This is a genomic window from Methylobacterium frigidaeris (genome assembly GCF_022179185.1).
GTDB classification, from domain to species: Bacteria; Pseudomonadota; Alphaproteobacteria; order Rhizobiales; family Beijerinckiaceae; genus Methylobacterium; species Methylobacterium frigidaeris.
Window position 1 is genome coordinate 1 of sequence record NZ_BPQJ01000050.1, and the last position, 46,807, is coordinate 46,807.

General features: G+C 66.3%; 48 protein-coding genes and 1 pseudogene. 27 read left to right on the forward strand and 22 right to left on the reverse strand.

Annotated features, from left to right (window positions below):
* Window positions 1–67 precede the first annotated feature (67 nt).
* Both MFF64_RS30555 and MFF64_RS30560 read right to left on the reverse strand, forming a co-directional pair.
* Window positions 68–1,027 (reverse strand): MvdC/MvdD family ATP grasp protein, encoded by a 960-nt coding sequence (locus tag MFF64_RS30555; protein ID WP_238193221.1) that lies wholly within the window; start codon window positions 1,025–1,027, stop codon window positions 68–70.
* Window positions 1,028–1,856: 829 nt separating this feature from the next.
* Window positions 1,857–2,363, reverse strand: a complete 507-nt coding sequence (locus tag MFF64_RS30560) for a Ros/MucR family transcriptional regulator (RefSeq protein ID WP_099900109.1) — start codon at window positions 2,361–2,363, stop codon at window positions 1,857–1,859.
* 394 nt (window positions 2,364–2,757) lie between these two features.
* Here MFF64_RS30560 and MFF64_RS30565 point away from each other — a divergent pair, with 394 nt between their 5' ends.
* The gene (locus tag MFF64_RS30565; RefSeq protein WP_099900107.1) at window positions 2,758–3,024 is read left to right on the forward strand and encodes a hypothetical protein; all 267 of its coding nucleotides are present in this window, start codon (window positions 2,758–2,760) and stop codon (window positions 3,022–3,024) included.
* 330 nt (window positions 3,025–3,354) lie between these two features.
* Here MFF64_RS30565 and MFF64_RS30570 read toward each other — a convergent pair whose 3' ends face one another.
* Complete coding sequence (locus tag MFF64_RS30570) at window positions 3,355–3,528, reverse strand: hypothetical protein (protein WP_165795540.1); 174 nt, start codon at window positions 3,526–3,528, stop codon at window positions 3,355–3,357.
* 103 nt (window positions 3,529–3,631) lie between these two features.
* Complete coding sequence (locus tag MFF64_RS30575; protein WP_099900105.1) at window positions 3,632–4,066, reverse strand: hypothetical protein; 435 nt, start codon at window positions 4,064–4,066, stop codon at window positions 3,632–3,634.
* Between the two features lie 181 nt (window positions 4,067–4,247).
* Between MFF64_RS30575 and MFF64_RS30580 the strand changes: the two genes are divergently transcribed.
* Both MFF64_RS30580 and MFF64_RS30585 read left to right on the forward strand, forming a co-directional pair.
* Window positions 4,248–4,490, forward strand: coding sequence for a DUF4160 domain-containing protein (locus MFF64_RS30580; RefSeq protein WP_099900103.1), 243 nt, complete (start codon window positions 4,248–4,250; stop codon window positions 4,488–4,490).
* Complete coding sequence (locus MFF64_RS30585; RefSeq protein ID WP_099900101.1) at window positions 4,483–4,902, forward strand: DUF2442 domain-containing protein; 420 nt, start codon at window positions 4,483–4,485, stop codon at window positions 4,900–4,902. Before MFF64_RS30580 ends, MFF64_RS30585 begins: the two co-directional genes overlap by 8 nt.
* Window positions 4,903–5,012: 110 nt before the next feature.
* Here the strand turns inward: MFF64_RS30585 and MFF64_RS30590 are convergent, their stop codons facing one another.
* Complete coding sequence (locus MFF64_RS30590) at window positions 5,013–5,324, reverse strand: hypothetical protein (protein ID WP_238193222.1); 312 nt, start codon at window positions 5,322–5,324, stop codon at window positions 5,013–5,015.
* The gene (locus tag MFF64_RS30595) at window positions 5,321–6,001 is read right to left on the reverse strand and encodes a ParA family protein (RefSeq protein WP_238193223.1); all 681 of its coding nucleotides are present in this window, start codon (window positions 5,999–6,001) and stop codon (window positions 5,321–5,323) included. Before MFF64_RS30595 ends, MFF64_RS30590 begins: the two co-directional genes overlap by 4 nt.
* Window positions 6,002–6,895: 894 nt before the next feature.
* Here MFF64_RS30595 and MFF64_RS30600 point away from each other — a divergent pair.
* Both MFF64_RS30600 and MFF64_RS30605 read left to right on the forward strand, forming a co-directional pair.
* Window positions 6,896–7,510 (forward strand): chemotaxis protein CheB, encoded by a 615-nt coding sequence (locus MFF64_RS30600; RefSeq protein ID WP_238193224.1) that lies wholly within the window; start codon window positions 6,896–6,898, stop codon window positions 7,508–7,510.
* Window positions 7,503–7,868 (forward strand): hypothetical protein, encoded by a 366-nt coding sequence (locus tag MFF64_RS30605; protein WP_238193225.1) that lies wholly within the window; start codon window positions 7,503–7,505, stop codon window positions 7,866–7,868. Before MFF64_RS30600 ends, MFF64_RS30605 begins: the two co-directional genes overlap by 8 nt.
* A gap of 53 nt (window positions 7,869–7,921) precedes the next feature.
* Here the strand turns inward: MFF64_RS30605 and MFF64_RS30610 are convergent, their stop codons facing one another.
* Both MFF64_RS30610 and MFF64_RS30615 read right to left on the reverse strand, forming a co-directional pair.
* Complete coding sequence (locus tag MFF64_RS30610) at window positions 7,922–8,944, reverse strand: chemotaxis protein CheB (protein ID WP_238193226.1); 1,023 nt, start codon at window positions 8,942–8,944, stop codon at window positions 7,922–7,924.
* A gap of 744 nt (window positions 8,945–9,688) precedes the next feature.
* Window positions 9,689–11,413: a sensor domain-containing diguanylate cyclase gene (locus MFF64_RS30615; RefSeq protein WP_238193227.1), complete on the reverse strand. Its 1,725-nt coding sequence runs from the start codon at window positions 11,411–11,413 to the stop codon at window positions 9,689–9,691.
* A gap of 1,023 nt (window positions 11,414–12,436) precedes the next feature.
* On the opposite strand from MFF64_RS30615, the gene MFF64_RS30620 reads away from it, so the two are divergent.
* The 3 genes from MFF64_RS30620 (at window position 12,437) to MFF64_RS30630 (ending at window position 14,921) form a co-directional block, all read left to right on the forward strand.
* Window positions 12,437–12,922 (forward strand): winged helix-turn-helix domain-containing protein, encoded by a 486-nt coding sequence (locus MFF64_RS30620; RefSeq protein WP_238193228.1) that lies wholly within the window; start codon window positions 12,437–12,439, stop codon window positions 12,920–12,922.
* Complete coding sequence (locus MFF64_RS30625; protein ID WP_273557183.1) at window positions 12,919–13,476, forward strand: IS630 family transposase; 558 nt, start codon at window positions 12,919–12,921, stop codon at window positions 13,474–13,476. Before MFF64_RS30620 ends, MFF64_RS30625 begins: the two co-directional genes overlap by 4 nt.
* Before the next feature lie 374 nt (window positions 13,477–13,850).
* Complete coding sequence (locus tag MFF64_RS30630) at window positions 13,851–14,921, forward strand: methyl-accepting chemotaxis protein (protein WP_238193230.1); 1,071 nt, start codon at window positions 13,851–13,853, stop codon at window positions 14,919–14,921.
* 269 nt (window positions 14,922–15,190) lie between these two features.
* Here MFF64_RS30630 and MFF64_RS30635 read toward each other — a convergent pair whose 3' ends face one another.
* Window positions 15,191–17,575 (reverse strand): hybrid sensor histidine kinase/response regulator, encoded by a 2,385-nt coding sequence (locus MFF64_RS30635; protein WP_238193231.1) that lies wholly within the window; start codon window positions 17,573–17,575, stop codon window positions 15,191–15,193.
* Between the two features lie 732 nt (window positions 17,576–18,307).
* The gene (locus MFF64_RS30640; protein ID WP_238193232.1) at window positions 18,308–18,772 is read right to left on the reverse strand and encodes a MarR family winged helix-turn-helix transcriptional regulator; all 465 of its coding nucleotides are present in this window, start codon (window positions 18,770–18,772) and stop codon (window positions 18,308–18,310) included.
* A gap of 230 nt (window positions 18,773–19,002) precedes the next feature.
* Here MFF64_RS30640 and MFF64_RS30645 point away from each other — a divergent pair, with 230 nt between their 5' ends.
* The 5 genes from MFF64_RS30645 to MFF64_RS30665 all read left to right on the forward strand — a co-directional run bounded on the left by MFF64_RS30645 (window position 19,003) and on the right by MFF64_RS30665 (window position 20,840).
* Window positions 19,003–19,257, forward strand: coding sequence for a hypothetical protein (locus MFF64_RS30645; protein ID WP_238193233.1), 255 nt, complete (start codon window positions 19,003–19,005; stop codon window positions 19,255–19,257).
* A 6-nt stretch (window positions 19,258–19,263) separates the two neighbouring features.
* Window positions 19,264–19,407: a hypothetical protein gene (locus tag MFF64_RS30650; protein ID WP_238193234.1), complete on the forward strand. Its 144-nt coding sequence runs from the start codon at window positions 19,264–19,266 to the stop codon at window positions 19,405–19,407.
* A gap of 79 nt (window positions 19,408–19,486) precedes the next feature.
* Window positions 19,487–20,071 (forward strand): helix-hairpin-helix domain-containing protein, encoded by a 585-nt coding sequence (locus MFF64_RS30655; RefSeq protein ID WP_238193235.1) that lies wholly within the window; start codon window positions 19,487–19,489, stop codon window positions 20,069–20,071.
* Window positions 20,072–20,126: 55 nt separating this feature from the next.
* The gene (locus MFF64_RS30660; protein ID WP_099901448.1) at window positions 20,127–20,399 is read left to right on the forward strand and encodes a hypothetical protein; all 273 of its coding nucleotides are present in this window, start codon (window positions 20,127–20,129) and stop codon (window positions 20,397–20,399) included.
* 78 nt (window positions 20,400–20,477) lie between these two features.
* Entirely contained in the window at window positions 20,478–20,840 is a 363-nt protein-coding gene (locus MFF64_RS30665) for a septal ring lytic transglycosylase RlpA family protein (RefSeq protein ID WP_099901446.1), read from the forward strand.
* 88 nt (window positions 20,841–20,928) lie between these two features.
* On the opposite strand, the gene MFF64_RS30670 is transcribed toward MFF64_RS30665, so the two are convergent.
* Complete coding sequence (locus tag MFF64_RS30670) at window positions 20,929–21,675, reverse strand: hypothetical protein (protein WP_238193236.1); 747 nt, start codon at window positions 21,673–21,675, stop codon at window positions 20,929–20,931.
* Window positions 21,676–21,958: 283 nt separating this feature from the next.
* A complete protein-coding gene (locus tag MFF64_RS30675) occupies window positions 21,959–22,213 on the reverse strand; it encodes a hypothetical protein (protein ID WP_238193237.1) in 255 nt (84 codons plus the stop codon).
* 627 nt (window positions 22,214–22,840) lie between these two features.
* Between MFF64_RS30675 and MFF64_RS30680 the strand changes: the two genes are divergently transcribed.
* The 4 genes from MFF64_RS30680 to MFF64_RS30695 all read left to right on the forward strand — a co-directional run bounded on the left by MFF64_RS30680 (window position 22,841) and on the right by MFF64_RS30695 (window position 27,296).
* Entirely contained in the window at window positions 22,841–23,404 is a 564-nt protein-coding gene (locus tag MFF64_RS30680) for a DUF1003 domain-containing protein (RefSeq protein ID WP_238193238.1), read from the forward strand.
* A gap of 202 nt (window positions 23,405–23,606) precedes the next feature.
* On the forward strand, window positions 23,607–23,819 hold the full coding sequence (locus MFF64_RS30685) for a hypothetical protein (protein ID WP_238193239.1): 213 nt from the start codon (window positions 23,607–23,609) through the stop codon (window positions 23,817–23,819).
* Between the two features lie 318 nt (window positions 23,820–24,137).
* Window positions 24,138–25,037, forward strand: coding sequence for a helix-turn-helix transcriptional regulator (locus MFF64_RS30690; protein WP_238193240.1), 900 nt, complete (start codon window positions 24,138–24,140; stop codon window positions 25,035–25,037).
* A 645-nt stretch (window positions 25,038–25,682) separates the two neighbouring features.
* On the forward strand, window positions 25,683–27,296 hold the full coding sequence (locus tag MFF64_RS30695) for a FadR/GntR family transcriptional regulator (protein ID WP_238193241.1): 1,614 nt from the start codon (window positions 25,683–25,685) through the stop codon (window positions 27,294–27,296).
* A 145-nt stretch (window positions 27,297–27,441) separates the two neighbouring features.
* Here the strand turns inward: MFF64_RS30695 and MFF64_RS30700 are convergent, their stop codons facing one another.
* The 5 genes from MFF64_RS30700 to MFF64_RS30720 all read right to left on the reverse strand — a co-directional run bounded on the left by MFF64_RS30700 (window position 27,442) and on the right by MFF64_RS30720 (window position 32,051).
* Window positions 27,442–28,248, reverse strand: a complete 807-nt coding sequence (locus MFF64_RS30700; protein ID WP_238193242.1) for an enoyl-CoA hydratase/isomerase family protein — start codon at window positions 28,246–28,248, stop codon at window positions 27,442–27,444.
* Window positions 28,229–29,350, reverse strand: a complete 1,122-nt coding sequence (locus tag MFF64_RS30705; protein WP_099900844.1) for an acyl-CoA dehydrogenase family protein — start codon at window positions 29,348–29,350, stop codon at window positions 28,229–28,231. The genes MFF64_RS30700 and MFF64_RS30705 overlap by 20 nt, the downstream gene beginning before the upstream one ends.
* A 7-nt stretch (window positions 29,351–29,357) precedes the next feature.
* Window positions 29,358–30,527 carry an acyl-CoA dehydrogenase family protein gene (locus MFF64_RS30710; RefSeq protein ID WP_238193243.1) on the reverse strand — a complete coding sequence of 390 codons (1,170 nt, stop codon included), beginning with the start codon at window positions 30,525–30,527 and terminating at the stop codon, window positions 29,358–29,360.
* A 97-nt stretch (window positions 30,528–30,624) separates the two neighbouring features.
* Window positions 30,625–31,077: an acyl-CoA thioesterase gene (locus MFF64_RS30715; RefSeq protein WP_238193244.1), complete on the reverse strand. Its 453-nt coding sequence runs from the start codon at window positions 31,075–31,077 to the stop codon at window positions 30,625–30,627.
* Window positions 31,074–32,051 carry a quinone oxidoreductase family protein gene (locus MFF64_RS30720; protein ID WP_238193245.1) on the reverse strand — a complete coding sequence of 326 codons (978 nt, stop codon included), beginning with the start codon at window positions 32,049–32,051 and terminating at the stop codon, window positions 31,074–31,076. The genes MFF64_RS30715 and MFF64_RS30720 overlap by 4 nt, the downstream gene beginning before the upstream one ends.
* 162 nt (window positions 32,052–32,213) lie before the next feature.
* Between MFF64_RS30720 and MFF64_RS30725 the strand changes: the two genes are divergently transcribed.
* From MFF64_RS30725 to MFF64_RS30770, 10 genes are all read left to right on the forward strand, one after another.
* Window positions 32,214–33,779, forward strand: coding sequence for a class I adenylate-forming enzyme family protein (locus tag MFF64_RS30725; protein ID WP_238193246.1), 1,566 nt, complete (start codon window positions 32,214–32,216; stop codon window positions 33,777–33,779).
* Window positions 33,780–34,287: 508 nt separating this feature from the next.
* Window positions 34,288–35,562 (forward strand): ABC transporter substrate-binding protein, encoded by a 1,275-nt coding sequence (locus tag MFF64_RS30730; protein ID WP_238193247.1) that lies wholly within the window; start codon window positions 34,288–34,290, stop codon window positions 35,560–35,562.
* A gap of 106 nt (window positions 35,563–35,668) precedes the next feature.
* Entirely contained in the window at window positions 35,669–36,553 is an 885-nt protein-coding gene (locus MFF64_RS30735; RefSeq protein WP_099900725.1) for a branched-chain amino acid ABC transporter permease, read from the forward strand.
* A 38-nt stretch (window positions 36,554–36,591) separates the two neighbouring features.
* A complete protein-coding gene (locus MFF64_RS30740) occupies window positions 36,592–37,656 on the forward strand; it encodes a branched-chain amino acid ABC transporter permease (RefSeq protein WP_238193248.1) in 1,065 nt (354 codons plus the stop codon).
* On the forward strand, window positions 37,653–38,387 hold the full coding sequence (locus MFF64_RS30745) for an ABC transporter ATP-binding protein (RefSeq protein WP_099902544.1): 735 nt from the start codon (window positions 37,653–37,655) through the stop codon (window positions 38,385–38,387). The genes MFF64_RS30740 and MFF64_RS30745 overlap by 4 nt, the downstream gene beginning before the upstream one ends.
* Window positions 38,368–39,084, forward strand: coding sequence for an ABC transporter ATP-binding protein (locus tag MFF64_RS30750; protein ID WP_099902546.1), 717 nt, complete (start codon window positions 38,368–38,370; stop codon window positions 39,082–39,084). The genes MFF64_RS30745 and MFF64_RS30750 overlap by 20 nt, the downstream gene beginning before the upstream one ends.
* A gap of 38 nt (window positions 39,085–39,122) precedes the next feature.
* Window positions 39,123–39,920, forward strand: a complete 798-nt coding sequence (locus tag MFF64_RS30755) for an SDR family NAD(P)-dependent oxidoreductase (RefSeq protein ID WP_099902548.1) — start codon at window positions 39,123–39,125, stop codon at window positions 39,918–39,920.
* Between the two features lie 10 nt (window positions 39,921–39,930).
* Window positions 39,931–41,025 (forward strand): glycerol dehydrogenase, encoded by a 1,095-nt coding sequence (locus MFF64_RS30760; protein ID WP_238193249.1) that lies wholly within the window; start codon window positions 39,931–39,933, stop codon window positions 41,023–41,025.
* Window positions 41,025–41,888, forward strand: a complete 864-nt coding sequence (locus tag MFF64_RS30765) for a transketolase (RefSeq protein WP_238193252.1) — start codon at window positions 41,025–41,027, stop codon at window positions 41,886–41,888. Before MFF64_RS30760 ends, MFF64_RS30765 begins: the two co-directional genes overlap by 1 nt.
* Window positions 41,885–42,877 (forward strand): transketolase family protein, encoded by a 993-nt coding sequence (locus tag MFF64_RS30770; protein ID WP_238193250.1) that lies wholly within the window; start codon window positions 41,885–41,887, stop codon window positions 42,875–42,877. Before MFF64_RS30765 ends, MFF64_RS30770 begins: the two co-directional genes overlap by 4 nt.
* A gap of 267 nt (window positions 42,878–43,144) precedes the next feature.
* Here the strand turns inward: MFF64_RS30770 and MFF64_RS30775 are convergent, their stop codons facing one another.
* The 5 genes and pseudogenes from MFF64_RS30775 to MFF64_RS30795 all read right to left on the reverse strand — a co-directional run bounded on the left by MFF64_RS30775 (window position 43,145) and on the right by MFF64_RS30795 (window position 46,212).
* On the reverse strand, window positions 43,145–43,756 hold the full coding sequence (locus tag MFF64_RS30775) for a LysR family transcriptional regulator (RefSeq protein WP_165795643.1): 612 nt from the start codon (window positions 43,754–43,756) through the stop codon (window positions 43,145–43,147).
* A 572-nt stretch (window positions 43,757–44,328) separates the two neighbouring features.
* Window positions 44,329–45,138: pseudogene (locus tag MFF64_RS30780) on the reverse strand (DDE-type integrase/transposase/recombinase); the annotation flags it as partial.
* 49 nt (window positions 45,139–45,187) lie between these two features.
* On the reverse strand, window positions 45,188–45,346 hold the full coding sequence (locus MFF64_RS30785) for a DUF3309 family protein (protein ID WP_099901461.1): 159 nt from the start codon (window positions 45,344–45,346) through the stop codon (window positions 45,188–45,190).
* Between the two features lie 81 nt (window positions 45,347–45,427).
* Window positions 45,428–45,715, reverse strand: a complete 288-nt coding sequence (locus MFF64_RS30790) for a hypothetical protein (RefSeq protein ID WP_099901459.1) — start codon at window positions 45,713–45,715, stop codon at window positions 45,428–45,430.
* 254 nt (window positions 45,716–45,969) lie between these two features.
* The gene (locus MFF64_RS30795) at window positions 45,970–46,212 is read right to left on the reverse strand and encodes a hypothetical protein (protein ID WP_099901457.1); all 243 of its coding nucleotides are present in this window, start codon (window positions 46,210–46,212) and stop codon (window positions 45,970–45,972) included.
* Window positions 46,213–46,807: the final 595 nt, after the last annotated feature.

Consider the following 46,807-nt stretch of genomic DNA (forward strand, 5'->3'; position numbering starts at 1 on the left):
AACGCCGACACTGCACTAACTTTGAACTTGGACCACCTCGTGGGGGCCGATCAGGTTAATCGCCTGATCATGCACGCGAAATCCGTAAAAGATTATCTACGATTGCACAGGTGATTGGCAGCCCCGTCAATGTTTCGACCCATGCCCATTGACCATTCGGATTGATTTCAAGGAACCAGTACGTACCATGACGGTCAAGCACAAAATCAATCGCTCCGAAGCGAAGCCCCAGAACACGCACAAGTTGGATCGCCCGCGCCTGCGTTTCATCGGGTAGGAGATGTATCCGATGACGCAGTTGGAGAACGTCCCCTCGCCTCCAATCGGTTTCTGTCTCGACTGTGTGTTGAGACTCGATCTCGACAGCGAAAGTCATATCACCCACGACTGTGACACGGACGTCACAAGCCTTTTGAATTTCATGCTGCGCAATGAATGGAGCGACCTTTACAGCTTCATTGTCATCGGATCTCAATTTTCCCTGTATGCGCGTCGTGAAAATGACACTCGACTCGTCGAGTCCTCTGATCGAACCGTTGCGGAGAGGTTTGACGATACTCTGTGCTGTACTCACGAAAGCATCGAGCGCATAGAGGTCATTCGTCACGAGAGAGGCGGGGGTTCGAAATCCGAGCCGTCCCGCGAGTACGATCTGCCAGATCTTGTTTTCCGCACGGGTGATGGCGGTCGGACTGTTCAACCAACGGTCATCAAGTTCGGCGTAGATCGCTTCGAGGAGAGCGGCCCACTCTCCAAGCGCATAATCCCGTTCGCCCGTATGCGCGACCATCGACAAGTCTGGCAACCTAGGGCGACGCAGATACGCGGCTTCCACTCTTGTAAGATCGATAGCTTGTTCCTCGGTCGCGATCGTCCAACCATTCCGCACGTCGGTCGATAGCCAACTGATTTGTGCTTTCGCCAAATCTTCAGTATTTAAACGAAAAAATTTCAGATCTCGACGACGAAGTTCTGCGATAACATGATCTGTTGTAATGTCCGTGCGGTTGGTGACCAGCAGGATCAAATTATTTATCCATTTGCTCGGCAGCGACTTCGGTGATGGTTGCGAGGCGATGCAGGGCGGTCTGGTCAGCCACCCAATCGTTCTGCTCCATGGCTACGGCCGTCACCGTTGTAACTGGCGGGGTTCCAGTCATCCGCGCGGTGTATGGGCTATCTGTCTGCTCCGCGAGGACTCGCGTGACGGTCTCCGTTGCCGCGCAACCATTGGCAGTGCCGATTAGCGCTCGCGGGCCATCATCTGTATCGACAAGCCACATTTGGCTCTTGGAGCAGTACCTGCCGGGCAACTGATCGGAGCCGGTCCTACGCTCTGCATATCGTGAGAGGAACGGTGATACCTTCTGATGCTCCGCTGCACCGTCACGCATGCTTGTCCCCTTTGATTTGTTCATACTGGTGATATCTAGGCCGGCCCAGACCGGCAATGCAATCGTTGCATGCGATCTTGGGTGTCGTAAAACACCTGTTTGACGACAGGGGACGGCGGCTCAGCGCCAGGATTATCGGTGTCGGGGCGGATCTGATGCCACCCGTAAGGTGAGCGGCGGGCCGGGGCGTTCCCTCCAGATGGAGACCCAGCCCGCCAGCCTCGCTGAAGGGTAATCGGAACAGCAAGGCACCTGCACTTAGCAGCGAAGCCTGACGGTCGCACAGACATCCGTTGGGTTGTGGTGTGACGAGGAAATTACCGGAATGGGGTGGGGATCACGTCCTCGAGCGCGAGGAAGATCCCCACGAGCGCGATCGCGAGGCCGGCGACGATCAGGCTCAAGGTCCTGAGCGGTAGGGTGCGCGCAGCTCCCGGCCGCTATGGGTTGACCGGGCTCACGTCATTCCGCAGCGGCAGCGGCGACCTTCTTTGGCCGACCACGGCGGGCCGGTGCAGGCTCGGCTGCCTTGCTCTCGGCGTCCACCTTCTGTGCAGCCGCCCGATCGCGCCGGATCTGGCCGAGGCCGAGGCTCTTGGCGAGCTCAGAGCGCTGGGCGGCGTAGTTCGCCGCGACCATCGGGTAGTCCGGCGGTAGGCCCCATTTTTGGCGGTACTCGGCGGGGGTGAGGCCACGGGTCGTCAGGTGGCGCTTGAGCGACTTGTAGGGCTTGCCGTCCTCCAGGCTGATGATGTGGTCCGGGGTCACCGTCCTGCGGATCGGGACGGGAGGTGTGGGCTTCTCGACCGCGGGCGCCGGCGGTGCGGTCAGCTTCGCCAGTGCTGCATGGGTTGCTGCGATGAGGCCCGGCAGCTCGGATGCCGGAACGTTGTTCTTCGTGACGTAGGCGCCGACGATGTCGGCGGCGAGACCGATAAAATCGGCATCTTGCTGTATGATATTATCCATGGGTAGGGCCCGATTTGCTCGTAATTTTGCTACCATAAGATAACGGATGTTTGGTTGGACGGGTCAAGCCTTATTACGAAGCATCAGCACATATTTCTTCTGAGTGCTGATTTGGAACAGGCCGAGGCTGTTTGGCTTCCGATGGCAGTTGGCTCGGGCGGAGCGGCTTTTAAGCAGGTCGACTGGCTGTGTGGTCACCCGCCGCCGCGCTTGTCTAGGAGCGAGCGCCAGGCAGTTGCATGATCGATCGCGCCGTGGCGCGCAGAAATTCGTTCCCTTGCGCAGCGTGCGCAGGGACACATCGCGCTGGTTGGCAGTCCCCTACATTCAAATCATCGAAAAGCAGGCGCGTCGTAGATACAAGCCTGCACAGCATCAGGAGCCAGAATACCATATGAAGACCCGCATCGCTGCCGTCGTCACCGCGCTTGTCCTTGGCGTCGCCCCGATCTCGTCCGCCATGGCATTCGGCCCCGAGTTCCCGTCCGCGTCGTCCTCGCCCCGTGACGTCGAGACCACCGGTTCGATCGGTGGCCGCACCAACACCAGCGTGCCGTTCTACGGCGCCTGCCCGATGAGCTCGGCCTCAGAGGGCAACGCCAACCAGCAGAACTTCCCGGTCAAGCAATACGGCCAGACCGCGGGCGGACATCGCTGCTGACCGACGCGGCCACTGACGATCTGGACCAACCATTCCGAATGGAAAGAACTCGACGATGAGCGACATGAAGCTTCTGCGCGCCGTGTCCTACGGCATGATCGGTGTCCTGGCCGGCGGCCTCGTCATGACCGTGTTCGGCACCGCAAATGCCTTGATGGGCCTGTAACGGAACAGGCGATCCAGCGGCCTCCTTGGGAGGATGGTAACCACACCCCGCCATCCTGCCCGGGAGCAGCGTCGCGTATCGGCTCCCCGTCGTGTGGACACGACACGCCCCGCCAAGCCTTCGGGCTGGCGGGGTTTTCTTTATTCCTCACCCGGCACCGCCAGTCAGTCCGGGTCGTTCTCCTTCGGGTCGAAGGGTTTGGCGCGCTCGTCGTCGGGCGATTGCGCGTCAGGGTCGAGGCGACCATCAACGATGCGGTCGTCGGTCTGCGGCTCCTGCGCCTGGCCGCCGCGTCCGTTCTCCGGATCATCCTCGTTCTTGGGCTTCTCGTCGGGCATGGGCGTCTCCTCTCGGAGACCGGCACATAGGGCCCGTTTCGCTCCGGGACGATGCGGCCCGCAGCTGCCGACGTTGCGGGCCTGCGGATCGAACCGAACGCCCTCAAGCCGCCGGATACGACCCCTGGAACAGGTCGCCCATGGCCTTGCGCCGGAACAGGGTGCGCCAGCGGCGGCGCTGATGCTCGTCGCGGTCGTGCAGCATGTGGCAGCGCTGGCAGAACGCCGCCAGGTTGGCGTCCTCGTTGTTGGCCGTGTCGTGGTCGCGGTGGGCTGCTGCTAGCACCACCTTCGTGATGCGGATCCGGGCGAGCAGGTCCTCGTTGCGAAGCCGCGTCCGGAGCCGGCGGCCCTGACCATCGCGCCAGCCCGAGATCTCTGCATCCCACCACCGGCCGTCGCCGAGATGGAAGACCCGCTGCAGGTGCGGACGGGCGCATTCCTCGCACCGGCCCCGCGCCCGGCGGAAGCGGATCGCGTCGGAGAGCTGGGGCCAGTCGATGGGATAGAAGAAGCGGTGCTCCGGCCGGATCGGCATTCCTGCTCCCCGGCTGGGCGGGCTCTCACGTCGTGTGAGGAGCCTATCACGCTGTACGGTTAAGCCTACCTTGCCGGATGGGTCCGCAGGGATCGGAGTGCGCCGCGCAGGAGCCTGAGCATGAGCCTGGAACCACGCGACGCTTCATCCGTTCCTAAGCGCTTGGGTTTCTGATACAGACATGCCGACGGTTCTCCGGATCGGATCGCTTCGCGTGGTGATCTACCCCAACGACCACCGTCCTCCGCACGTCCACGTCATCGGCGAGGGCTGCGAGGCGGTATTCAACCTCAACTGCCCCAGCGGACCGGTCGAGATCCGGGAGAACCACGGGTTCTCCTTCAAGCGTGCCCTGGCGATCGCCCGGGCCCTCGAGGAGAACCTCGCCCACCTCTGTGAGGAATGGAGAAAGATCCATGGATGAGGCGGCATTCGAGCGGGCTACCGCTGAAGGCGCGCGTGTCCGGCAGGAGGGCCCGTACGCGACCTCGGCGCGCTACCTAGCGACGGGCTCACGCCTTGTCGTGGGGCTTTCCACCGGGGCCGAACTGCGCGTGCCGGTTGCCCTGATCGAAGGGCTCAGCGGCGCCACGGCCGAGGATCTGCGCGAGATCGAGGTAACGCCCGCAGGCCTTGGCCTGCACTTCCCGCGCCTCGACGCGGATGTGTACGTGCCGGCCTTGATAGAGGGCGTGATGGGGTCTGGCCGATGGATGGCGCAGCAGCTCGGGCGTGCGGGTGGCAGCGCCCGGACGGAGCGCAAGGCGACAGCTGCCCGGGAGAACGGCAAGCTCGGCGGGCGCCCGCGCACGCGACACCACGAACTGACGGACTGACCATCCTTTCGGGTATTTGAGGAATTGATCGTCATGCAGCTGGCCCCAAGCGAAGACCTCGCCGGTCCGCGCTGTGGAAGTACAGTGACAGCTGTCAGGTAGAGTCCCTCTTAGACCGCTCCTTTGCGGATTGCTACTGCGATCCTCTTGAACGCCTCGCGATAGGACAAGCGCTCTGCCTTGCACCAAGCGAGGAAGACGTTGAGATCGGCGACCTCAGCCCGGACGTTGATCTGCGCCGTTGCGGCGTTCACCGGCTCGCGCAGCTTGAGGAGCTGCTCGCTCTCGCGCGCCACGAACCCGTGCCGCTCGGCCACCATGTCGGCCTCGGGCGGGGGCGCCGGGGGGGCGGGGGCAATGTCGGGCGTGATCGCGGCGATCTTGCTGCCGAACCCGAAGGACGGCTTCTTGTCCTGGCTCATGCGCGGGCTTTCTTGGTGAGGGTGGCGACTAGCTCGACGACCTCCTCGGAGAGGCGCTGCGCGTTCTCCTGCGCGGCCGGCACGCCATTGACGAGGATGGGGTCGAGTTCGGCTAGCGCAACGCGATAGGTGAACAGAGATTTGAACGCGGCGCGTTCATTCAGGTGCGTCGTGAGGACTGGGATCCCGGAGGCGCGCAACTCCTCGACGATCATCTTCTCGTTGCGGGTCGGGATCGCCGAGGATGTGCGGGTGAACACGATCCGGAACGGGATCTCGCGGTTCAGGACCTGCTCTTCCTCGCGCACCAGGTCGACGGCGCGAGCGGCCTGGGCCGCGTCGACAGCGCTCGCTTGCATTGGGATCAGGACGAGGTCGGAGCGGGTGATGGCGCGCGAGACCATGCGCGAGGCGGTGCCCTCGAGGTCAACGACGACGAACTGGCGCCCTCCCCTCTCACGGTCAATCGTCGGCACGATCGTGCTCTCGGTGACGTCAGAGATCACTCTCATCGCCGTGGCGCTCCCGCCTTGCGCCCAGGCGGCGATCGGCCGGTTGGGGTCGCAGTCGATGAGCGACACCGTCCCACCGAAATGAGCGAGGGTCGTGCCGAGCACGAGCGCTGTAGTCGACTTGCCGGCCCCACCCTTGGGGTTGGCGACAGAGATGACGGGCATGGGAGCAGCCTCTGGCGGTAGCGCTACGAACCTTCGCGAAGAAACCTTAAGCTTCCCCTTGCATGTATGAGCTTCTGCTTGCAATAGCTAGCTATCCTATCAATGCTAGCATTGCTAGGATAGCTAGCAAAAAATATCAAATTCTAGCGCAAGTGGATGCTGCAGCGAAGAGCGTGGGGTTTATGCCCCGGACGCGCCTCCCCCGAACGCCCCGCCCCTGTCCCTCGGGTATGCCCATCTGAGACGCTGGCGTGAGACATCGACTATGAGTCGGCGCTGAACACAAGCCGGCCCTTCAGAAGCCCACCAGCTCTCTTCTAGATCCACGCGAGACATGCCACGGGCGTTTGGGCGCGACGTCGTATGTCAACAAAACGACCAAAAATCTTACACGCCGGCGAGCAGTTTTGGCTGACGTGCATGGCGCGAGACGCGCCCGCAGCGGTGGATATCGGGAAACCGTATCACGGAATCAAATGTCGGGAAAACCCGCGCAACCGGACATTCCTGGCATCAACCGCGAAGGACCGCTCAGGGTCAGGAGTTCGTCTGCCGGCTGGCGGCATGAACCGATCCGAGGCCCTCTGGCGCGGAACCGCCGCTCCCGACCCTGAGGAGCCATTCGATACGTCAGCAAAGAAGGGCTCCTGATGGATGCATAGCGGACCTTCGAGGGAGGCCAGCCGGCGCCAACAAGCAGGCTTAGCTTTTCCATTGAGTTCCGCGTGCTCAAGGGACGGAGCAATCCAGAATTCTGAGCCATCCGTTTGGCATGGGCTGGGCAGCCATCTGAGATGCTCCACGACGGCAAGCTCTTATCGGAAATCCTCAACATCATGGGGCGAAACCGGTAGCGGTCGCGTTGACATACCAGCACGCAAGGAAGGAGTGCTGGTGAGTGGCTTCGCAATTGTCGTGATTGGCGCCTCACTGGGCGGTGTCCATGCCCTCCAAGAACTCGCTGCTGGGCTCAATCCTCGGACGCCAGCGGCGTTCTTCGTCGTGCAGCACATCGGCCGCCACCCCAGTGTGCTTCCGGCCATCCTCAACCGCTGCTGTGCGCTCCCAGTCATGCACGCCTGCAATGGACAGACCTTCCGAGCCGGGCACATCTACGTCGCTCCCCCCGATCATCACCTCCTTCTGAAACAGCACGAGATCTGCCTATCCCGCGGCCCCCGCGAGAACTTCGCCCGACCAGCCATCGACCCACTGTTTCGTTCAGCTGCCTGCGGTTACGGTCCCAAGGTGATCGGCGTGCTACTCACCGGACGCCTCAGCGACGGCGCGGCTGGCCTACATGAAATCAGAGAGCGGGGCGGTCTGGCCATCGTGCAACATCCTGTCGAGGCAGTGTGCCCCGACATGCCCGTGAGCGCGCTTCAACACGCAGGGGCCGATTACGTCGCGCCGCTGATAGCCATGCCGGGACTGATCTCAAAGCTTGCAGACAGCGTTGTTCTCGGAGAGGAAGCGTTGCCCCAGATTACTGGAGCGGAGCATGGGTGACGGTTACAAGCTCGACCCTCCCTTCACCCTCAGCTGCCCGGAGTGCAGTGGTACGATGCATCGCACCGCGACGGGCACGATGGTGCAGTACCGCTGCCACATCGGGCACATTCTTACGGGAGCGGCGATGCTGGAGGCGCAGGCAAATGTCTTGGAGATGCGGCTCGGGTCAGTGCTCTCGCTGCTGAATGAGCGCGCCGAGTTGTGCCGGCAGCTTTCTGAAGGCGTCATGGCCCAGGGACAGGATCCAGCCACGCTTGAAGCAGCCCGCAAAGAGGCCCTGCAGAGAGCCGAGACGATCAGGGCTCTGCTGGAGAGCGATTGGGCGCAGCCAGATCCGAAACTCGGCTTATTCTGACCAGCGGGCCGAACTGATTACCCGGCCTCCATTCTGCTGGGTCAGCGGCCTGCCTAATCCCGCAACGTATCGGCGCTGATAGACCTCTGTTTCGTGGCCTGCTCCTGGAGGACCAGCGCACGTTGCTCCATCTCGCGAGCCGAGCGTGAGAACTGGGCTGCCTCATCCGGCTTGCCTGTCCCTTCAAGCTGCCGGGCCATGTCGTCGAGCAGCATGACGCCCTCCTCCAACGCCCGCGTCGCGCTCCAGAGCGCCTCCTCGGCCGTGTGTGTGATGCCGGAGAGAAGTGCGTCAGCCGAGAAGCCGTGGCCGGTGTGGCAGCGAAAGCGGGTGTGTGACCCCTCCGTGATCCTTCTCAGCGTTCCGTGACACTCAGGGCAGGTGAAGGCTGTTGGCTCGCCAAAACGCATGATGCCCCGCTGGAAGCCGTTCTCAGAGCCAGCCACGGCCACTTCGACCTTCATGCGCTCGGACACATCCGACGGCACCTGCACGGTCGCACTCACCGGACCTCGAACCAACTGTCCGACGAGCGGCCCAATCTCGGCTGCTGGCAGAACATGGTCGACCTCGACCTCTGCCAAGGCGTTGAGCGGCATGCTGTCGACCGCGGCGTCCCTGGGATCCTGCACAATCGTGGTGCCGCCAAAGCGCTTGATGCTCCACAGCCCTGAGGTGCCGTCGTTGAGCAAGCCGGAGAGCACGATGCCGATCACCTGCTCCTTGCGCGTGTACGCTGCGGAGCGGAACAGCGCGTCGATGGAGGGGCGGAACCGGTTCTCCTTGGGCCCATGCTTCACGCCGACGTGGTCGCCGTCGACGAGCAGGTGGTAATCTGGCGAGGAAACGTAGATCTGACCCGGTCGGAGATCCTCGCCATCTTGGGCGTGCACGGCTGGCAGCGGACCATGTCGATCCAGGATGCGAGCGAGATTGCTGTTGGTGTACGGGGCAATGTGCAGGACGACGAGCACGGCCGCATTCAGATTGGCCGGCAGACCTGCGACGAGCGCCTGAAGGCTCGGCACACCACCGGCCGATGCTCCCACCACAACGATCCTGCAACCCTGGCCCATCGCTTCCCTGCCTCCGACGCATCGGAGCCGGTTAGCAGACCCCAACGGCAGGTTAACGCAGATCAATCCCGGCGGTGCCTCTAACTCTGGCTATGAGGACTGATGGTCCTTGCGAGGTGCTCGGCATCCTGCTGGTGGCTGGTCCCGGAGCGGCGTCGCTCAGGGGAAGCCTAAACTCACAACGCTCAGGCTGCGAATGCCCACGTCCGCTTCCTGAGGCAATGCAGTCCCTTGTGGGCGCCAGGTTGAATGCCGGCTTCCCACCCCATGCGGTCGTTTGGTGGCGGCGGATCGCAGTTTCGCGTGGGGCCAGCAGTTCGCATGCCGCCTGGTCGGCTGTGCGCCAGTTGCGGACCTCCGGTCCGTGTCGTCCGAATGGCTGCTCGTAGCCCGACACCGGACCTTCAGGCTTCGCTGTCTGCGTTACGGCAAAGTCTCCTCGCCCATTCGCGTAAGGGGGGCGTATGGAACCCGGGATCCGGCACGAAGGGTCATGATCGATCCTCAGCGGCGGCTATCATTCATCGGGTGCACTGGCCCCGGTCCATCAGGATCTAGCCTCATTGGAACGCCCAGCCGCACTGGTTCCCATCGGATAGTTTACATGCCCTGGGTTCAGTTCGGATGGTTGGACCGCAATTTCTGAACCACTTCAAGGGTGGTTCACTGGAGGCATGCCCAACCCGCGCGGGGCCAGGTCACGCGTGCGGTGTCATCCGGTTCATAAGAGCTGTGACCGACAAACTAGGCGGCCGCTCGCAGGCTGGCCGACGGCTTGCCCTCGAACATACGCACGCAGTTGCGCCCGCTCGACTTAGCCGCGTAGAGCGCTTCGTCCGCACGCGCGATCACGCGGTCAATATCATCGTCCGCCAACTCAGCACTGGTCATGCCGACGCTGATTGTCGCCCTGAGGCACTGCCCCTCCGGCTCGAAGACGGTGCTGGCGACCGTCTGGCGGATCCGGCCTGCGAAGATCGCCGCACTTTGCAGATCGGTCTCTCGAAGCAGGACCACGAACTCCTCGCCGCCAAATCGCGCCACCTTGTCGGTGGTCCGGATCGCGTCGCTGATGATCCGGCCAACCTGGCGGATGACCTCGTCGCCCGCCGCGTGGCCATAATGATCGTTGACGCGCTTGAAGTGATCGATGTCGATCATCAGGACGCAGATGCCGTGCTGGTAACGCTTGAAGTAGCTCATCGCATCGTTGGCCAGGGGCATGAATGCCCGCCGATTGAGCAGGCCCGTGAGGCCGTCGGTGTCGGCCAGGACCTGCATGGCGTGGAGATCGGCGCCGAGGCGCCGGACGCGATCCTCCGCAGCATGCACGGCGTCCGACGACTCGGCCCGGATCTGCCGCGCGTCCTCCTCGGCCGTGCCGATACGTCTGAGGAGCGACCGAACCGCGGTGGACAGGCGCAGAACCTCGGGAGAGCCGTGCACGCGGTGCGTCATCCGTGCGTCTGGCTCCCGTCCAATGCGATCGACTGCCTCCGTCAGCCGCGTCAGGGGTCGGCTCAGCCGACCGGCGATCAGCCCAATCCCGATTGTGCTGAGCAAGGCGGCGCCGAGGCCGAGCAGAAGGATCAAGCTGGTCAGGTGGTTGGCGCCCGCCAGCGCCGTGTCGACCGGCTGCAAGGCGACGACGATCCAGCCGAGGCCTGCGTAGTCGCCCCGGCCATGGGTGGAGGCTGCCGCAGCGAGCCGATCCCCGCCCGCGCGGCGATCCATGAAGCGACCGGCAGCAAGTTCCGCGGCCGTATAGGGTGCTGCTCCGAGGTCTGGTCCGAGCAGGACACGGCCAGACCGATCGAGGACGATGATGTCCTCCTTCAACTCCGGCCTGCGGGAGGACAGCACCTCGTGCCGAACAACTTCGGCCCAGCGCCAGCTGAGATGGGCTCCGAGCACGCCGACGATCCGACCCGAGTTGTCGCTGACCGGGGCGGCCACATCGACGAAGTGGAACTGCGTACCATCGGCGCGTGGCTTGAGCAGGGACTCTAGCAGGACCGCCGCATGAACGTCCTCGACAGCGGCCTGCCGGATACCGTTGACGAACCAGGGGCGGCTTCCGACGCTCGCCCCTTCGAGGATGCCGCCGGTGGCCGCGCGTACCCGGCCATCGCGTTCGGCGAACCCGATCCACGCGTAGTCCGGCAGCGTCCTCTGCATCGCGGCGAGCACATTGCGCAGGCTGCCGGTGTTCTCCAGCCAATGAGGCTGCAGGGGTTCGAGGGCTGCGACGTTGCGGATCTCGCGCAGGCGTTCGGCCATGTCCTGGTCGAGGCGGTCGGCTACGGAGCGCGCCACCTGTTGAAGGGCGTCCTGAGCCATGCCGGTAGCCTGCTCGCGTGCGAGCAGGGCGGACCCGACTGTCGTCACGCCTACGACCGTGAGGCCGATGGCCCCAGCCAGCAGGTTGATCTGACGCTTGAGAGGAACTCTGTCGGCAAGCCTGAGCATCCGGGGCACTCTTATCGACGATACTTCTATGCCGCGGCTGATGAAGCCAAGTAAAATTTGATTGGTTTATTTTTTTAAACAATGATCTGTAGCACGTAAGAATTTTGTGCGCATCAGGTATTATCGTGCAGACAAAAAATCTTTGAAATAATTTTTGTGCAAGTCCAACCGGTACAGCTGGACCAAGCCGCGGCCATCTCTTTCCACGAGGGTAGCGGCATCACCGCCAGCGGCTTGCGACGCGAGCACCAGGGTGGCCGGCTGCTCGCCGCACCCACACCCTAACGAGTGTCTGGATCGCCGCTCGGCCTTGCTGCTAAGTGCAGGTGCCTTGTCGTTCGGACCACCCTCCAGCGAGGCCGGTGGGCACCCGGCTCACCTGCACGGCCGACCACAAACCACCACGGGATGTCGGAATGCCACGGGCGTTCAGAGCATCGGCGGTAGCCTGCAACGTCGTCGCGCCACTCGCCCGGATCTACTTGATGGTGGACATCAGATCGGCGGCACGTTGCCTTGCTCGCTCCCGACGCACGCGGATGCTGGTCTCGCGGCCTTTGACGATGAACCTGTCAAGTACCGTCTTCATCCAGCTCACCGGATTATGAACCCCTCAGCCTCAGGTAGCTGGCCCCAAACGCAAGCGGTCGGCCATCCGCTTGGACCTCAGCAATAAGATGGTGGGATGTCGATCGACGCCAGGGACATGCCGACCGTAGGGGTTGGCCACGCCGCCGGCCCTCCGGCCGCGAGGGCTCGGTACACGGAGCCCTTGCCGATGCTGAGCTTCGCCGCGATGGCGTTTACGCTCAGGTCCTTCGCGGCGAGCGCCCCAATCTAATTGGGCCTCGCACCGGCTCGCACGATCTGCGCCATGCGCGAGCTATGCGCGGCCGACCACGTCTGATACCGCTGCGCTTAGGCTTTGACTCGTCGGGGTTTTCACCGGTTCGTGGAGGTGATTCACTGCTTCCCTGAACCGGGGAGGAGCCTGTGACGCGTGCCGTCGAGATCCGGAGTGATGTGGCCACAGCCACCGAGCTCCGGCAGCAAGCCAAGCGGGAGCCGCGTCGGCGGACAGCTCTGCGCCTGCTGGCTGTTGCCAACGCCCTCGATGGTATGAGCCGGGCGGAAGCGGCGCGGGCCGCTGGCATCGAGCGACAGGCGCTGTGCGATGCCGTCAAGCGCTTCAACGCCGAGGGGCTCGCCGGTTTGATCGACCGCCCGCCCGGCCGCCGGCCAGAGCGTCTGAGCGAGGGCGAGCAGGCGGTGCTGGTCCACCACATCCTGCGGGGGCCCGATCCCGACCGGGGCGAGCCCGCCAGCTGGACCCTGCCGGACCTGTGCCGCTTCATCGAGGCCCGCTTCGGCAAGACCATGCTGCCCCAGTCGATGTCGCGCCTGGTGCGCCGGCTGGGCTTGTCGAAGCAGAAGACCCGCCCGGTTCACCCGCAGCGCGACGCCAAGGCTGCGGCAGCCTTCGCAAAAAGGGGCTCCGCGCGGCGCTGACGAGCGCTGCCGAGGCCCATCCCGGCCAGCCGATCCGCCTCTTCTTCATGGACGAGGCCCGGGTCGGGCAGAAGGGGCGCAGCGGCCGTCGCTGGTGGATGCGCGGCCAGCGTCCGGCGGGACGCTGCGACGGCCGCTTCCAGTCCGCCTACATCTTCGCCGCCGTCGAGCCGCAGACCGGCTCGGCGTTCGGTCTGGTGCTGCCGCGCGTCTCGACCGAGGCGATGAGCCTGTTCCTGGCGCAGTTTGCGGCCACGATCGAGCCGGACACGCATGCCGTCGTGGTGCTGGACGGGGCAGGCTGGCACATCGCCACGGATCTGCGCGTGCCCGATACCGTGACGCTGGTGCGGCTGCCCGCCTACAGCCCCGAGCTCAACCCGGTCGAACGCATCTGGCTGTACCTGCGCGAGCGCTTCCTCTCGGCACGCGTGTTCCCGGACTACAAGGCGGTCCTCGACGCCTGCTGCACCGCCTGGAACGCACTCACCGCTGAGCCAGAGCGTGTCCGCTCCATCGCCAACTTCCCATACATCGCACGCGTCAATGCTTAAGCGCGGCGGTATGAGAACATTTATTTTCCGGCAAAGCATCGAACGGACGGCCTCAATGGGAGATGCCGCGGCGGCGAGCGAGAACATCAGAGGGCTCGCGAGAGTGGACGATGTCGAAGCGCACGGCCGGCGGGGTGCGAGCGTTGAGGTGGATCGCGTACATCAATACGCACTCCCAGAGAGGAAATCACATACCTGCTCGAATTACCAGGGATGCTTCTAACTCGCTCAATGTACATATCGTAACAACTGCAGGTTATTTTACAATTGCATCTTCTCGCATAAATTTTATTAATCATCTTAGTTCAAAGATCACGATCGATATCAGGGGCGACCCGAACGAGGAGATCGGCGTGACGAAACAGGCCCAAAGGATGAGCAAGGATCCGGAAGGGGAGAATTGCGACCTATCGGACATCGCTGCGGCGGCGACGACCCTGCGCCGGGTGGCCCACGACAAGACGCAGCGCATCCGCCGCATCACCCATCAGGTGAAGATGCTGGCGCTCAACGCCCGCATCGAGAGCAGCCGCGTCGGCGAGCTGGGGCGCGGCTTCACGGTGGTAGCCAACGAGGTCGGGGCCGTCGGCGAGGCGATCGCCGGCCTCGCCCGGGAGCTGGAGGCCGACGTCGACGGACGCATCGTCGGGCTGCAGGAGCAGGTCTCCCGGCTGGTGGCACGGGCGCAGGGCGAGCGCCTAGTCGACCTCGCCCTCAACGCAGTGGAGCTGATCGACCGCAATCTCTACGAGCGGACCTGCGACGTGCGCTGGTGGGCGACCGACGCGGCGGTCGTGGCCTGCGCGGCCGAACCCTCGGCCGAGGCGGCGGCCTTCGTGGGAAAGCGGCTCGGGGTGATCCTGTCGGCCTACACGGTCTACCTCGATCTCTGGTTGTGCGACCTCGACGGGCGCATCCTCGCCACCGGCCGGCCCGACCGCTTCCCCGGCCTGCGCGGCCAGAGCGTGGCGCAGGAGCCCTGGTTCCGGCAGACCGCCGCGCTCGCCTCGGGCGACGAGTACAGCGCGGCTGATATCCGGGCTGAGAACCGCCTCGGCGGTGCGCAAGCGGCGACCTACTGCGCCAGCGTGCGCCGGGACGGCGAGGCCACGGGCCGGCCCCTCGGCGTGCTGGCGATCCATTTCGACTGGGAGCCGCAGGCGCGGGCGATCGTGCAGGGCGTGCGGGTCGCCCCCGAGGATCGTGCCCGCACGCGGGTGCTGCTCGTCGACGCCGCGCAGAGGGTTATCGCCGCGAGCGATGGGGTCGGCCTCCTCAAAAAGCGGCCGGAGTTCGACCTCAACGACCCCGTCAGCGGCGTCGTTCCGTCGAGGGACGGCAAGGGCCTCGTCGCCTATCACCGCACGCCCGGCTACGAGACCTACCGGGGCCTCGGCTGGTACGGGATGATCGTGCAGGGGGTAGGTCAGACCGGCACAGGATGAGCCGGCGCAGCAGCTCCAGGGCCGCCTGGTCAATCGCCCTTAGGGTCAGCGGGAAACATGGGGTCGGACAAAATCGCCTGGATCATCGCGCTCAACTGCATGTAGCTACATTGCGCCTGCGGTAACAGGTTGAGCCAGATAACATTCGGGACTATTTCCGATCTTGAACATTCCATTTATCCGAGGTTTCGAACTCGCTTTTGGCCCACTCACACAATATAAGATTAATCGTAAGTATTCATCCACTGCACAGGATGCGCATTCACAAGTTAGCGTTGCTGTTTTGAGGGCTCTCGCATGAAGAGTGATTTGGCGATCGTCTGCCTCAAACTTTCCGGCGTGTAGGGCTTTACGACGAGCGAAGCCCGCAGGAACGCGGCGTCGGACGAGACGGCGCTATCACCCGATGCAAGAACCACGCTGATGTCAGGCCAGCGCTCCCGCGCCGTTCTCGCCAGCTCCAGGCCGGAGATGCCGGGCAATCCAACGTCGGTCAGGAGGACATCCACTCTCTCAAGCTCCAGCAGCTTGAGAGCCTCTTCCCCGCTCCTCGCCTGTCGAACCTGACATCCTCCATCAGCCAGCATCTCCGCCGTGGTACTCCGGATGAGGTTGTCGTCCTCGACCAACAATACGGCTGCGCCCTTCAAGGCATTTTGGCTGGAAGGCTTTGTCACGACTGGAGGGGCAACTTGGCGCTGTGCCTGGTTGGCCAGCACGTGCCTAATCTTCCGCGCTAACGCCTCACGTGAGTAGGGCTTCGAGAGAAGTTCGACGCCAGGATCCAGCCGTCCGCCATGAACAATGGCGTTTCGGGTGTACCCAGAGGTGAAGAGCACCGCGACGTTGGGCAGCCGCTCTTTGGCTTTGCGCGCGAGTTCAGGGCTGCGCACGCAGCCCGGCATCATCACATCGGTAAAGATCAGATCGATGGGAAGGCCGCTCTCCACGATTGCTAACGCGCTCGCGGCATCCCGCGCCTTCAGCACGCGGTAGCCGAGTTCACCGAGCATCGAGACCGCGACCTCACGGACCTCGTCATCGTCTTCGACCACCAGCACGGTCTCGTCTCCACCGCGCACTTGGCCGTGAGGCACCACGACCAGAACGTCCTCGCTCTCCATCGCGCGCGGCAGGTAAAGCTTGACCGTCGTGCCCGAGCCCACCTCGCTGTAGATTTTGATATGCCCGCCGGACTGCTTCACCAGACCGTAGACCATAGCAAGGCCCAAGCCGGTGCCTTTGCCCTCAGGCTTTGTCGTAAAGAACGGCTCGAAGACCCGGTCCAGCGCGTCGCGTGGGATGCCCTCGCCCGTGTCGGTGACCGCGAGGAGTACGTACTGGCCAGCCGCGACGTCGTCGTGCGTCCGCGCGTACTCGTCATCCAGAGAAGCGTTGCCGACCTCAATGGTGAGGTGGCCGTGGCCATCCATCGCGTCACGCGCGTTGATCGCCAAGTTCAGGATGGCGTTCTCAATCTGGTCGGGATCGACGAGAGTGTTCCAAAGCCCACCCGCCACGACAGTCTCGATCTCGACCTCTTCGCCCAGCGTGCGGCGAAGCATGTCGTCCATACCTTGAACGAGCCTGCCGATGTTGATGACCTTGGGCTCCAAAGGCTGACGCCTGGCGAAGGCGAGGAGCTGCGAGGCGAGCTTCGCGCCGCGCGCGACCCCAGCCAGAGCACTTTGAACCCGCATCTCAGCGCGACGATTGCCGGCGATGTCCTTGCTCAGCAGCTGTAGATTGCCGCTAATCACCTGAAGCAGATTGTTGAAGTCGTGCGCAACCCCGCCTGTAAGCTGCCCGATGGCTTCGAGCTTTTGCGACCGCATTAAGGTCGCTTGCGCATCGCGGAGTGCTTCTTCGGCCTGGCGGCGCTCGGAGATGTCGCGTGTGACCTTCGCAAAGCCGATCAGCTGGCCCGCATCGTCCCGAATGGCGTCAATGACAACGTGCGCCCAGAAGGTCGTCCCATCCTTGCGGACTCGCAGCCCTTCGTGCTCCCAGCGCCCCTCGCGCGCGGCGGTCTCTAAGCCCGCTTTCGGAACGCCGATGTCGCGATCTGCCTGCGTATAGAAGTCAGAGAAGTGACGGCCGATGATCTCGTCCGGCGCATAGCCCTTGATCCGCTGGGCGCCCGCGTTCCAACTCGCGACTTCGCCGCGCGCGTTCAGCATGTAGATCGCGTAGTCGGTGACGCCTTGTACGAGCAGCCGGAACTGCTGTTCGCTCTCCCTCAGCTTGGCCTCGGCAGCCCTACGCTCGCTCAAGTCGCGGGTGATTTTCGCGAAGCCGACGAGGTCGCCGAGAGGTGAGCGGATTGGATCGATGATCACGTGGGCCCAGAACTGCGTGCCGTCCTTGCGCACGCGCCAGCCCTCGCGTTCGAAGCGCCCCGTCCGAGCAGCCTCCTCCAGGGCCCGCGCCGGCACTCCCTCTTCTCGCTCGGCGTCGGTGTAGAAGGTCGAGAAGTGATGGCCGATGATCTCGTCGGCCTCATAGCCCTTGAAGCGCTTGGCGCCCGGGTTCCAGCTGGTCACGTGACCGTCGCGATCCAGCATGTAGATCGCGTAGTCGGTGATCGCCTCAATGAGCAGCCTGTAGCGGCCATCAGTGCTGAGGGCCACGTCGGCACGATCCGGATTTGGCATTGAACTCCTGACACCGATCCCGGCTGCGGTCTTGGCGATGTCGGCTCAAATGGCCCACAACGCAAGCTCGATGTGAGGTGGGGCGTGCTGAGCACGCTTTAGCTGCGTGCTATAAGCATGGGCTAAACTTACTCGACGGAAATCACACTGCGAGCAAGCGGACACTCTGAGGTTCCGAGAAGGGTCGAAAGCTGCCTAAAACGACGCTCACAATCCGTTAGGGCATGCCCGTACGGACAGCCAGGGGCCCACGCATCCAGCACCAGCAATCATACCAATTGTTAGTAGGCAAAATGTTTGATCGCTTTATGATGGGCGCCCTATCCCAAGCTGCAAGCACCTACCATGCAACCCACCTCACGGTGCGAGCCCCTCCTGGTCAACACCGCAGGCCTTGACCAGCAGGGCTGCCTCATCCTCGTGAATGACCAGCTCTTCGCCGTCATCGTCCGGATCGAGCGCGATGAGCACCTTGACCCCGAGCTCTGGGAACGCTGGTTCCTTGAGGCCGGGTTCGGGCCCTGCCAGGCTCCCACCCTCAACTCAAGCTTCGCCTCGCCAGCTGAGGCACTGGATTGGGCGCGCGAGCAGGTCCAGCAGCGTGATCGGGACGGTCTGACCCTGAACTAAGATCTTTCTCAGGCAGGCAGTGCTGCGCGCGGGCGCATGGTGGGTGCTGCCACCCGCGATTTGCCTCCCCCGATCCGAACGTCAGCGTTCGCCGCGGTTGTCTTACTCCGCTGCCTTCTCACCGGTGGGCAGGTTGCGCAGGAGCGGCGTGATGCGGCGCAACTCCAGCCTGAGATCCTGGATCGGCTCCTCGCTGTCGCCCAGCGCACACACGATCTGCGCCCGCACCGATCCGATCCGCTCGCGCAAGCTCCGCCCCGTGTCCGTCAATCCCACCTGCAACTGGCGCTCGTTGCCCGGCACACGCACCCGGGTCAGGTAACCCGACGCCTCCAGCCGCTTCAGCAGGGGCGTCAGCGTGCCAGAGTCGAGCTCCAGCCGCGCTCCGATCTCCTTCACGCTCAGCCCGTCCCGCTCCCACAAAGTCAGCAGCACCAGGTACTGCGGATAGCTCAGGCCAAAGGGCTCCAGCAGCGGCTTGTAGGCGGCCGAGAAGGCGTGGGCGGCCGCGTAGACGGCGAAGCAGAGCTGGTGGTCGAGCCGGAGGGGATCGTCAGGGGCGCTCATAAGCAGGTTCACTGGGTTGAATTGATAATAGAAGAATATCTCTCTAGTTGCATAGCGCAATAACGGTTAGAGGGCAAGATAAAAGATTAGCCTTTCGTGCGCGGCTGCCGGGCAGGAAAGATCCTGCGCATGCCTATGCAGAATGGCCTAGGCCTTCGTGCTATCTTGAGAGCTAAGTGTTAGAATTCTAATAACTGGATCACTAACAAAAATGGCCTGGGGAGGCCAGCATGGTCCGCATCACTCGCACCGCTTCAGGTCCCAAGCACTGCACCATCCAACTGGGCCTGCTCGCGGCATTGGGGAGCCTGACCGCGCTCCTGGCCGGCCTCACTCTTGTACCGGAGCCAGCTAATTCCTCGCCGGCCGCTTCTCCTGTCGTGACCACGATCCAGGTGGCTCCCCAAACCCCTCCCAAGGTGACCAGCTCCAGTGAGACCCAACGCGCGGTGCGCGTCGTCTACCCCGGCCCGATCACCCGCTGAGCCGCCATGACCACCCTCGCCACCGCAGCCTTTGCTTCAATGCCGGCTACCTCGCACGGGCCGCAGTGGCTGCGCGCCAGCCTCGGCTTTGCTGGTTCGACAGCCCTGCTGATCCTCGGCATGCTCACGCTCGGCCATCTCGCCGCCTGAGCCCTCCCGCCTCATTTCCGAGGGCTGTCGCGACGCGGGCAGACCTTTGCCGCTCCCCACGCGTCGTTGGGCTGGCACCATGCTGAGATTTGTCTACACGCTGCGTCTGTTCGCGCTCCTGGTGCTCGCGGGTGGCGCGGGTCTGGTTGCCGTGACCCTCAGCCGGCTGGAGCTGGGCGAGGCTTACGCGACATCACCGGCGCTGCCTGCTCTGCAGCCCGCCCGCTCTGCCCCTCAGGCTCTTGCGAGCGCACAAGCTGCGCCGAGCACCACCACGCCCTCTGCTCCTGCCGAGATGCAGGCCCTCGCCGGCGGGCTGCGCGCCACGGCGAGCCGCTCCGCCCAGGCACCGAGCGCGCCGGCGGCTCTGACCGTCGCCGCACTCTCTGCTCCAGCGAGTTCACCTGCTGGCGGGAGCCGGCCCGGCGATCCGGTCAGAACAGCGGTCTTGGCCTCGGCCGAGCCGCGGGTGAGCACGAGCAGTGGTGTGGACCTGAACACGGCTTCTCTCGCGGAACTGAACGGGCTGCGCGGTGGTGGTGCGATCGGGCGGGCGATCGTCCGCGGCCGGCCTTACCAATCCGCCGAGGAACTCCTGAGCCGTCGTGTGCTCAGCCGTGCTCGTTTCGAGCGGATCAGGGATCAGGTGCGCGTGCGCTCCTGAGTGTTCCGTGATCCCTCAATCCTGCTCTGGGCATGCTGAGCGCAGCCTCGGCAGCATGCCGGCAGAGCTTCGTGCCTGCATCCCCCAGACCGACTTGGACAACCTGCAGGCAGGTCGATCGCCTCCCCTGCTGCAGGACGCGATCAGCCTCCGGCGCGTGCTGGACGAGCTACGAGCCCAGCACTCGCTCGATGCCGCCACCCTTGCCCGCATCATCACACAGATCTTTATTGTTGATCTTGACCTCCTCGCCGAGGAGCTGAGAGCGATCGAGCACGAAGACCAGCGCGCCCCCAGAGCAAGCGCGATCTCTGCCGCCGGTAATTAGCCTCATTTTCGCCAGTCACATTGTGGCCGTACTTGCAGGTAGATTGCGCATCACGAAAAACAACAACGGGAATTCGTAATGCACTCAAAGGCTCTGCTGGCCGCTTGCGCCCTCATGACTGTTTTCGTGACCTCCGGGGCTGAGGCCAAGAGCACCCACCGCCCGCAGGCCGGAGTGGCCTCCTGGTACGGGCCTGGCTTCCATGGCCGGAAGACCGCCAACGGCGAGCGCTTCAACACGCATGCGCTGACCGCCGCTCACCGCAGCCTGCCGTTCGGCACTCAGGTGCGGGTGACCAACAGCACCAACGGCCGCTCCGTCGTCGTGCGCATCAACGACCGCGGACCTTATGTGGGCGGCCGGGTCATCGACCTGTCCAACGCCGCAGCTCGCGCGATCGGCGTGTCCGGGCTGTCCAAGGTGAGCCTCGCGCGTCTGTAACGCGACAGAGCCGGCATGAGCAGCGCTATTCAGCTGCACAACAACTGCTTGGGCTGTAACCTCGCGAGAGGCGGCCCGAAGGCTGCAGCTAAGACTTCGACGGAGTGTTTACCTCAGGCTGGCCTGGCGAGTACACGACACGAACCGGAGAGGCGCTCGCCTGAGCACCGGAGTTCGTGGGAACCGGATGCGACCTGAGCTTTGCCAGGTACTTGCGCGCCTCCTCAGCGGGCATAGCCCCGACAGGCCGCACCATCGCGGCTAGAAGCTGACGCGTCCTGCGGTCGAGCGCCGACGAGCGGCTCGCGTCCTCGAACTCGCCCGCGCGATGCTGCTCTCCTGTCTTGCCGGTGAACACCTTGGGTCCATCCGCCATGATGACGATGTCGCCCTTGCGCAGGGTCGCATCGTGCAGCAAGGCTGAGCCAGGATCTCCAGCCTTGGCCAGCATCACAGCCTTGCTGTCAGCCACCTTCGGCTTCTCTGCAACCGTAGCCCTGACCTTCCCGGGTTTGGGAAGAGCGACGTACCGGATCTTCGGTCTCACCCGCGCAGCTTTCTCCGGCACCTCGCGTGAGAGGTGGTGACGTCCGAACTGCCGCCACGCCCGGCGGGGAGCGTACCCGTACCCGGCTCTCGGGGTCGGGTCCTGCACGGCAGGAGGGGGAGAGGGCTGCGGGGCCGGTGATGAGGGCGCTGAAAACAGCTGCTGGAAGAAGCCGCCCAGAGCATTATCCTCATTGGCGTGCGACGGGCCGAAGGTGCCGAGAAGCAGGCCGCCGGAGGTGAGGACGAGCAGGAGGTGATGAGCGGGACGGATCTGGACCAGCTGCAATGGCACCTCCACTCAGCCCTACGCTGGGGTGGGCTGTTCGGCGATTAACCTGCAGCTCTTGATACGGTTCCGCAGTATCTGGACTGGCTTTCGGCCCAGCTTGTTTATTACAACTACAGAAGCTGGCCGGCTCAACTTTGAAGCGATCTTACGCCCACTCGGCTGGGAAACCTCGCCCAGGACCTCGCGCAGGAACGCCAGAGCCTCTGGATCAGCGTCGAGCGCCTCGGCCGTGAACACGGGCATAGGTCCCTCCCGGCTCTGCGCCGTTACAGCTGGGAGCTCAGTCGCACTCTTGCGAGCGGCGGGTTTCCGTCTTGCCGGAGCGGCTGACCACCTTCTCCTCGACGTAGTAGCAGTTGTCAGCCAGGGCGGCGGTCCTGACCTTCCCGTTCTTCAGGTCGACGGCGCTGCGCTGGGTCTGAGCGGGAGCTTGTTGTGTGCTGGCCCGGACCTGGAGGCTTGCATAGCCGAGGAGGCTCATGCTGAGGGCGGTGACGGCCAGGGCACGAAGAGCGGCGGGACGAGTGAGGAGCATGGGCGGGGATCTCGGAGAGGGAAGGCTGAGCAGCGCCCGCCGTGCGTGCATCATCGTTAGATGACAAACTGTTAGAGGTCAAGATGAGTGTTTGGATCTAAGCCGTCGGGCCTAACCATCGGCCGCTGACTGTCTGCCTTTGCCCGCAAGGGTATACCACAGCGGATACCACCGCTGTCGGCCGGGAAACCGTTCGCTGGGGTCGCATTTACCCAATGGACAGTCGAGCATGCGGACATGAGCCCAACGGACGATACAGTGCAACTGCTCCGCCGTGCGCGGTAAGCCGGTTCGCTTCGGGCATGCTGAGTGGGTGCGCCCTTAGCGGACGGTCCGACAGCGGCGTCCAACCCCTAGCGATCTTCCGCTGCTCAGGGCTGCCTGTAAGAAAAACGACGGTTTTTCAGCCACTTAAACCTGTAAGGTTCGTGTGTCTGGAAATCAAATGGCGCTCCTGCACTGCCGGCACGCATCGTTTGAACCAGCGTTGCAATAAGGCGGCCCGCACGGCGGGCCACAACAAGCACGGTGCGAGGGGCAACTCCCGACCCCTTAGCGACGCTTTAGCGGGAACACCCCATTGCAGAGACCGGTTGGTCAGACAGCCCCCTCCCGAGGCCTGTCCCGATGCCGAGGCAAGACCAGCGGAAAAGCCCCCCTGCAAGAACGACTTATCCGCCTCCTCAACCTGAAGGACTGGCTCCAGCCCTCATTCGCAATATCCAAACCCTGCAAGAGCGCAGGAGTGCGGCCGAGCGAAACGCCTCCACGCAGGAACGGGTGGCCGAGGCGATCACGTGGTTCACAGGCAGCATGGCATTCGTCTACCTGCATGTCGTGCTCTTCGGTTTTTGGACGCTCGTAAATTCGGGGCTGGTGCCAATCCTGCCGAAATGGGACGAGTCCTTCGTGATCTTGGGCACTTCGGCGTCGGTTGAGGCGATTTTCCTTTCAACCTTCGTGCTGATCAGCCAGAACCGTATGGCCGCGGCGGCTGACAAGCGAGCGGACCTCGATCTTCACATCAGCCTGTTGGCTGAGCACGAGGTGACGAAGCTCGTCGCGATGGTGTCAGCCATCACAGAGCGGCTTGGCATCGAAACAGAGGCCGATACTGAAGTTGATGAGCTCAGACAAGATGTTGCTCCTGATGCCGTACTTGACGAGATTGAGCGCATCGATAAATCGTGATAGTTCAATGTGCAACTGTGATTATAATTTTATATATTAAAATGATTTGCGTCGATATGTTTCGGATCTTTCCCCCTCAGACTGCCTCGATGCATAGATTGGCTCGTCATGCTTGTTAGTTAGTGCTGCTAAAATAATTATCAGCGATTGCTTAATTCCGCTGTTGAGCTTTGTTCTAGCTCCGGTGTAGCAGAGGGGAGCCGTGTTTACGACGTTGCGCAGCCTGAAGTGCCGCAATGCTCCATTTGCCGACATCCTGTCGGTCGACAGACACGAACTCATGCGGTTGGGCTGCTTTCCCCCGCGCGGCGCCGCAGTCCCGCTTGAGGTCTTCGCATTCTGGGATGAGACATTGCCCGCGGGTCGTCGCGAAGAGGCGACCGACGGGCTGGGAATTGATCCGAACGCCGCCTGACCGATGGTGCCGGGCCGCGACCCCGTGCCCGTCCGCCATCCAAATCGAGAGCGATGCCGGTCTCTACCCACCCCGCATCGTCTCCGTACCTCCGCGGCGAAAAAGGCGGACGAGGGGGCTCATCGTTGAATGGGAAGCCTGAAAGCCGACGTTTGCGGCACGCATCCCCCAACTCCGAGACCGCCGGAGGTCGTTTTGCGTCAGGGACATGGCTGAGCGAATGAGCTTTGTGTAAGAGGCATGAAAAAATGCTCAAGCGTACGCGGGGAGGGTAATTTAGGTTCTAGACCGAGTGCCGAAGGGCACCTTAGGGCGGTGATGCAGAAGTCGACGTATGGGCGCAGGATTGAGGCGCACTGGGCCGGGAGCGCTTCCCTCGCAAAACTCTCCAACCATTCGACCGGATACCCTGTTACAGCTGCGCGGATCGTAGGCGCGGCGAATTTCGGCTACGTGGAAACCGTCCCTCCTGAGGATGCATTCGCTGTTTCTCTAGAACTCCTCGACTTCGAGAGAGGCGAGATCTGGCTGGATGGAAAAAATACGCCTCAGAAGTCCTTGAGGCGCGGAAATACGGTATTGTACGATCTTAGACATAGAATAGATGCTAATCTTATAGATCAATTCGATTTCGTGCAATTTCATATTCCAAGGATGCACCTTGTCAGCATGGCAAGTGAGCATGGTTTATCGGGCAACGGGGAACTCGAGATAATTAACGGACAAGGATTTTCGGACGCCGTGGTAAAGAGCCTGGGCGAACTTTTGGCGCCTGCCTTTGAGCGACCCGGCGAAGCTAACCAACTCTTCGTAGATCATTGCATACTAGCTATCTGTGCCCATTTACTAGACAAATTTGGTAACATCTCGTTGGTGCCTGCCGGCAATGCCGGACTTCCTAAATATAAACTTAGAATTGCCAAGGAGATGATAGATGCAAATCTAGGAGGAAATATAAATATTTCGCAAATTGCGAGAGCAGTCGATCTCTCGCCGAGCTATTTTGCGAAGCAATTTCGTGCTTCGACTGGTCTATCGCCTCATAAGTGGCTGCTTCGTAGGCGTGTTGATCACGCGAAATCGCTCATGTCCTCGTCCTCCGATCCCCTCGGGGCGATCGCATTGGCTTGCGGTTTTGCCGACCAGAGCCACCTGACCAGGGTATTCAAGGGTCTAGTGGGAACAACTCCGGGTGACTGGCGCAGGTCGAGGTGGTGACCACTCTCCCAAGGCCAAGCACGTCTTGAACTTCGTGCCTCCCGTGTGTCGTCCTAGCTTTTTGCTGTCAAGCGAGCTGACCGCGGCTCACAATCCCGGACTCTAAGCTCGCAGGAAACCGGAGGCGCGGTAGCTCTCAATCAGGCTGTCGAACTGCGAGACGTCCGTCCGTGCACGACCGGGACCGGCCATAGCGGTCCGTCTTCTCGGTGGTGTGCTCTCCACCCCGAGCGATCTTCCGCTGCTCGGGCCCTCATGTAATAAAAACGACGGTAAACCTCACACCGCGGCAGTCGGCTTCTGCTAAAGCGCTTGACGCGTGAGCCCGGCAGCGAGGTGAGCGTCAGGAAACTGTGTGAGGAAATTAAATGACCGGAAAACCCTCGCGACCGGGCATTCCCGGCATCGGCCTGGAGGGGCCGCTTAGGGTCAGGAGTTCGTATCCGCTCGTTCGGTGGGGTTCTGAAAGTGCCAGTCCTGCCGCAGGCGCGCCGTGACGGCAGCTCTGGACGAGCCGGATCGGTGCGGCCGACGTCGTATCCCGGCATCCCGCCGACTCCGCCATTGCTGACCGGTCGCACAGCGCTCTAGGATTACAAAAAGCCTCCGGCCCTTCAACCGGCCGGCCCCGGGAGGACGATCGTCATGACTGGAGCCCTGCGGCTCAAGCTCTCGCTCCTGCGGGGCGAGACGGCCTGCCCTTTGGATCTCGCCGATTTCGGTCGGCTGGCTGCGATCGACTTGCGCACTCAAACAAAATCGGTGCGCTCCGATCGCCTCGCGGTGGCGATGCTGGATTTGATCGCGTCCGGACGTCTGCCGCCCGGCGCCCGCCTGCCCCCGGAGCGGCGCATCGCCGAGGCGGCGTCGGCGAGCCGGGTCTGCGTCCGCAGCGCCCTCGACCGCCTCAAGCTCGACGGCTACATCGAGGCCGTCCAGGGATCGGGCACCCGGGTCGTCGCGATCGAACGGGGCGGGCAGCTGATCGAGCTCCTTCGGGCCAACCAGGAGAACCTCGAGGATCTCCAGGATTTCGTGGTGTTCCTCGACCGGTGCGTCGTCGAGCAGCTCCTGCGCGACGCCTCCGGCGCGACGCTCGTCCGCGCCGCCGACCGCGTCGCGGCACTGCCTCCGTACTGGGACATCCACGCGCTGGCGGAGGACGAGGTCGGCTGGCGCCTCGCGCTCGCCGACGCCTCGCTCAGTCCGATCTACGCGATGATCGTCCGCCAGCTCGCGCGCGGGATCCGCAGCCTGTTCGGCAGCCTGCTCAGGGCTGCAGCCGCGACGGATCGGACCGCTCAGGCGGACCAGCTCGCCCTCAGCCGCCGCACCCTCGCGGATGCGATCGGACGGCGCGACAGGACGGCGGCTCTATCCGCTCTCGCGAGCCGTACCGCCGCCTTTCGCGAACTCGACCGGTCCGGGATGGAAGCCGGTGAGCGCAACCCGCGGAACGAGCCGGCGCTGCAGGACGACCTGATCCTGCGCGACCTGGCGGTGGCGAGCCCCGAGCAGCTCAAGGACCGGTTGACCCGCGAGATCGCCGGCATGATCGCGACCGGGCACGCGCGGGACGGCGCCCGCCTTCTCAGCGAGCGGCGGCTCGCCCTGGTGTTCGGCGTGAGCCGGGCCTCGGTGCGCGAGGCCCTTGCCGCGCTCAAGGCAGACGGGACGGTGGTCGCCGACGAGCGCAGCGGCACCCGCTCGGTCGATGCCCCGGTCGCGCTGACCTCGCTCGCCGCGGCCGACCTGTCGCACCTGCAGACGATGTCGCGCCTGCGCGGCTACCTCGAGGTCTGGGCGGCGAGCCGCGCTGCGGAGCGCGGCAGCGAGCGCGACTTCACCGACCTGCGCCGCATCCTCGCCGAGATGGGCCGCTCGCATCTCAGCCCGCGCCGCCGAATCGACCTCGACCTGCGCTTGCACCTCACCATCGCGCGGGCAGCCGGCAGCGCGGTGCATCTCTACATCACCGAGGTGCTGCGCGACCTGATGACGGCCTATTTCGACTACTCGCTCACCGCCCCGGCAATCGGCGGGGGGCGCGACGCCATGCTGCTCACCCACCACACTCAGATCGTCGCGGCGATCCTCGCCCGCGATCCCGTCGGCGCTGGACGCGCGATGGCGGAGCATTGCGGCGCCTTCAGCGACCGCTACGCCCTGCTGACGGCGGAGGGCGAGATGCTGCCCTGCGGCCTCGAGGCGGACCTTGCGGCCGGGAACCTTGCGCCCAGGATCCCGGCCGTGGGTTGAGAGAGGAGGTCGGCGGCCCGCGTGGCGGGCCGCCGCTAGAGCCCTTCACGATCGCGCTGTCATCGCGAAGCTCTCTAGAGTTATGATTTTGCTGCATTTTCTTCGACGATCCGGTATCCACTTCGTCGGAAAATGCTCCAGAGCCTCAGCGACCGGTGAAGTCCGGCTTGCGGCGGGCCCGGAAGGCGTTGACGGCCTCCTGGTGATCCTCGGTCCGGTTCGATAAGGCCTCGTAGGCGACGCTCGCGTCCATGACGCCGTGGACGATGCGCTTCAGCTCGATGTTGGTCACGGTCTTGCTCCAGCGGATCGCCTTGGTGGCGCCGCTGAGCAGCTTGCCCGTGAAGGCCGCCACCGCCCCGTCGAGCTCGTCCGGCGGGAAGGCGTGGTTGATGAGGCCGATCTCCGCCGCCTTGCGGGCGGGCAGCAATTCGCCCGTCATCAGGTACTCCTTGGCCCGGGCATAGCCGATGAGCTGCGGCCAGATCGCCGGGCCGCCGTCGCCCGCGACGAAGCCGATCGACACGTGGGGATCGCCGATCTTGGCGGTGTCGGCGGCGAAGATCACGTCGCAGAACAGGGCGAGCGTCGCGCCGAGGCCCGTGGCGTGGCCGTTCACCCGCGCGACCAGTGGCTTCTCGAGGTCGAGCATCGAGAAGACGATGCGCTTGGCCTCGCGCGCCGTCTGCTCGAAGGATTCGGGGCGGTCGATCGCAGTCTGCATCCACGGGATGTCGCCGCCGGCCGAGAAGGCGCGGCCCGCCCCCGTGAGCACGATCACGTCGCTGCCCGGATCGACGGCGACGTCGTAGAACACGTGGGCGAGCTCTTCGTGCAGGAGCGCGTCGGCGGCGTTCAGCGCCTCCGGGCGATTCATCGTGATGGTGAGGAGCCGCCCCTCACGCGTAATCGTCAGCGTCTCGTAACGCTCCTCAAGCGGCACTTGCCTCATCGTCTGGTCTCCCCTCCGGCGACAGGGTGGCTGTCGCGAGCTCGCGGATCTGCGCCTCCGTGCCGCCGTGGAGCCCGGCCGCGACCTGGAGGCGCTTGTAGACGTGACCGACCCGGTATTCCTCGGTCATGGCGATGCCGCCGCTGGCCTGGATCAGGCGCGAGGCCGCGGCCAGCCCCTCCCGGCCGAGGGTCACCTTGGCGGTCCGAGCCGCCCGGCGGCGTTCCGCCGGCTCGCCGTCGAGGGCGGCCGCCGTCCAGAGGAGGAGCGAGCGCAGGGTCTCGAGGTCGCAGAACGCGTCCGCCATCAGGTGCTGGACGGCCTGGAACGAGCCGAGCGTCTGGCCGAATTGCCGCCGCTGGTTGAGGTAGCCGACCGTGAGGTCGAGCCCGGCGGCGAGCGCCCCGTAGGAATCCGCCACCAGGGCGGCCACGGCACAGTCCCGGATCTCGGCCATCCGGGCGACGGCCTCGTGACCGGTGGCGAGCACGGCCTCAGCCGGGAGCGCGAGCCCGTCGAAGGTCAGGACCGCGCCCGTGCGCCCGTCGATCAGGCGCCGCATCTCAACCACCGCGGGATGGGCCTCGACGCAGAGTAGCATCGCGCCGTTCGGCGAGTGCCCGCCGGCCTCGACGAGCCAGTGGGTGGCGCGGCCGGCATCGAGCGCGAGGGCGCTCCGCCCGTCGAGTCGCAGGCCCGAACCGGTGCGGGTGGCGCCGATCCCGGTTCCCGGATTCTCCGGGACGAGGGCGAAGCGCACCGTGCCGGCGGCGAGGCCCGGGGCGAGCGACGCCAGCGCCCCGCCCACGTCGCGCATCAGGCGGGGCGCCACCAGCACGTCCGCGGCGAGCGAGCGCCGCAGCAGCACCCGCCCGGCCTCCTCGATGATCGCCAGGGCCTGCAGCGCGTCCGCCCCGGCGCCGCCGAGCGCCTCCGGCAGGCCCAGCCCGAACCAGCCGAGCTGCGCCATCTCGCGCCTCGCCGCGTCCTGCGCCGCCTCGTCGGGCGGGCACGGCGTCCAGGGGCAGGTCTCTTCCAGGAACCGTCGGGCGCCCTCGCGCAGCAGGCGGTCGTCGTCGCGTTGGTCGGGGGATCGCCGCATGGCAGCCTCAGCGCAGGCCCAGGGTGGAGCGGGCGATGATCGTCTTCTGGATCTCGTTCGCGCCCGCGTAGATGGTCACGACCCGCCGGAAGAGGTGCCGCTCGGTCCAGCCGGCGACCTCCTCATCGCGAGCCGCCTCCGGCAGCTCCAGCGCGTCCTCGCCAATCACCTCCATCGCCAGCTCGCTGATCGCCTGCTGCAGCCGCGAGCCGATCACCTTGACGATCGACGCCTCAGGGCCGGGCTCGCGGCCCTCGGTCTGATCGACGAGGACGCGCAGCACCGTCGCCTCGAGGCCGGACAAGCTCGCCTCCAGCACCGCGAACCGGCGCCGGAAGGCGGGGTCGTCGAGGACCGGCGACCCTCCGGCGCGCGGCGCCGCGGCAAAGGCCTTCAGGCGCTCGAACTCGCGGCGGGAGCGGTGGACCTGGGCGTTGTTGGTGCGCTCGTGGTTGAGCAGGAACTTGGCGTAGCCCCAGCCCTGGTCGACTTCGCCGATCAGGGCGTCGTCGCCGACCAGGACGTCGTCGAGGAACACCGTGTTCACGCTGTGCCCGCCGTCGATCGTGATCACCGGGGTGAGCACAACCCCGGGCGCCCGCATGTCGACGATGAACAGCGACAGACCGGCCTGGGGCTTCACCTCCCGGTTGGTGCGGGCAAGGCAGATCATCAGGTCGGCGAAGTGCCCTTCCGTGGTCCAGGCCTTCTGGCCGTTGAGGACCCAGCCGCCCTCGACCCGTCGCGCCGTGGTGCGGACCGAGGCGAGGTCGGAGCCGGCTTCGGGCTCCGAGTAGCCCTGGCACCAGAATTCTTCTCCTGAGCGGATCGGCGGCAGGTAGCGCGCCTTCTGTGCGTGCGACCCGAAGGCGTGGAGCGTCGGGCCGACGAGATAGATGCCGAACACGCTGAGCGGCGGCGCGTCGGCGGCGGCGCATTCGGCCTCGAAGATGAAGCGCTGGATCGGCGTCCAGCCCGGCCCGCCGGCCTCCTCGGGCCAGTGATGCGCCGCCCAGCCGTTTGCGTCGAGGAGCGCGTTCCAGCGCGCCATGTCCTCGCGCGACAGGTGGATGCCGGCCCGGGTCTTCCGGGCGAGGTCCGCCGGCAGCATCGCGCGGATCGCCGACCGGATCTCCGCCCGGAACGCACGCTCGTCATCCGTGAAGAAGGCGTCCACCCGTCGCTCCCCGATCTGTTGCCCGCACGTTCGTCCGCTCAAGCCCGCGTCGGCAAGGCGGCGGCTGGCCCTGCCTCAAGACCAATCGCCGGCCCCGTCACTCGGGCCGGCCCCCGAATCGTCCGAGGGCGGTGCGCTCCGCCTCCGTTAGCGGGCGGGCGCGGCGAGTGCGGCCGTCCATGACGACCGTGACCGAATGCGCGCTTGCCGCGCAGGAATCCCCAACGAACAGCCCCTGCCCCATGACGATCGACCGCGCCCCGAGCCGCAGCACGGCGGTCCCGATCTCGGGCGCGTCGCCGAAGTTGATCTCCCGGGAGAAATCCACCGTGAGCGAGGCGAGCGCCGGCAGGTCGTCGGGCGGCAGGAGCGGCCGCAGCACCTCGCGCAGCAGGGCGTAGCGCCCGTCGTCGAGCCAGGCGGCGAAGACGCTGTTGGTGACGTGGCCGTGCGGATCGAGGTCCGAGTGGCGCACGACCGCCGGGCGCCAATGCGGGAAGAGCGCGCGGCAGGCGAGCCGCGGCTCCTCGGCGAGGGTGCGCTTCGTCACGGCAGAAGCACGGTGGCGCCGGTGGTCTCGCCGGCCTCGAGCCGGCGGTGGACCTCCCCGGCTTCGCGCAACGGCGCGCGGAGGCCGATCTCCGGCCGCAAGGCCCCCTGCCCCACCATCGCGAACATCGTGTCGGCGGCGCCCTGCAGGTCCGGCAGCGTGCGCAGATGCGCGAAGACGCCCGGCACGCTCACGCTGAGCGAGCGCTGCGGCCCGAGCCGCGCGAGGTCGATCGCGGCCAGCGCCTCGCCGGCTTGTCCTAGATTGATCGCGGTCCCGAAGGGCTTGAGGCAGTCGAGGGAGCGTTCGAGCACCCGGCCGCCGATGCCCTCGCAGACGACGTCGACGCCCTCGCCCCCGGTCAGGCGCATCGTCTCGGCGACGAAGTCCTGGTGGCGGTAGAGGATGGTCGCCTCGCAGCCGGCGGCGCGGGCGACCCCGGCCTTCGCCTCCGATCCGACCATGCCGATGACCCGCGCGCCCGCGGCCCGGGCCCATTGCGTCAGCAGCACGCCGAGCCCGCCGGCCGCCGCGTGGACCAGCACGACGTCGCCGGGTCGCAGCGGCCGCACCCGGGTGAACAGCATGTGGGCCGTCATGCCCTTCAGCATCAGGGCGGCGGCGACGTCGTCCGGCACGGCATCCGGCAGCCGCACCAAGCGCGCGGCCTCGATCAGCCGGGCGCTGGCGTAGCTCCCGACCGGCGGGCCGGCATAGCCGACCCGCTCGCCCGGCCGGAGGGACACCCCCGCCCCGGCCGCCGCGACGGTCCCGACCGCCTCGACGCCGACCGCGCCCGGCAGGGCCGGGATCGGAAAGGTCCCGCGGCGGTGATAGACGTCGATGAAGTTCACCCCGATGGCGGTCTGGCGCAGCAGCACCTGCCCGGGCCCGGGCGGCGACAGCTCGACCTCGGCCAGGGCGAACCGCTCGGGCCCGCCATAGGCATCGATCCGCATCTCGATCGCCAGCACCGCTCCGCCTCCATTCCGTGACGTCTGCGTACCTGCAGCCTCGAAGCCCTGAGCCGCAATTCGCTCATTGGTCCGCCGACGAGACCAACCCGGGCTTTGACGGGCCGCGTCCGCCGCGGGCGAGATGGCGCCGTCCCGACCCGCAAGCCTGGCAGCGCCCTCATGGAAGATCCCGCCGAGATCCTCGCCCTCACGGTGCCGCAACTCCTGCGGCGGCGGGCCCGGGAGGCGCGCCCCGGGATCGCGCTCTCGGCGCGCTCGATCGGCGGCTGGCGCGACCGGCTCACCTACGGCCAGCTCGTGCAGCGGATGGACGCGGTGGCGGCGGGTTTCCACGCCCTCGGCCTGCGGGCCGGCGACCGGATCGGCGTGCTGCTCGGCAACGAGGCGGGGCGGGAATGCCTGCTCACCGCGCTGGGCGCCCTGCGGATCGGCGCGGCGGTGGTGCCGTTCAACACCCGCGCCTCCGACGAGGAGCTCGAGCACGCCCTTACCCTCGCCGAGCCGGCGGCGATCGTCTGTACGCAGGCCGTGGCCTCGCGGCTCGCGCGCCTCTGTCCCGGGGCGCGCCTCCTCGCGATCGACGGGGCCGAGGGAGGCACGGAAGCCTGGCCCGAACCGCTCGCCGTCGAGCACGCGCCCGCGCCGGAGGAGGCGCCCGATCCCGACCGCCTCGGCTGCCTCCTGTTCACCTCGGGCACGACCGCCCGGTCGAAGGCGGTGATGCACAGCCACGCGACGATGCTCGGCGCCGGGCTCGCCTGCGGGGCGGCCCTGGGCCTGCGAGCGAGCGACCTCTACCAGGGCGGCTGGCCGTTCTTCACCAGTTCGCCGCTCAACCTCGGCGCGATGTCGTGCTGGATCGCCGGCGCCGGCCTGGTGCTGGAGGAGCCCCTCGACAATCGCGGCCGCCTCCGGCTGATCGCTTCGGAACGCACGACCTACTACCACGGCGTGCCCTCGGTGGTGCACTTCCTGATGGAGGAATTCGCCCGCGCCCCGAGCGACGTCTCGAGCCTGCGGCGGATCGGCTATGGCGGGTCGGCGATGCCGCCTGAGGTGATCCGCCGGCTCGCCGCGCAATGGCCGCATGTCGAGCAGGTGCAGATCTACGGCATGACCGAGAGCGGTCCCGCCGGCACCCGGCTCGAACCGGCGATGATGGAGGCGAAGCTCGGCTCGATCGGCAGCGCCATGCCGCATTGCACGATAGACGTCGTCGACGAGGCGGGACGATCTCTCGGCCCCGGCGAGACCGGGGAGATCCTGATTCGGGGGCCCGGGGTCGCGAAGGGATACTTTCGCAATCCCGAGGCCACCGCCGAGGCCTTCGTGCTCGGGGGCATCCGCACCGGCGATGTCGGGCATCTCGATCCGGACGGCTTTTTGTACTTCACCGACCGGCGCAAGGACGTGATCAACCGCGGCGGGCTGAAGGTCGCCTCGGTGGCGGTCGAGGAGGTGCTCTACCGCCATCCCGGCGTGCGCGAGGCCGCGGTGATCGCCGTGCCCCACCCGGCGCTCGGCGAGGACGTCGCGGCCTGCGTGGTGCCGCGCGAGCCGGGCGGACTCGACACCGATGCCCTTGCGGCGTTCTGCGCCGCACACCTCGCCGACTACGCCCGTCCGCGCCGCTGGCTCGTCCTCGATGAATTGCCGAAGAACCCGATGGGCAAGGTGCTGAAGACGGCGTTGCGGGCGCGTTTCGCCGGGGCCGCCGGAGCGTGAAGCAGCCCTGGGATCCACACCGCTGTCCGGAGAAAGGCGCGGGACTTCTCCTCTCCCCGCCCGCGCAGGGCTGTCCGGGGAACAGGAGGGGCTCGGATTTCTCTCTCCCCCCTCTGCGGGGGAGGGTGCCCGGCAGAGCCGGGCGGGAGAGGGGCAGCGCGACGCTGTTCCAGGTGGCGCACTTCATGAAGTGCGCGACTTCTCCGGAAGCGGAGTCCCCTCTCCCGCCCCACTTCGTGGGGCACCCTCCCCCGCAGAGGGGGGAGGGAAACCCGCGCCACTCATTTCCCCGGACAGCCCTGCCGCCCGCGGGGAGAGGAGAAAGCTCGCGCCACTTCCTGTCCCCTAACAGCCCCCAGGATCCACGCCCGCTCGCACAGGTGGTCTTTCCACCAGCCCAGAACGTGGCTTGCGGAGCACCCGCCCCGTCTTCGAAGCTACTCCCAAGAGGACATCGATCCCACGAGGACGCGAGAAGCGGCCCGGACAGAACTGGAGGAAACGCCCGATGACGACCTCGTTCTCGCGACGCGTGGCCCTGCGCGGGGCGCTCGCGCTCTCCGCCGCGGCCTTCGCCACCACCGCCCAAGTTCAAGCCCAATCCCAGACCGAGATCTCGGTCGGCTGGGTCCTGCCGCTGAGCGGCGGCTCGGCGGCGATCGGCCAACAGGCCCGGACCGGCGTGCAGATCGCCGTCGACCAGATCAACGCCGCCGGCGGCATCAAGGCGCTCAACGGCGCCAAGCTCAAGCTCGTCTTCGCGGATTCGCAGTCGAAGCCCGATATCGGCGTCTCCGAGACCGAGCGCCTGATCCAGCGCGAGAACGTCGCGGTGATGAGCGGCGCCTTCAACAGCGCCGTGACCTTCCCGGCGACCGAGGTGGCCGAGCGCTACAAGACGCCCTGGATCGTGATGGGGGCGGTGAAGGACGAGATCACCGAGCGCAACTTCAAGTACGTGTTCCGCATCAACAACAAGGCGACCTACGACGCGCGCGAGCAGCTCGACGCCATCGATCTCCTGAAGAAGGAGACCGGCCAGGGGCCCAAGACCCTGGCGATGTTCTACGAGGGATCGGATTGGGGCCGCTCGCACGCCGCCAACGTGCGCAAGCTCGCCAAGGAGCGCGGCTACACCCTCGTCCTCGACGAGGCGGCACCGCCCAACCAGGTCGACTTCTCGGCCCAGCTCCTCAAGATCCGCGCCGCCAAGCCCGACGCGCTGATCGCCGCCTTCTACACCCCCGACCACCTGCTGCTGTCGCGCCAGATGCTCGAGCAGCAGCTCAACCTGCCCTACGGCGTGCACTCGGTCGGCGGCGGCACCGAGGATCCCTCGTTCTACAAGGCGATCTCGCCCAAGGCCGTCGCCTACTACTTCGTGCAGGAGGACCGCCAGGTCGACGCCCTCCAGGGCGAGCGCCTGCCCGAGTTCGCCGACGTCGAGGCGAAGTTCAAGGCCCAGCTCGGCTACGACATGAGCGCCTACGGGGCGCAGGGCTTCGCCGTCATGTACGTGATCAAGGACGCCCTGGAGCGGGCGCGCAGCGCCGAAAGACAGGTCCTGCGGGACGCGGTGGCGGCGACCGACATCACCGCGGGCCCGGCCCTCTATGCCGGCTATCAGCGCATCAAGTTCGACGAGCAGGGCCAGAACACCTTCGCGCACGGAGCGATCTCGCAGAACCTGAACGGCCAGCGCCGCACGGTGTGGCCGGCTGAGAGCCGCTCGCCCGACACCAAGCCCGCCTGGCCGGTGCCCGCCTTCGGCGCCCGCTCCTGACGCTGAGGCGGGATTTTCGACCCCGCCATCCCGGTCATCCGGTCGTCCCGGACGGCGGCGCGCCCCGCGTCGCCGGTACCCGCAGGCACGGCCCAACGGACATCCGATGGACCCGCTGATCCTCTCCTTCGCGCTCGTCAACGGCCTCCTCATCGGCGGCATCTACGGCGGCGTCGCGCTCGGCCTCAGCCTGATCTTCGGGGTGATGCGCGTCGTCAACTTCGCCCACGGCTCGCTGCTGATGCTGGCGCTCTACGCGGCGTTCTGGCTCCAGGCGCTCGCCGGCATCGACCCCTATGCCAGCGTGGTCGTGACGGTGCCGCTGCTGTTCGCGGTCGGCTTCCTGATCCAGAGCGTCGTCATCGCGCCACTGATCCGGCGCGAGAGCGCGCTCGTTGTCGAGCCCCTGAGTGCGCTCCTCCTCACCGCCGGCGTCTACCTCGTCATCGACAACCTGGCGCTGATGGCCTTCGGGCCCGACGTGCGCTCGGCCTCGACGAGCCTCGCCCTGGCGCCGCTGATGCTCGGGCCGATCCCGGTCAACATGCAGCGGCTCATCGCCTTCTCGGCGGCGATCCTCGCGGCGGTGCTCCTGTCGCTGTGGCTGCGCTCGACGCGGCTCGGCCGGGCGATCCGGGCCACCGCCCAGAACCGCGACGCCGCCGTCCTGTCGGGGATCGACGTGCCGATGATTTACGCCGTGACCTTCGGCATCGGCGCGGCCCTGCTCGGCCTGTTCGGCTCGCTGCTCGCGACCTTCATCCCGATCACCCCGCAGGTCGGGCTGAGCTTCGGCATCCGCTCGTTCATCGTCGTGGTGCTCGGCGGCATCGGCAGCATCCCGGGCTCGATCGTCGGCGGGCTCGTCATCGGGGTGTTCGAGGCGCTGGCCTCGCAATTCGTCCCGGCGACATCGGCGGCGATCCTGTCGCTCGGCTTGTTCATCCTCATCCTCCTCGTGCGGCCGAGCGGCCTGATGGGGCGCGCCTGATGACCACCGCCCGCCCCGACCGACTGAGGAGCCCCACCGTGCCCCGCCCCGACGAGATCCGGGCTCCGAGCCTCCCCGCCGCACCGGGGCGCCGCCCGCGCGACGCGGGCACGGGCTTCGGCACGCTGGGGCTCATCGCCCTGATGACGCTCGCGGCGATGGCGCTGCCCCTCGTCGTCACCGATTCCTACCTGCTGCATTCCTGCATCGTCGTGCTGTTCTTCGCCTACATGGCGACCGCCTGGAACTTCGTCTGCGGCTATGTCGGCCAGCTGTCGATCGGGCACGCGATGTTCGCAGGGATCGGCGGCTACGCCACGGTGCTGCTGTTCACCGGGCTCGGCCTGTCGCCCTGGCTCGGGATGCCGGTGGGCGGGCTCCTCGCGGCCCTGCTCTCGGTAGTGGTCGGCTACCCGACCTTCCGGCTGCGCGGCCCCTACTTCGCCCTGACCACGATCGCCTTCGCGGAGATGATCCGGATCTGGGTCGAGAACACCGACACGGTGCTGGGCATCCCGCTCAACGGGGCGGCCGGCCTCACCGTGCCGCTGCGCGGCGAGAGCCTGGCGGCGCTCCAGTTCAACGGCAAGGCGCCGTATTACTGGGTGATCGTCGGCCTGCTCGCCGGGGCGCTCACGGCGACCTGGTGGCTCGAGCACTCGAAGCTCGGCTTCTACCTCAAGGCGATCCGAGGCGACCGCGACGCGGCGGAGAGCCTCGGCATCAGCCCGGCCCGCTACCAGCTCGTCGCGCTCGCGATCAGCGCCTTCATGACCGGCATCGGCGGCGGCTTCTACGCCCAGTTCTTCCGCTACGTGAATGCCGAGCGGCTGATCGGCGTCGACCTGTCGATCGACATGGCGCTGATGAGCATCATCGGCGGCCAGGGCACAGTGTTCGGGCCGCTGCTCGGCGCGGTCCTGCTCGCGCCGCTGGCCGAGATCACCCGGGGCCATCTCGGCGGCTCGCTGCTCGGCCTCCACATCGTCGTCTACGGGATCATCCTGATGCTGGCGGTCCTCTACCTGCCGAAGGGCCTCATCGCGCCCCTGCGGTCGCTGCTTGCCCGGCTCGGCCTCCTCGGCAGGGGAGGCCGGCGATGAGCCCCCTCCTCGACGTGCGCGGCATCGCCAAGCGCTTCGGCGGCCTCCAGGCGGTCGGCGACCTGTCGTTCCAGTTAGAGGCCGGCGAGATCCTGGCGCTGCTCGGTCCCAACGGCGCCGGCAAGACCACCGCCTTCAACATGATCGCCGGCTACACCCGGCCCGATTCCGGCGAGATCCTGTTCCAGGGCCGGAACATCGCCCGGGCGCGGCCCTGGACCATCTGCCGGGCCGGCATCGCCCGGACGTTCCAGCTCTCGAAGCCCTTCGCCGACCTCACCGTGATCGAGAACCTGATGGTCGGGGGCTTCGCCCGCTCGCGCGATGCAAGCGCCATCCGCGACAAGGCCGAGGCGATCGCCGACTTCCTCGGGATGGGCCGGCAGGCCGACACCGAGGTGCAGCACCTCACCGCCTTCGACCGGCGCAAGCTCGAACTCGGCCGGGCTCTCTCGACCGAGCCGGTCCTGCTCCTGATGGACGAGGTCGTGGCCGGCGCGACCCCGGCCGAGGGGCAGGAGATGGTGGCTTTGGTGCGCCGCATCCGCGACCGCGGCGTCACCATCCTGATAGTCGAGCACGTGATGAAGGTCATCATGGCGCTGAGCGAGCGGGTGATCGTGATGGAATCCGGCCGGCTGATCGCCGACGGGGCGCCGCGGGACGTCGTCAACCAGCCCGAGGTGCTGAAGGCCTATTTCGGGGAGCAATATGCAGCAGCCCGCGCTTGAGGCGACCGATCTCCGGGCGGGCTACGGCGACGTCCAGGTCCTCGACGGCGTCTCGCTCCGGATCGACCCGGGCGAGATCGTCGCCCTGATCGGGGCGAACGGCGCCGGCAAGACCACGCTGCTCCGCACGGTCTCGGGGCTCGTCCGGGCGCGAGGCGGCGCGATCTCGCTCTTCGGCGAGCGCATCGACGGCTTGGCGCCCCACCGGGTGGCGGAGGCCGGCTTCGTCCAGTCGCCGGAGGGCAAGCAGCTCTTCCTCGGCATGTCGATCCGCGAGAACCTGATGGTCGGCGCCCACAATCCCCGCGCCTATGCGCGCTGGCGCAAAACCATCGAGGAGGTCTTCGCGCTGTTTCCGATCCTCGCCGAGCGGCGCGACAAGGCCGCCTCGACGCTCTCGGGCGGGCAGCAGCAGATGCTGGCGGTGGGTCGCGCCCTGATGGCCCGGCCGCGGGTGCTGGCCCTCGACGAGCCCTCCCTCGGCCTGGCGCCGATCATGGTCGACCGCCTGTTCGAGGCGATCCGCGCCGTGCGCCAGCTCGCCATCCCGATCCTCATCATCGAGCAGAACGTGTTCCAGGTCCTCTCCATGGCCGACCGCGGCTACGTGCTGGAGAACGGCCGCGTCACGCTCTCCGGCACCGGCCGGGCCTTGATCGAGGACGATCACCTCAGGGCCACCTATCTCGGCCTGTGAGGCCGACCCGAGACACCCCGGATTCGAGAGGGCGAAGGATGCTGCTCAAGGACAAGGTCGCGCTCGTCACCGGCGCCGGCAGCGGGCTCGGGCTCGCCACCGCCACGGCCTTCGCCCGGGAGGGCGCGCGGATCGTCGTCAACGACCTGCGCCTGGAGGCGGCCGAGGCGGCGGCGCGCGGCCTCGGCGAGGGCCACGGCGCCGTAGGCGGCGACGTGTCGAAGGAGGACGAGGTCGCCGCGATGGTCGAGGCGGCGCTCGCGCGCTTCGGTCGGATCGACGTCCTGGTCAACAATGCCGGGGTGCCCGACAGCTTCGTGCCGACGGTCGAGCAGCCGCTCTCCCACTGGCAGCGGCTCATCGACGTCCACCTCACCGGCACCTACCTCGTCTCGAAGACGGTCGCCCCCGCGATGATCCGCCAGGGCGGCGGGGTGATCCTCAACCTCAACTCGATCGCGGGCGTCCTCGGCCTGCCGGTGCGCACCGCCTACAGCGCCGCCAAGGCCGGCATCGGCATGCTCACCCGGGTCCTCGGCTGCGAGTGGGGACCGCACAACGTCCGGGTCAACGCGGTCGCCCCGGGCTACATCCTGACGCCCCTCACCGAGGGCCTGATCGCCGCCGGCCGCATCGATCCCGCCCGCATCCGCCGCCGCACGCCGATGGGCCGGCTCGGCGCGCCGGAGGACATCGCCGAGGCGATGGTGTTCCTGGCCTCGGACCGGGCGCGCTTCATCACCGGCATCACCGTGCCGGTCGACGGCGGCTACTGCGCCTTCGGGGCGCCGAGCGACGCCTTCGCGCTCGACGATCTCGATCCGCGGAATGGGTAGGGACACCATCATGAGCGTGCGAATCTTCGGGGCGCCGCCGCGCTACCACCAGGGGCCGGGCGCGATCCACGGCATCGGCGGCATCGCCCGGGCGCTCGCCGCCTCGGCCTGCGTGATCGTCGACGAGGGCGTGCGCGGGATCGTCGCCGAGCCGATCGCCGCGAGCCTGCGCGAGGCCGGCGTCGCGGCGCGCCTCGTGCCGTTCTCGGGCGAGATCACCTACGCGGCGATCGAGGCGATCGTGGACGGGGTGCGCGCCGAGGCCCCGGGCCTCGTCATCGCGGCGGGCGGCGGCAAGGCCCTCGATGTCGGCAAGGGCGTGGCCGAGCGGCTTCGCGTGCCGGTCGTCACGGTCCCGACCATCGCGTCGAACGACGCGCCGACCAGCGCCACCTACGCGGTCTACGACGACAGCCACGTCATGGTCGCGGTCGACCGGATGAGCCGCAACCCCGACGCGGTGGTGGTCGACACGGCGCTGATCGCCCGGGCGCCGGCCCGGTTCCTGCGCGCCGGCATCGGCGACGCGATCACCAAGGCGTTCGAGGCGCGGGGCTGCCGTGCCGGCACCGGGATGACGCCGTTCGGCACCCGGCCGCTCCTGACCGGCGCCGTCATCGCGGACGCTGCTTACGCGACCTTGCGCGCCCACGCCGCGGCGGCCCTCGCGGCGGTCGAGCGCCAGGAGGTCACGGAGGATGTCGAGGCCACGGTCGAGGCCTGCATCCTGATGAGCGGGCTCGGCTTCGAGAATGGCGGGCTGTCCCTCGCCCACGCGATGACGCGCGGCCTCGTCAAGGCGCGGGGCACCAAGGACGTGCCGCACGGCGAGCAGGTCGCCTACGCGGTGGTGGTCCAGCGCGCCGTCGAGCGCCACGCCGATTCCGAAATCCTCGACCTGATTGGCTTCCTGCGCGGAATCGGCCTGCCGGTCCGCCTCGCCGATCTCGGCCTGGACGGCGCATCGCCCGAGGAGATCGACGGCATCGCCCGCCTGACGATGACGGCGCCGCACATCCCGAACCTCCCCTTCCCGATCACGGCGGACGACGTCGCCGCCGGCATGAGGCGGGTCGAGGATCTGGCGGCGCGAGGCGCGGCGTGATGGAGCGCGCCTTCTCCGACAACGGCTTCGCCCCGCTCTCCCTCGACGACCTGCGCGAGATGGCGCGGGTCAACCGCCTCGACGTCGCCGCCATGTTCATGGCCGCCAGCAACGGCCATTTCGGCTCGTGCTACTCCTGCACCGAGATCGTCACCGCCCTCTACTTCGCGGTGATGCGGGTCGACGCGGCCCGGCCCGACTGGCCCGACCGCGACCGCTTCGTGCTCGGCAAGGGCCACGCCGCCCCGACGCTCTACTCGGCGCTGATCCGGCGCGGCTTCATTCCGGAGACGTGGATCGCCGAATACGAGACGAAGGTCGGCGCGAGGCTCGCGACCCACCCGTCGCGGCGCTATCAGCCCGGCGTCGATTCCTCGCAAGGCGCGCTCGGCCACGGCCTGTCGAATGCCTGCGGCATGGCGCTGGCGGGCCGCCTCGACGGGCGCGACTACCGCGTCTACGCGGTGCTCGGCGACGGCGAGCTGCACGAGGGCTCGGTCTGGGAGGCCGCGGCCTTCGCGCCCAAGCACCGCCTCGACAACCTCGTCGCCATCGTCGACCGCAACGGCCTGTGCGTCGACGGGCGGGCCGACGAGGTGCTGCCGCTCGAACCCCTCGCTGACCGCTGGCAGAGCTTCGGCTGGGACGTGGTCGAGGCCGACGGGCACGACCTGCCGACGCTCGTCCCGCTCCTCGACGTGCCGCGCTTCGGCGGCAGCGGCCGGCCCCGGGTGGTGATCGCCCACACCGTCAAGGGCCGCGGCGTCTCCTTCATGGAGGACATCCGCAGCTGGCACGCCGACGCGGTCTCGCCGGCCCAGTACGCGGCGCTTCAGGACGAGTTGCGGGAGGTGCTGCGATGAGCCTGCTCGATCATCCCGACCGGCTGCACGAGCACGTCTCGGCCTTCCGGGCCGCCCATCCGCGCGCGGACGTGCGCGCCCGCTTCGGCGCGAGCGTCACGGCGCTCCTGGACCGGCGGCCCGACGCCGTCGCGGTCACCGCCGACCTGATGCACGCGACGGGCCTCGCCGGGCTCAAGGAGCGCCATCCCGACCGCCTGATCAATGTCGGCATCGCCGAGCAGAACCTCACCGGCGTCGCGGCCGGGCTCGCCGCCTGCGGCAAGCTGCCGGTCGTTTGCGGCTACGCCGCCTTCCTCACCCTGCGGGCGGTGGAGCAGGCCAAGGTCGATTGCGCCTATAACGAGCTGAAGGTGATCCTCTGCGGCCTCGCCAGCGGCCTGAGCTACGGCGTCGGCGGCCCGACCCACCAGACCTACGAGGACATCGCGATCATGCGGGCGATCCCGAACATGATCGTGGTGGCGCCCTCCGACCCGGTCGAGCTCGACCACGCGCTCCAGGCGGCCGCCGAGCACCCGGCGGGAACGCCGATCTACCTGCGGCTCGGCCGCGGGCCCGAGCACGTGTTCACCCGGCCCGGCGACCCGTTCGCGATCGGGCGCGCAGCCCGCCTGACCGAGGGGCGCGATGTCTGCCTCGTCGCCCATGGGGCGATGGTCATGGAGTGCCTGCTCGCCGCCGACCTGCTCCGGCCGGAGGGGATCGCCGCGGAGGTCCTGAACATGCATACGGTCAAGCCGGTCGACCGCGGGGCGATCCTGGCCGCGGCCGCCCATGTGCGCGCGATGGTGGTGGTGGAGGAGCACAGCGTGATCGGCGGCCTCGGCGCGGCGGTGCTCGAAGTGCTGGAGCGCGGCCACGCCTTTCCGATCCTGCGCATCGGCGTCGAGGACGCCTATCCGCCGATCGGCCCGACGCCGGAGCTGCGCGAATCGCTGGGCCTCAGCGGACCGCGGATCGCCGATCGGGTGCGGGCCTTGCTGTAGGGCCGCGTCGGTCTCCCGGTGAGGGCACCGGCGCAGGCGTGCGGCGCCGGGGGAGAAACACTAGCGTCTTCGCTCCGACCTCGCAGGTCGCCCTGGAGCTGCTTCTCCGGGATCGCCTGGAGGTGGTCGCCTCCGTCAGGCAGCCGCTGGAGCTCTACGCACGCGATCACGCGGTTGTGCGCGCCTTTCCCGGGCGGTTCATTGCGATCAAGCAAGCGATAGCGGCCCCGAGAGGACGCGACGAGGCCCTGGCCCATCTGGTCCGCTTCATCGAGGAGATGGAGGCGTCGGGCTTCGTCGCGGCCGCCCGAGCCCGCAGCGGTCAGCACGATGCCGCCGTCGCGCCGAATTCGGACAATCCGTAGCGGTCGACTGCGCTCGGGAACACATGGTGCCGGACAGAACCTTTCGGACGATCAACTCGGAGGCCTGCGGCGGCACGGCGCCGATCACGATGTCCAGGCCGCCACTGACCACGTCGAGGTTCGTGTCGGTTAGGACGAGATGGGGGCTGACTCGCGGAAACCTGCCGCTGAACTCCGCGATAATTGGCGCCAGGACGCGCCGGTCCCATTGCAGGGGCGCGCTGATCCGCAGAGACCCGCGTGGCTGTCCGGCCCCCTGTGCAGCCTCGGCTTCCGCATCGTCGATCTCGGCCAGGATCCCAACGCAGCGCTCGTGGAACAAGGCGCCCTCGTCGGTGAGTTCGAAGCGGCGGGACGTCCGCGTCACAAGACGGACGCCCAGCCGGTTCTCCAGCGCCGTGAGGTGCCGGCTCATCACCGCCGGCGACGTACTCAGGGCCCGCGCCGCCGCCGAGAGGTTGCCGGCCGCCACGATCGCGACGAAGAGCCGGAGGTCACTTATCTCGCCGGCCATTCGGGCCCCGTCGGTCTTGTTGCGACTTGGTTGCACGATGCACTTCCTGCTACTCAAAGCGATGGGAGCATCCGCGGTCATCAGTCTATGATAGCGGACAAGTCTCGGGCTGCGACTTGCATCTGGGGACGGATGCATCGGCCGGCGCATCGACGCCGACGCGGGCCGTTGAGGCCCTGGCGGTCAGCGAATACGGTCAGGCCGCCTCCTCGCCGTCGAACGTCCTACTGTCGGGCCAGAGGTCGATTGTCGCGTCGCAATGATCGTCGAGCCTTCATCGGGCGGCCTGCAGCGATGCGCTGGCGCCGTTTCTAACGGAGGTTGCCTATGCCGATGGTTTTCCCCGGCACCGGCTTCTCCATCTTGGCAGGGGGCCTACGGCCAGCAGCAGGTCGTACACCTTGGCGACGAGCGGCGCCCAGAAGCGCTGCCACGAGAGCACGTGCAGCACCGGGGTCTCTGCCAGCATGGCCTCGCGCTGCCTCGCGGACAGCCCCCCTTGCGTTTGCAGGTGGAAGCGACTGTCTCCCAGCCATCGGCGCTTGTCATGGAACGGATGAAGATAATTTGGACTAGCTGTCTGGTTGTGAGACCTCCTTGGCATCTGCAACAACCTTGAGCGCTCGATCCAGGATGGCTAGATCGGCTTTCTTGGCTGCTGCGCGAGCTAGGCCAGGCTTGTCTTTCAGGCGTTGGTGCAGGACCATCTCGGGCGAGAGACCTTTCAGGGCACGCTGTCGACGACCATTGTAGGCCACGTTGAAGCCCGCCAGCAGGATTTCCAGATCCTGATGGCTGTAGATCGTGATGCCGAGCACCTCGCGTTGCACCCGGCCGTTGAAGCGCTCGACCATGCCGTTGGTTTTCGGGGTGTAGGGTCTCGTCTTGCGGTGCTCGATCTCGTGGCGCCGGCAAGCGGCTTCGAAGGCATCAGCCGTGAAGCAGGATCCGCGGTCGGTCAGCAGATAGGTCACCCGGAAGGGCAGAGACGCCACGGCCTCATCCAGGAAAGTGACAGCTGAAGCCGTCGTCTCGTCGTCCTTGACCGCGAGATGCACGAAGCGCGACGCGCGATCGATGGCGACGTACAAGTAGCGTTTCCGGGTTGATCCGTCCTTGTCGCGCAACTTGGGCAAATGCTTCACGTCCATGTGCAGGAAGCCGACGTCGTACTCCTTGAACTCGCCGTGGGGTCTGCAGGACGGATTTGCGGTCGGGAGACGGTTGAGAGCTTCGGCCTTGAGGATGCGGTAGACGGCGTCACGGTTGAGGTGGTGCAGGAAGTGGGTGACCACGAAGGTGAGGTCGTCAAGGGGAAAGCCGGTCGAGCGACGCAGGGCGCAGACGATGGCGCGCTCCTCGTCGCTGGCCATCCAGGGCAGGGTATGGGACCCGCCGGGGGTCGAACCACGGCGGGTGGTCGAGGGTAGGTCAGATGTTGATCCGACCAGTGAGCAGCAGGACGATTAGGACGATGAGCAAGACGCCGCCGATGCCGAGGCCGCCCATGCGGTAACGGCCGCCGCCGTAGAAGCTGCCACCACCACCGAAGAGCAGGATCAGGAGGATAAGGATGATCAGGAGGGTCATGGGTGGGCAGTCCTTACGGCCACGCTGGCTGGTGGGAAGAATTGCTGCTCTGGCGCTTTTCGTTCCTCGGGGGGGAGCCGTTTAGGAGCCGCCCGCGACGAGGTCGAACGATGACGAGGTGACGGATGGAGGGTGGATTACCGGCGCGCCCTCATGGCGAGATGTCGGGCTCGGATGTGGCGGGCCGACCATCGCAACCTCAGCCACCACCGCGGCCGCCGGCACCGCGATGGTGAGGGGCAGGCTTCTGGTGGTCTCGAGGGCGAGGAACGCTATGGTGAGCGGGCCGCTCAGGATCGCCGTCACCATGGCGCTCATCCCGACGACACTCAGCACGATGGTGGGGATCTGGAGCGAGAACAGCGACATCCCGCGAAGGCTATGAGCTTGCCCAGCATCGCGCCGAGGAAGAGCGAGGCGAAGAACACGTCGCGTCTTCCAAGCTCAATCTTGGCCACCAGGCTCAGGTCTTCCGTCATTATGACGGCAGTCGAAGCCGGTGCAGTGGACGGAAGCAGTCTCGACCTCGGCGGAGCTGGTGGGTAGGTAGGTTAACGGCTCCCCACGGCCTGAGGCCTACCCATCTCTCCGCACCAATCGTCAACACACTTTGGGACTCTTGGTTATACTGCGCATAGCCCCTTCGACACCTCAAGCCTGGTGATGAAGCGCGCGCGGTCCCACAGCTCAATCGCATGATTTTCTATCATCGCCCGAATGAGACTCATGGCGTCTTTATCATCATGGGCAGGGATCAACTCTGCCCAAATGATCTTACCATTGCCGTCAACAAGATAAGCCCGATAGGCTGGCTCGTCGCGGTAAAAATTTCTGCTGAAAGTTGATGTATTTTGTTGTTCAACCACGTGGCCTCCTTGCGGATAAGCACAGGCATAAGCTTGAGCTTATCCAACCCTTGTTGAGCAATCTGCCTCGTAGTGGGCGCGAGTTATGCTCCCAATCCGAGAGCAGGGAAAGCGTCATAAGGGGGTAAGGCGCCCATGTTACCTCTGTATTACGTTGCAGGTTGCGACTGTAGCGATGGAACCCGACGAGACCGGGCTCGAACTCGTGCGCGCCGAGTGCGCCTACCTTGAGGCTTGCGCCGCGGTACGGAGTTAGGCGGCCGAGCTGGTGCGCGGTGGTGACCATCCCTTGGGGTATGCCTTCATGGTCGCGAACGACGAATGGTCGGATTGGATCATATGCCTGCAATCAGGACACCGGCCCTACGCCGAAGCCAGCTTGAACAGTGTGACGAGGTCACCGGTGAGGATCTGCGATCCCGTAGGGCGAGGAGAGCGGCACCATCTGGATTCGCATAATACCACCGCGCTTAAGCATTGACGCGTGTGATGTATTTGAAGCTGGCGATGGAGCGGACGCGCTCTGGCTCATCGGTGAGTGCGTTCCAGGCGGTGCAACAGGCGTCGAGGATCGCCTCGTAGTCGGGGAACATGC

Excerpts from the sequence above, each read along its gene's own strand:
- MFF64_RS30760 (WP_238193249.1), top strand. The coding sequence starts at position 39,931 with ATGAGCGTGCGAATCTTCGGGGCGCCGCCGCGCTACCACCAGGGGCCG.
- MFF64_RS30605 (WP_238193225.1), top strand. The coding sequence starts at position 7,503 with ATGGGTGACGGTTACAAGCTCGACCCTCCCTTCACCCTCAGCTGCCCG.
- MFF64_RS30650 (WP_238193234.1), top strand. The coding sequence starts at position 19,264 with ATGACCACCCTCGCCACCGCAGCCTTTGCTTCAATGCCGGCTACCTCG.
- MFF64_RS30640 (WP_238193232.1), bottom strand. The coding sequence starts at position 18,772 with ATGAGCGCCCCTGACGATCCCCTCCGGCTCGACCACCAGCTCTGCTTC.
- MFF64_RS30665 (WP_099901446.1), top strand. The coding sequence starts at position 20,478 with ATGCACTCAAAGGCTCTGCTGGCCGCTTGCGCCCTCATGACTGTTTTC.
- MFF64_RS30695 (WP_238193241.1), top strand. The coding sequence starts at position 25,683 with ATGACTGGAGCCCTGCGGCTCAAGCTCTCGCTCCTGCGGGGCGAGACG.
- MFF64_RS30680 (WP_238193238.1), top strand. The coding sequence starts at position 22,841 with ATGCCGAGGCAAGACCAGCGGAAAAGCCCCCCTGCAAGAACGACTTAT.
- MFF64_RS30655 (WP_238193235.1), top strand. The coding sequence starts at position 19,487 with ATGCTGAGATTTGTCTACACGCTGCGTCTGTTCGCGCTCCTGGTGCTC.
- MFF64_RS30645 (WP_238193233.1), top strand. The coding sequence starts at position 19,003 with ATGGTCCGCATCACTCGCACCGCTTCAGGTCCCAAGCACTGCACCATC.
- MFF64_RS30745 (WP_099902544.1), top strand. The coding sequence starts at position 37,653 with ATGAGCCCCCTCCTCGACGTGCGCGGCATCGCCAAGCGCTTCGGCGGC.
- MFF64_RS30595 (WP_238193223.1), bottom strand. The coding sequence starts at position 6,001 with ATGCCCGTCATCTCTGTCGCCAACCCCAAGGGTGGGGCCGGCAAGTCG.
- MFF64_RS30590 (WP_238193222.1), bottom strand. The coding sequence starts at position 5,324 with ATGAGCCAGGACAAGAAGCCGTCCTTCGGGTTCGGCAGCAAGATCGCC.
- MFF64_RS30635 (WP_238193231.1), bottom strand. The coding sequence starts at position 17,575 with ATGCCAAATCCGGATCGTGCCGACGTGGCCCTCAGCACTGATGGCCGC.
- MFF64_RS30785 (WP_099901461.1), bottom strand. The coding sequence starts at position 45,346 with ATGACCCTCCTGATCATCCTTATCCTCCTGATCCTGCTCTTCGGTGGT.
- MFF64_RS30585 (WP_099900101.1), top strand. The coding sequence starts at position 4,483 with ATGGATGAGGCGGCATTCGAGCGGGCTACCGCTGAAGGCGCGCGTGTC.
- MFF64_RS30770 (WP_238193250.1), top strand. The coding sequence starts at position 41,885 with ATGAGCCTGCTCGATCATCCCGACCGGCTGCACGAGCACGTCTCGGCC.
- MFF64_RS30725 (WP_238193246.1), top strand. The coding sequence starts at position 32,214 with ATGGAAGATCCCGCCGAGATCCTCGCCCTCACGGTGCCGCAACTCCTG.
- MFF64_RS30565 (WP_099900107.1), top strand. The coding sequence starts at position 2,758 with ATGAAGACCCGCATCGCTGCCGTCGTCACCGCGCTTGTCCTTGGCGTC.
- MFF64_RS30755 (WP_099902548.1), top strand. The coding sequence starts at position 39,123 with ATGCTGCTCAAGGACAAGGTCGCGCTCGTCACCGGCGCCGGCAGCGGG.
- MFF64_RS30765 (WP_238193252.1), top strand. The coding sequence starts at position 41,025 with ATGGAGCGCGCCTTCTCCGACAACGGCTTCGCCCCGCTCTCCCTCGAC.
- MFF64_RS30690 (WP_238193240.1), top strand. The coding sequence starts at position 24,138 with ATGCAGAAGTCGACGTATGGGCGCAGGATTGAGGCGCACTGGGCCGGG.
- MFF64_RS30610 (WP_238193226.1), bottom strand. The coding sequence starts at position 8,944 with ATGGGCCAGGGTTGCAGGATCGTTGTGGTGGGAGCATCGGCCGGTGGT.
- MFF64_RS30630 (WP_238193230.1), top strand. The coding sequence starts at position 13,851 with ATGAGCAAGGATCCGGAAGGGGAGAATTGCGACCTATCGGACATCGCT.
- MFF64_RS30570 (WP_165795540.1), bottom strand. The coding sequence starts at position 3,528 with ATGCCCGACGAGAAGCCCAAGAACGAGGATGATCCGGAGAACGGACGC.
- MFF64_RS30615 (WP_238193227.1), bottom strand. The coding sequence starts at position 11,413 with ATGCTCAGGCTTGCCGACAGAGTTCCTCTCAAGCGTCAGATCAACCTG.
- MFF64_RS30700 (WP_238193242.1), bottom strand. The coding sequence starts at position 28,248 with ATGAGGCAAGTGCCGCTTGAGGAGCGTTACGAGACGCTGACGATTACG.
- MFF64_RS30575 (WP_099900105.1), bottom strand. The coding sequence starts at position 4,066 with ATGCCGATCCGGCCGGAGCACCGCTTCTTCTATCCCATCGACTGGCCC.
- MFF64_RS30580 (WP_099900103.1), top strand. The coding sequence starts at position 4,248 with ATGCCGACGGTTCTCCGGATCGGATCGCTTCGCGTGGTGATCTACCCC.
- MFF64_RS30775 (WP_165795643.1), bottom strand. The coding sequence starts at position 43,756 with ATGGCCGGCGAGATAAGTGACCTCCGGCTCTTCGTCGCGATCGTGGCG.
- MFF64_RS30750 (WP_099902546.1), top strand. The coding sequence starts at position 38,368 with ATGCAGCAGCCCGCGCTTGAGGCGACCGATCTCCGGGCGGGCTACGGC.
- MFF64_RS30660 (WP_099901448.1), top strand. The coding sequence starts at position 20,127 with ATGCCGGCAGAGCTTCGTGCCTGCATCCCCCAGACCGACTTGGACAAC.
- MFF64_RS30790 (WP_099901459.1), bottom strand. The coding sequence starts at position 45,715 with ATGTCGCTGTTCTCGCTCCAGATCCCCACCATCGTGCTGAGTGTCGTC.
- MFF64_RS30705 (WP_099900844.1), bottom strand. The coding sequence starts at position 29,350 with ATGCGGCGATCCCCCGACCAACGCGACGACGACCGCCTGCTGCGCGAG.
- MFF64_RS30735 (WP_099900725.1), top strand. The coding sequence starts at position 35,669 with ATGGACCCGCTGATCCTCTCCTTCGCGCTCGTCAACGGCCTCCTCATC.
- MFF64_RS30560 (WP_099900109.1), bottom strand. The coding sequence starts at position 2,363 with ATGGATAATATCATACAGCAAGATGCCGATTTTATCGGTCTCGCCGCC.
- MFF64_RS30675 (WP_238193237.1), bottom strand. The coding sequence starts at position 22,213 with ATGCTCCTCACTCGTCCCGCCGCTCTTCGTGCCCTGGCCGTCACCGCC.
- MFF64_RS30730 (WP_238193247.1), top strand. The coding sequence starts at position 34,288 with ATGACGACCTCGTTCTCGCGACGCGTGGCCCTGCGCGGGGCGCTCGCG.